The 56926-nt window shown below is 68.7% G+C and carries 56 protein-coding genes and 1 pseudogene (1 of these 57 cut by a window edge); 30 read left to right on the top strand and 27 right to left on the bottom strand.

Translation table 11 applies throughout. The features are described 5' to 3' along the window. The 4 genes from AS029_RS06140 to AS029_RS06125 form a co-directional block, all read left to right on the top strand. A protein-coding gene (locus AS029_RS06140; RefSeq protein WP_058231727.1) for a M13 family metallopeptidase crosses the window boundary here: on the top strand, positions 1-1512 show its 3' portion. 471 nt of this gene lie to the left of the window's left edge; 1512 of the gene's 1983 nt are visible here — the last part of the coding sequence; its start codon lies beyond the left edge, outside the window; the stop codon is at positions 1510-1512. Between the two features lie 48 nt (positions 1513-1560). After that, on the top strand, positions 1561-2523 hold the full coding sequence (locus AS029_RS06135) for a serine hydrolase (protein WP_058232035.1): 963 nt from the start codon (positions 1561-1563) through the stop codon (positions 2521-2523). A gap of 117 nt (positions 2524-2640) precedes the next feature. After that, positions 2641-2916, top strand: coding sequence for a hypothetical protein (locus AS029_RS06130; protein ID WP_058232034.1), 276 nt, complete (start codon positions 2641-2643; stop codon positions 2914-2916). Positions 2917-2931: 15 nt separating this feature from the next. Next, the gene (locus AS029_RS06125; RefSeq protein ID WP_058231726.1) at positions 2932-3825 is read left to right on the top strand and encodes an FHA domain-containing protein; all 894 of its coding nucleotides are present in this window, start codon (positions 2932-2934) and stop codon (positions 3823-3825) included. A gap of 135 nt (positions 3826-3960) precedes the next feature. Here AS029_RS06125 and purU read toward each other — a convergent pair whose 3' ends face one another. Beyond that, positions 3961-4842, bottom strand: coding sequence for a formyltetrahydrofolate deformylase (purU, locus tag AS029_RS06120; RefSeq protein WP_058231725.1), 882 nt, complete (start codon positions 4840-4842; stop codon positions 3961-3963). An 86-nt stretch (positions 4843-4928) separates the two neighbouring features. Between purU and AS029_RS06115 the strand changes: the two genes are divergently transcribed. After that, positions 4929-6251 (top strand): MFS transporter, encoded by a 1323-nt coding sequence (locus AS029_RS06115; protein WP_058231724.1) that lies wholly within the window; start codon positions 4929-4931, stop codon positions 6249-6251. Between the two features lie 67 nt (positions 6252-6318). Here the strand turns inward: AS029_RS06115 and AS029_RS06110 are convergent, their stop codons facing one another. After that, the gene (locus AS029_RS06110; protein ID WP_058231723.1) at positions 6319-6720 is read right to left on the bottom strand and encodes a hypothetical protein; all 402 of its coding nucleotides are present in this window, start codon (positions 6718-6720) and stop codon (positions 6319-6321) included. Between the two features lie 169 nt (positions 6721-6889). On the opposite strand from AS029_RS06110, the gene AS029_RS17975 reads away from it, so the two are divergent. Together AS029_RS17975 and AS029_RS17795 are read left to right on the top strand one after the other, a co-directional pair. Continuing rightward, the gene (locus tag AS029_RS17975) at positions 6890-7012 is read left to right on the top strand and encodes a hypothetical protein (RefSeq protein ID WP_267127750.1); all 123 of its coding nucleotides are present in this window, start codon (positions 6890-6892) and stop codon (positions 7010-7012) included. Positions 7013-7027: 15 nt separating this feature from the next. Next, positions 7028-7198: a hypothetical protein gene (locus AS029_RS17795; protein WP_194293688.1), complete on the top strand. Its 171-nt coding sequence runs from the start codon at positions 7028-7030 to the stop codon at positions 7196-7198. Between the two features lie 148 nt (positions 7199-7346). On the opposite strand, the gene AS029_RS06105 is transcribed toward AS029_RS17795, so the two are convergent. Together AS029_RS06105 and AS029_RS06100 are read right to left on the bottom strand one after the other, a co-directional pair. Next, on the bottom strand, positions 7347-9158 hold the full coding sequence (locus AS029_RS06105) for a hypothetical protein (RefSeq protein ID WP_058231722.1): 1812 nt from the start codon (positions 9156-9158) through the stop codon (positions 7347-7349). Next, positions 9155-10234: a hypothetical protein gene (locus AS029_RS06100; protein WP_139168040.1), complete on the bottom strand. Its 1080-nt coding sequence runs from the start codon at positions 10232-10234 to the stop codon at positions 9155-9157. The genes AS029_RS06105 and AS029_RS06100 overlap by 4 nt, the downstream gene beginning before the upstream one ends. Positions 10235-10372: 138 nt before the next feature. Between AS029_RS06100 and AS029_RS06095 the strand changes: the two genes are divergently transcribed. From AS029_RS06095 to AS029_RS06080, 4 genes are all read left to right on the top strand, one after another. Beyond that, positions 10373-10867, top strand: a complete 495-nt coding sequence (locus tag AS029_RS06095; protein ID WP_139168039.1) for a hypothetical protein — start codon at positions 10373-10375, stop codon at positions 10865-10867. Positions 10868-10994: 127 nt separating this feature from the next. Continuing rightward, the gene (locus AS029_RS06090) at positions 10995-11690 is read left to right on the top strand and encodes a GNAT family N-acetyltransferase (RefSeq protein WP_058231719.1); all 696 of its coding nucleotides are present in this window, start codon (positions 10995-10997) and stop codon (positions 11688-11690) included. Between the two features lie 77 nt (positions 11691-11767). Then, complete coding sequence (locus AS029_RS06085; RefSeq protein WP_058231718.1) at positions 11768-12082, top strand: hypothetical protein; 315 nt, start codon at positions 11768-11770, stop codon at positions 12080-12082. A gap of 149 nt (positions 12083-12231) precedes the next feature. Beyond that, the gene (locus AS029_RS06080) at positions 12232-12498 is read left to right on the top strand and encodes a helix-turn-helix transcriptional regulator (protein ID WP_074615867.1); all 267 of its coding nucleotides are present in this window, start codon (positions 12232-12234) and stop codon (positions 12496-12498) included. Positions 12499-12631: 133 nt separating this feature from the next. Here the strand turns inward: AS029_RS06080 and AS029_RS18025 are convergent. Then, positions 12632-12808: pseudogene (locus AS029_RS18025) on the bottom strand (ATP-binding protein); the annotation flags it as partial. Between the two features lie 179 nt (positions 12809-12987). Between AS029_RS18025 and AS029_RS06075 the strand changes: the two are divergent. The 4 genes from AS029_RS06075 (at position 12988) to AS029_RS06055 (ending at position 15546) form a co-directional block, all read left to right on the top strand. Then, complete coding sequence (locus AS029_RS06075) at positions 12988-13245, top strand: hypothetical protein (RefSeq protein WP_058231716.1); 258 nt, start codon at positions 12988-12990, stop codon at positions 13243-13245. 286 nt (positions 13246-13531) lie between these two features. Then, positions 13532-13945: a hypothetical protein gene (locus AS029_RS06070; RefSeq protein WP_058231715.1), complete on the top strand. Its 414-nt coding sequence runs from the start codon at positions 13532-13534 to the stop codon at positions 13943-13945. A gap of 710 nt (positions 13946-14655) precedes the next feature. Beyond that, positions 14656-15021, top strand: a complete 366-nt coding sequence (locus tag AS029_RS06060) for a hypothetical protein (protein WP_139168038.1) — start codon at positions 14656-14658, stop codon at positions 15019-15021. A 153-nt stretch (positions 15022-15174) separates the two neighbouring features. Beyond that, positions 15175-15546: a hypothetical protein gene (locus AS029_RS06055; protein ID WP_058231712.1), complete on the top strand. Its 372-nt coding sequence runs from the start codon at positions 15175-15177 to the stop codon at positions 15544-15546. Positions 15547-15824: 278 nt separating this feature from the next. Here the strand turns inward: AS029_RS06055 and AS029_RS06050 are convergent, their stop codons facing one another. Next, positions 15825-16649, bottom strand: coding sequence for a GAF domain-containing protein (locus tag AS029_RS06050; protein WP_058231711.1), 825 nt, complete (start codon positions 16647-16649; stop codon positions 15825-15827). A 132-nt stretch (positions 16650-16781) separates the two neighbouring features. Then, positions 16782-18464: a hypothetical protein gene (locus AS029_RS06045; protein ID WP_058231710.1), complete on the bottom strand. Its 1683-nt coding sequence runs from the start codon at positions 18462-18464 to the stop codon at positions 16782-16784. A 211-nt stretch (positions 18465-18675) separates the two neighbouring features. On the opposite strand from AS029_RS06045, the gene AS029_RS06040 reads away from it, so the two are divergent. The 4 genes from AS029_RS06040 (at position 18676) to AS029_RS06025 (ending at position 21586) form a co-directional block, all read left to right on the top strand. Continuing rightward, positions 18676-19248 carry a hypothetical protein gene (locus AS029_RS06040; RefSeq protein WP_139168036.1) on the top strand — a complete coding sequence of 191 codons (573 nt, stop codon included), beginning with the start codon at positions 18676-18678 and terminating at the stop codon, positions 19246-19248. Between the two features lie 10 nt (positions 19249-19258). Further along, positions 19259-19594, top strand: coding sequence for a helix-turn-helix domain-containing protein (locus tag AS029_RS06035; RefSeq protein ID WP_058231708.1), 336 nt, complete (start codon positions 19259-19261; stop codon positions 19592-19594). Between the two features lie 243 nt (positions 19595-19837). Further along, the gene (locus tag AS029_RS06030) at positions 19838-20080 is read left to right on the top strand and encodes a hypothetical protein (RefSeq protein WP_058231707.1); all 243 of its coding nucleotides are present in this window, start codon (positions 19838-19840) and stop codon (positions 20078-20080) included. 9 nt (positions 20081-20089) lie between these two features. After that, a complete protein-coding gene (locus AS029_RS06025; protein ID WP_074615866.1) occupies positions 20090-21586 on the top strand; it encodes a deoxyguanosinetriphosphate triphosphohydrolase family protein in 1497 nt (498 codons plus the stop codon). A gap of 76 nt (positions 21587-21662) precedes the next feature. Here AS029_RS06025 and AS029_RS06020 read toward each other — a convergent pair whose 3' ends face one another. Then, entirely contained in the window at positions 21663-22154 is a 492-nt protein-coding gene (locus AS029_RS06020) for an ASCH domain-containing protein (RefSeq protein WP_058231705.1), read from the bottom strand. Beyond that, positions 22151-24493 (bottom strand): GNAT family N-acetyltransferase, encoded by a 2343-nt coding sequence (locus tag AS029_RS06015; RefSeq protein WP_167345233.1) that lies wholly within the window; start codon positions 24491-24493, stop codon positions 22151-22153. The genes AS029_RS06020 and AS029_RS06015 overlap by 4 nt, the downstream gene beginning before the upstream one ends. 85 nt (positions 24494-24578) lie before the next feature. On the opposite strand from AS029_RS06015, the gene AS029_RS06010 reads away from it, so the two are divergent. After that, positions 24579-25850 carry a hypothetical protein gene (locus AS029_RS06010; RefSeq protein WP_058232033.1) on the top strand — a complete coding sequence of 424 codons (1272 nt, stop codon included), beginning with the start codon at positions 24579-24581 and terminating at the stop codon, positions 25848-25850. Beyond that, positions 25847-26989, top strand: a complete 1143-nt coding sequence (locus AS029_RS06005; protein ID WP_058231703.1) for a hypothetical protein — start codon at positions 25847-25849, stop codon at positions 26987-26989. The genes AS029_RS06010 and AS029_RS06005 overlap by 4 nt, the downstream gene beginning before the upstream one ends. A 243-nt stretch (positions 26990-27232) precedes the next feature. On the opposite strand, the gene AS029_RS17230 is transcribed toward AS029_RS06005, so the two are convergent. After that, positions 27233-27862: a hypothetical protein gene (locus tag AS029_RS17230; protein WP_139168034.1), complete on the bottom strand. Its 630-nt coding sequence runs from the start codon at positions 27860-27862 to the stop codon at positions 27233-27235. Positions 27863-28253: 391 nt separating this feature from the next. On the opposite strand from AS029_RS17230, the gene AS029_RS17225 reads away from it, so the two are divergent. The 4 genes from AS029_RS17225 (at position 28254) to AS029_RS17765 (ending at position 33053) form a co-directional block, all read left to right on the top strand. Next, positions 28254-29171: a hypothetical protein gene (locus AS029_RS17225; protein WP_139168033.1), complete on the top strand. Its 918-nt coding sequence runs from the start codon at positions 28254-28256 to the stop codon at positions 29169-29171. Further along, the gene (locus AS029_RS05990; RefSeq protein ID WP_058231700.1) at positions 29164-30468 is read left to right on the top strand and encodes a hypothetical protein; all 1305 of its coding nucleotides are present in this window, start codon (positions 29164-29166) and stop codon (positions 30466-30468) included. Before AS029_RS17225 ends, AS029_RS05990 begins: the two co-directional genes overlap by 8 nt. Before the next feature lie 260 nt (positions 30469-30728). After that, a complete protein-coding gene (locus AS029_RS16855) occupies positions 30729-32528 on the top strand; it encodes an RNA-guided endonuclease InsQ/TnpB family protein (protein WP_167345232.1) in 1800 nt (599 codons plus the stop codon). Between the two features lie 261 nt (positions 32529-32789). After that, on the top strand, positions 32790-33053 hold the full coding sequence (locus AS029_RS17765) for a hypothetical protein (RefSeq protein ID WP_058231698.1): 264 nt from the start codon (positions 32790-32792) through the stop codon (positions 33051-33053). A 98-nt stretch (positions 33054-33151) separates the two neighbouring features. Here the strand turns inward: AS029_RS17765 and AS029_RS05975 are convergent, their stop codons facing one another. Beyond that, on the bottom strand, positions 33152-33361 hold the full coding sequence (locus AS029_RS05975) for a hypothetical protein (RefSeq protein WP_058231697.1): 210 nt from the start codon (positions 33359-33361) through the stop codon (positions 33152-33154). A gap of 5 nt (positions 33362-33366) precedes the next feature. Continuing rightward, on the bottom strand, positions 33367-34182 hold the full coding sequence (locus AS029_RS05970; RefSeq protein ID WP_058231696.1) for an SDR family oxidoreductase: 816 nt from the start codon (positions 34180-34182) through the stop codon (positions 33367-33369). Between the two features lie 250 nt (positions 34183-34432). On the opposite strand from AS029_RS05970, the gene menC reads away from it, so the two are divergent. Next, on the top strand, positions 34433-35566 hold the full coding sequence (gene menC / locus AS029_RS05965) for an o-succinylbenzoate synthase (RefSeq protein WP_058231695.1): 1134 nt from the start codon (positions 34433-34435) through the stop codon (positions 35564-35566). 78 nt (positions 35567-35644) lie between these two features. After that, positions 35645-37033 carry a glycine--tRNA ligase gene (locus AS029_RS05960; RefSeq protein WP_058231694.1) on the top strand — a complete coding sequence of 463 codons (1389 nt, stop codon included), beginning with the start codon at positions 35645-35647 and terminating at the stop codon, positions 37031-37033. Between the two features lie 76 nt (positions 37034-37109). Here AS029_RS05960 and AS029_RS05955 read toward each other — a convergent pair whose 3' ends face one another. Continuing rightward, the gene (locus AS029_RS05955) at positions 37110-38120 is read right to left on the bottom strand and encodes a LacI family DNA-binding transcriptional regulator (protein WP_058231693.1); all 1011 of its coding nucleotides are present in this window, start codon (positions 38118-38120) and stop codon (positions 37110-37112) included. Between the two features lie 224 nt (positions 38121-38344). Here AS029_RS05955 and AS029_RS05950 point away from each other — a divergent pair, with 224 nt between their 5' ends. Both AS029_RS05950 and AS029_RS05945 read left to right on the top strand, forming a co-directional pair. Beyond that, on the top strand, positions 38345-39598 hold the full coding sequence (locus AS029_RS05950) for a hypothetical protein (protein ID WP_058231692.1): 1254 nt from the start codon (positions 38345-38347) through the stop codon (positions 39596-39598). Next, entirely contained in the window at positions 39595-41226 is a 1632-nt protein-coding gene (locus AS029_RS05945; RefSeq protein ID WP_058231691.1) for an amidohydrolase, read from the top strand. Before AS029_RS05950 ends, AS029_RS05945 begins: the two co-directional genes overlap by 4 nt. A 264-nt stretch (positions 41227-41490) precedes the next feature. Here the strand turns inward: AS029_RS05945 and AS029_RS05940 are convergent, their stop codons facing one another. From AS029_RS05940 to AS029_RS17525, 10 genes are all read right to left on the bottom strand, one after another. Next, a complete protein-coding gene (locus AS029_RS05940; protein ID WP_058231690.1) occupies positions 41491-41853 on the bottom strand; it encodes a hypothetical protein in 363 nt (120 codons plus the stop codon). After that, complete coding sequence (gene eccCa / locus AS029_RS05935; RefSeq protein WP_228375892.1) at positions 41840-46126, bottom strand: type VII secretion protein EccCa; 4287 nt, start codon at positions 46124-46126, stop codon at positions 41840-41842. Before eccCa ends, AS029_RS05940 begins: the two co-directional genes overlap by 14 nt. Next, the gene (locus AS029_RS05930) at positions 46123-46917 is read right to left on the bottom strand and encodes a P-loop NTPase family protein (RefSeq protein WP_058231689.1); all 795 of its coding nucleotides are present in this window, start codon (positions 46915-46917) and stop codon (positions 46123-46125) included. Before AS029_RS05930 ends, eccCa begins: the two co-directional genes overlap by 4 nt. Beyond that, a complete protein-coding gene (locus AS029_RS05925) occupies positions 46914-48263 on the bottom strand; it encodes a ubiquitin family protein (RefSeq protein ID WP_058231688.1) in 1350 nt (449 codons plus the stop codon). Before AS029_RS05925 ends, AS029_RS05930 begins: the two co-directional genes overlap by 4 nt. Further along, positions 48260-48517, bottom strand: a complete 258-nt coding sequence (locus AS029_RS17220) for a hypothetical protein (protein WP_058231687.1) — start codon at positions 48515-48517, stop codon at positions 48260-48262. Before AS029_RS17220 ends, AS029_RS05925 begins: the two co-directional genes overlap by 4 nt. A gap of 55 nt (positions 48518-48572) precedes the next feature. Further along, positions 48573-49646, bottom strand: a complete 1074-nt coding sequence (locus tag AS029_RS05915; RefSeq protein WP_058231686.1) for a DUF6177 family protein — start codon at positions 49644-49646, stop codon at positions 48573-48575. Continuing rightward, positions 49643-50416: an FHA domain-containing protein gene (locus tag AS029_RS05910; RefSeq protein ID WP_058231685.1), complete on the bottom strand. Its 774-nt coding sequence runs from the start codon at positions 50414-50416 to the stop codon at positions 49643-49645. The genes AS029_RS05915 and AS029_RS05910 overlap by 4 nt, the downstream gene beginning before the upstream one ends. A gap of 120 nt (positions 50417-50536) precedes the next feature. Next, a complete protein-coding gene (locus AS029_RS05905) occupies positions 50537-50725 on the bottom strand; it encodes a hypothetical protein (RefSeq protein ID WP_058231684.1) in 189 nt (62 codons plus the stop codon). Positions 50726-51037: 312 nt separating this feature from the next. Continuing rightward, positions 51038-51523 carry a hypothetical protein gene (locus AS029_RS05900; RefSeq protein ID WP_058231683.1) on the bottom strand — a complete coding sequence of 162 codons (486 nt, stop codon included), beginning with the start codon at positions 51521-51523 and terminating at the stop codon, positions 51038-51040. Next, the gene (locus AS029_RS17525; protein WP_058231682.1) at positions 51516-52061 is read right to left on the bottom strand and encodes a TNT domain-containing protein; all 546 of its coding nucleotides are present in this window, start codon (positions 52059-52061) and stop codon (positions 51516-51518) included. The genes AS029_RS05900 and AS029_RS17525 overlap by 8 nt, the downstream gene beginning before the upstream one ends. Here AS029_RS17525 and AS029_RS17520 point away from each other — a divergent pair, their 5' ends adjacent. Beyond that, a complete protein-coding gene (locus AS029_RS17520) occupies positions 52062-52640 on the top strand; it encodes a hypothetical protein (protein WP_058231681.1) in 579 nt (192 codons plus the stop codon). It abuts the gene before it with no gap. Here the strand turns inward: AS029_RS17520 and AS029_RS05885 are convergent. The 4 genes from AS029_RS05885 to AS029_RS05870 all read right to left on the bottom strand — a co-directional run bounded on the left by AS029_RS05885 (position 52637) and on the right by AS029_RS05870 (position 56861). After that, complete coding sequence (locus AS029_RS05885) at positions 52637-52918, bottom strand: YrhB domain-containing protein (protein WP_058231680.1); 282 nt, start codon at positions 52916-52918, stop codon at positions 52637-52639. The genes AS029_RS17520 and AS029_RS05885 overlap by 4 nt on opposite strands. A 2-nt stretch (positions 52919-52920) precedes the next feature. Further along, complete coding sequence (locus AS029_RS05880) at positions 52921-56100, bottom strand: glycohydrolase toxin TNT-related protein (RefSeq protein WP_058231679.1); 3180 nt, start codon at positions 56098-56100, stop codon at positions 52921-52923. Next, entirely contained in the window at positions 56100-56444 is a 345-nt protein-coding gene (locus tag AS029_RS05875) for a DUF6507 family protein (RefSeq protein WP_058231678.1), read from the bottom strand. The genes AS029_RS05880 and AS029_RS05875 overlap by 1 nt, the downstream gene beginning before the upstream one ends. A 105-nt stretch (positions 56445-56549) precedes the next feature. Continuing rightward, entirely contained in the window at positions 56550-56861 is a 312-nt protein-coding gene (locus AS029_RS05870; protein ID WP_058231677.1) for a pore-forming ESAT-6 family protein, read from the bottom strand. Positions 56862-56926: the final 65 nt, after the last annotated feature.

Genomic DNA, 56926 nt, shown 5'->3' with positions numbered 1-56926 from the left:
CCCGATGAGAGCTACTACACGCTCGAGAACTTCGCCGAGACGCGCGAGGCCTACCGCGGCCACATCACGCGCATCCTCGAACTCGCCGGCGTCGCCGAGGCCGCGGCATCCGCCGATCGCATCTTCGCCCTCGAGACCGAGATCGCCTCGCACCACTGGTCGCGCGAAGACAGCCGCGACTCGGTCAAGACCTACAACCTCAAAACGTGGGACGACACCGTCGCGCTCGCCGGCGTCGACCTGGAGCCGTGGCGCGCGGGCGTCGCGTCCGGGCACGAAGACGCCTTCGCCGAGGTCGTCGTCTACCAGCCGAGCTTCGTCGAGTCCCTCGGCGGTCTGCTCGTCGAGGAGCGTCTCGACGACTGGAAGGCATGGCTGCGCTTCAAGATCGTGCACGCGGCGGCGGCCTTCCTGTCCGACGACTTCGTCGCCGAGAACTTCGCGTTCTACGGCACGCAGCTCACCGGCGTCCCCGTCAACCGCGAGCGCTGGAAGCGCGGAGTCAGCCTCGTCGAGGCGGCGCTGGGCGAGGCGATCGGCAAGGTCTACGTCGAGCGGCACTTCACGCCGTCGGCGAAGGATGCCATGGACGGCCTCGTCGCGCACCTCATCGAGGCGTACCGCGGGTCGATCCAGAACCTCGACTGGATGACCGACGAGACGCGCCAGAGGGCCCTCGCCAAACTCGACACCTTCGTGCCCAAGATCGGCTACCCGGTGCGGTGGAAGGACTACTCCGCCGTCGAGATCGACGCGGGCGACCTCGTCGGCAACGTCCGGCGCGCGCACGTGTGGGAGCACGACCGCCAGCTGGCGAAGGTCGGGCAGCCGATCGACCGCGACGAGTGGTACATGACCCCGCAGACGGTCAACGCGTACTACAACCCGCTCATGAACGAGATCGTGTTCCCCGCGGCGATTCTGCAGTACCCCTTCTTCGACGCCGATCGCGACGCCGCCGCCAACTACGGCGGGATCGGCGCGGTCATCGGCCACGAGATCGGGCACGGCTTCGATGACCAGGGCAGCCGCTTCGACGCCGACGGGTCGCTCCGCGACTGGTGGACGGATGCCGACCGCGCGGCGTTCGAGGAACGCACCAAGGCCCTCATCGCCCAGTACGAGGCCCTCGTGCCCCAGGGGCTGAGCGACGAGCACCACGTCAACGGCAAGCTCACGATCGGCGAGAACATCGGCGACCTCGGCGGCCTCGGCATCGCGATCGCCGCGTACCGGCTCTTCCTCGCCGAGCAGGGCGAGACCGAGCCCGACGGCCCCGTGGTCGACGGGTACACCGGCATCCAGCGTCTGCTGCTGAGCTGGGCGCAGATCTGGCAGCAGAAGGGCCGGGATGCCGAGACCATCCGCCTGCTCACGATCGACCCGCACTCGCCCAACGAGTTCCGGTGCAACCAGATCGTGCGCAACATCGACGCGTTCTACACGGCCTTCGGTGTGACCGAGGGCGACGCGCTGTGGCTCGACGCCGACCAACGCGTCACCATCTGGTGAGGTCGCGTTTGTTGTCTTCCTGACACGGAAGGAGCCACGCTCGTGGGCATGCCCCCGGTTCCCGAGCCCGCCGCGCCCGACCCCGTCGGCGGGCCGGTGGCGTCGTCTCGACGCGACGCCCCGGCCCTGCGCGGTGCCGGTCGCAAGGGACCGAAGCGTCTGCCCCGCCGCGCGGCCGCGGGGCGGCGCTCGTTCACGGCGACGCTGCGCGCCCTCGATGAGCTCGCGGCGTCGGGTGCGCAGGTGTCGGTGCGCATCGACGACCTCGACGGCGGGTCGGAAGTGCTCGCCGGCGACGATTTCATCACGCTGCCGGTCGGCGGCCTCGGGGTCGTGCCGCTGCTCGTCGAAGTGGCGGCATCCTTCGAAGCGGGCCGCATCGATCCCCTCGAGATCATCGACCGCTCGACCGTGCACGGCGCGGCGCACGGGGGCGTGTGGCAGCACCTGAAGGCACCGGCCCTGCCCCTGGTCGACATCGCGCTGCTGGCCGCCTCGTCGGGCGACGCGCTCGCCGTCAATGCGCTCCTGCGTCGGGTGGGGCTCGACGCCGTGCGCACGCGCATCGAACAGCTGGGCCTGCGTCGGACCGCGCTGCTCGACCGTTTCCGTGACGACCGCGGCCCCGACGACGCCCCGCACCTCGCGCTGTCGACCGCGCGCGAGATGGCCCAGGTGTTCGCGGGACTCGTGAACTCCACGATCGTCTCGCCCGGGGTGAGCGCGCAGGTCGCGGAGTGGCTCAGCCTCAACCACGACCTCTCGCTCGTGGCATCCGCCACCGGCCTCGATCCGTTCGCGCACGAGAACGATCGGCACGGGCTGCTGTTCGTCAACAAGACCGGACGCGCGGCGGGCGTGCGAGCTGAGGCCGGCGTGCTCGGCGGGCCTCGTTCGGGGGTGGCCTACGCTCTCATCGTCAACTTCGACGACCTGACGATCGCGCACCGCCTGCGCGCGCACGACGCGTTCCGGGTGCTGGGCGTCGAGCTCATGGAGTACGTGTACTGAGGCTCGCGGCGCCGGCGCGGATGGTCCCGCACCCCGGCCACGAGCGCAATCCCTCCTTCGGCGCCTCGTCGCGCTGGGACCCTGGTGGCCTCGAAGCGAAAGAAGGGATCCGCCGACATGTCCGACTCCACTTCCACCACCGATCCGTTCGCCGATTCCAGCGGCCCCGAGGGGCACTCGATCACCGACTGGACCGACCTCGGCCGCGAGATGTGGTCGTACCTGACCGGGCGCGGCGCCGCCGTCAACTACTCCTTCGTCGACATGACCGTCGAGGTTCCGCGCGACATCGGCCCCGACGCCCCGCGCGCCACCTGGAAGCTCAACGGCACGCTCCGCGTCACCACGAGCGACGACACCGCGGCCGGGTCCGACCCGTACCGCGGCAACTGAGGGGCGGCGGGCGTCATGGTGCGCCTCGACATCGACCTCTCGTTCTCGGAGCACGAGCAGGGGGCGGATGCCGACACCCCGCCGTTCGAGGGGACGATCACCGCGGCGGGGACCGAGGTGCGCATCGTGGTCAGCGACCCCTCCCGCCTGCCCGGGAACGGTCGGCGCACGCTCGCCGAGCTCTCCACGGTCGCCGACGCCTTGGCATCCCGGGGCATCTCCGTGAAGCTCGAGGGTCCGGACGGGCCCATCCTGCAGCTCGGCGACGTGAAGAAGAGCGCTCTGCAACGCGTGATCACGGGGTCGCGTCACATCCGGCTGGGGTCGGTGGGCGCCGTCGCGCCGCTGCTGACCCGCCGCAACAAGGGCCAGGTGCTGACGTTCCCGATCCCGCCCGAGACGCCTTTTCCGCTCGTGCCGACCATCAATCGCACGGTGCGTCGGCGCATCACGACGACCCACTACACGCCCGGGTCGGGGCGTCCGCGACTGATCTTCGCGGTGGGCGACGCCACGTGGGACGGCTCGCGTCCCCGCGAGTTCGACCTGCTGCCGACCAAGACGGTCATCGGCTCCGGTGAAGAGGCCGACCTGCGCCTTCCGGGCCTCGCCCCCGTGCACGCCGAGATCCGGCACGAGGGCGACGACGAGTACGTGCTCTACGGGTTCGATGTCGTGGGCGGCGGCGGGGCGCGCGAACAGGGTCCGGGCCGCGGCGGGGGCGGGCGCATCCTGCGCACCGGCGCCCGCATCGAGCTCGGCGCCTGGCGGCTGGCGTACTTCCGCGCGGAGTTCGCCGATCACGGACGCCCGTACGGGGGCCGCGTCGGCGGAGAGCTCGCGCGTCAGCGCAAGCAACCGCCTCGCGGCGGCACCGGTCCGCTCAGTCGCGCGGGCGACCCCGACTGACGCCGCCCGGCGCGTGCCGCCGGCCGCGTCCGCGGACTGCTCCCGGGTGCGTGATGGGCGGAGGGCGAGAGATGGGCGGAGGGAGGATGCCGCTGTGGCTCCTCCCTCCGTCCCCGGTCCTCCGCCCGCCGCGCGTCAGAAGACGATGGTGTGGTTGCCGTCGCGCAGCACGCGGTCTTCGGCGTGCCACAGCACGGCGCGCGCGAGCACCTGCCGCTCGACGTCGGCGCCGCGGCGGGCGAGTTCGGCGGCCGAATCGGCGTGCGTTACGCGCACGGTGTCCTGCTCGATGATCGGACCCTCGTCGAGGTCGCTGGTGACGTAGTGCGAGGTGGCGCCGATGAGCTTTACGCCGCGCTCCTTCGCCTTCTTGTAGGGCTCCGCGCCGATGAACGCCGGCAGGAACGAGTGGTGGATGTTGATCACCGGCACGCCGATCTTCTCGAGGAAGTCGGGCGAGAGGATCTGCATGTACCGCGCGAGCACGATGAAGTCGACGTTGCCGACCAGGAGCTCCAAAATGCGGGCCTCGGATGCCGACTTGTCGGGGCCCGGCGTCGACGGCACGTGGAAGAACGGCACGCCGAACGAGCGCACGTCGTCGGCCGAGGTGGTGTGGTTCGACACGACCATCGGGATGCTGACGGGCAGGTCTCCGCGGCGGTGACGCCAGAGCAGGTCGAGCAGGCAGTGGTCCTGCTTCGACGACAGGATCGCCATGCGCTTCGGCGTCGACAGGTCGGTGAGGGTCCACTCGAGATCGAACCCGTCGCCGAGGGTCTCGGCGAGGTCGGCTTCGATCTCGGGGAGGGCCGCGGGCAGGTCGGGGCGGTGGAACACCACGCGCTGGAAGTACGCGCCGCCGCGCAGCTGGTCGGAGTACTGGTCGAACGCGACGACGTTGCCGCCCTGACGGGCGATGAGGGCCGAGACCGCGGCGATGATGCCGGGGGTGTCCTTGCCGTGCACGATGAGGCAGGCGTGATCGGGCTGCAGGTGGGGGCTCGCGGAGACCATCGGACCATTCTGCCGTGCCCGGGTGTCGTTCCCCGACCACCCGTTCCGCGGCCGCGGTGTCGGTGGTCGCGGTTAGCCTGGATGACGTGACCAGCACCCTGCGCCTCGACCGGCCGGGGTGGCGTACCTGGACGCTGTGGGCCGTCGGCGTGCTCGCCTACGTCGTGTCGATCATCAACCGCACGTCGCTCTCCGCCGTCGGGGTGGATGCCGCGGTGCGTTTCCACGCCGACGCGTCGGCGCTGTCGATGTTCGCCGTCATCCAGCTGTTCGTCTACGGTGCGATGCAGATCCCCGTCGGCCTCCTGCTCGATCGGTTCGGTGCGCGACCGATGATCGCGATCGGCATGGTGCTGATGGCGGTGGGGCAACTCGTGATGGCTTTCGCGGATGCCGTCGGGATCGGCATCCTGGCCCGCGTGCTGATCGGCGCGGGCGACGCCGCCATCTTCCCGAGCGTGCTGCGCGTGATCGCCACCTGGTTCCCCGCGCAACGTGCACCGCTGCTCGTGCAGTTGACGGGCATCATCGGCCAGTTGGGACAGATCGTGGCGGTCGTGCCGCTCGCCGCCCTCCTGCACGCCACCAGCTGGAGCGTCGCTTTCGGCAGCGTCGCGGGCCTCGGGGTGCTCTTCGCCGTCTTGACGTACGCGATCATCCGCAACCGCCCGCCGGAACGCCGCTCCGATCCGGTCGACACCTCCGTCGACACGCAGACGGGCGCGATCCGGGTCGTGCGGTCGGCCCCCGACCTTCGGAAGGGCTTCAGCGAGTCGTGGGCGCACCCCGGCACGCGCCTCGGCTTCTGGTCGCACTTCGCGACACCGTTCGCGGGCACGGCGTTCATGCTCCTGTGGGGCTTCCCCTTCCTCACCGCCGGCGAGGGGCTCGAGCCCGCGACGGCCTCGCTCGTGATGACATCGCTCGTGCTCTTCAGCATTCTGAGCGGCCCGGTCATCGGGGCCCTGTCGAGCCGGCATCCCACTCGCCGATCCCGCTGGCTGGTGCTGCCGACCGTGGTGTTCCAGGCGGTGGTCTGGATCGTCGTCATCGCCTGGCCGGGCCCGGCGCCGGTGTGGCTGCTGGTCGTGCTGATGTTCGCGCTGTCGACCGGGGGCCCGGCGTCGATGATCGCGTTCGACCACGCACGCACCTTCACGCCGAGCCATCGCCTCAGCACGGCGACCGGCATCGTCAACGGCGGCGGCTTCCTCGCGGCGCTCCTCGCCATCCTCTTCATCGGCATCGCGATGGACGTCCAGGGCGCGGGCACGCCCGAGACCTACTCCCTCGATGCGTTCCGCCTCGCGTTCCTGACGCAGATCCCGCTGTGGCTCGTCGGCGGCATCGCCATCGTCATCGAGCGCGGACGCACGATCCGCCACGTGGGCGGCGTTCTGCCTCGCTGAGGCCGCTCGAGACCGGATGCCACCGGGTGGCGCCGTGGCAGGAGACCGGTCGGCATCCGGCAGGCGGTCAGCCGCCGGTGACCCGCCGCCAGAGATCGGTGATCAGCGGCACGATGTCGGAGGCGCGGTCGGCCGACCCGACGGCGACGGCGACGAGCGGGAAGACCGTCACCGCGAGCGCGACGAGCACGGCGATCACCGCGAGGGTCCATGACAGCCACGGGCGGCGGCGGGTCACGGCCAGCAGCAGCGCTCCGACGACCAGCACGATGCCGAGCAGCGTCACGCCGGTGACGGCGGCGACGGGGAACGGCACGAGTCCGGCCGTGCTCGCGGTCGTCGCGGCGAGGAAGCCCACCAGCGGCAGGAAGAGCGCGAGGCCGATGATCGCGGTGAGCGCCGTGCCGACGCCGGTCGCGATGTACACACCGCGGGGGCGACGTGCGAGGGCGGACGAGAAGCGGGTCACGAGAGCACCTCGAGAGACGTCTCGCGGCGGGCGATGAGCGTGGATGCCATGTCGTGTCCTCTCCTCGGTGACGCATTCGTTCGCATACAACAGGAAGACGCGGCGAGCAGCGCATTCGTCACGCGCGATGCGGAGCGAGTCGCGTCGAGGGCGGTGCGAGACTCGAGGCATGAGCGCGATCGACATCCGCCCGCTGCACGACATCGACGGCATCCACGAGGCCGCGCGGGTGCTCGACGAGGTGTGGGGCGAGCAGGGCACGATGCCGGCGAACATCCTGCGCGCGCTCTAGCACGCGGGCAACTACGTGGTCGGGCTGTTCGACGGCGCAGACCTGATCGGTGCGTCGGCCGCGTTCTTCGCCGAACCCGCCGCGCGGTCGATGCATTCGCACATCACCGGCATCCTGCCCGGGTATTTCGCACTTTCCACCGCCCGCCATCACGAAATACCTCACGCGCACCCCACCGCGCCCTGAAACTCCCCGCCCGCACGCCGAAACGCGTCCCCCGACCCAGCCGAGCCCTACAAGCGGCCCTGATCAGCCCTCCCGCCCCTCGCACGAGAACGACGAGTAGCCCCTTTCGGGGCTACTCGTCGTTTGTTCGGTTCGGGGTCAGCGGGGGTTACGCCGCTCGCTTCTGGGGCGGCGCCTTCGCCTTTGCGGGCTTGTCCGCGCCGACTCGCCACACCGGTTCGGAGTACTTCCGTCGTGGCGAGCGAGGAGTCTTTGCTTTGGGCTTATGCTCCGAGACCAGCGCGTTTACGAGCATCCGAAGGTTGTGAGCGACCACCATCAGAGCCGAGGCTACGCCCTGATAGGCGACGCCTCGACCGGGGCGCTTCTGTGGGTCTTCGAGGTCCGTGAACCGAGAGCGCTTGATGCCTGAGTTGCTGGATTCGACCTGGTTCCGCTGTCCGTATGCCTTCTCCCACTCGGGGGTGCCCCACGGGTAGCGTTGAAGGTGCTTCACCACTTCGGCGTCGGGGGGTATGAGTACGGAGCCCCGTAGCTTGTTCTTCTCCTTCGGAGAGTCGATGGGCTTGTTGGTGGCGGGGTCGAAAGCGCGGTAGGTCTTGGGGTCGGGGTAGACGAAGCGCTGGTGCCCGTTCCTCTGCTCAGCGAAAAGGCTCCCGTGCCTTTTCATCTGGTAGACCTTGCGGTCTTCCAAGACTTTCTCGATTTCCGGCCACGTCCACAGCCGACCTGTGTCGGGGTTGAGCTCGCCGTTCTTGTACTGCGAGGTTGCATTGACAAGGAGTCGTGGGAGCCGGTCGACGTACGGCACCCCGTCGATGACGACGATGTCCTTTCCTGCGACGACTCCCTGCCGGCCGAACTGGTTTTCCTTGTAGTCGAAGCACATCTCCCAGTAGTCGATGCGCAGCGGCTGCTGGAAATTCTGCGACTCGCTGTTGTTGAACGCCCGGTCACCGCAGGCAATGCCACGTTGCGTGAAGAGGGCGCTGTGCTGACGCATCGCGCGGAGCGGGCCTTTCGTGATTTCGCTCGGACGGTGGATGGAAATGCCGGTGATGATGCGGGCGAAGGCGGGGTAGTCGACGTACCCGCGGGTATCCATCATCGAGATGAAATCGAGTTCGTGGGCAGGTTCGGGAGCGCCCTTACCGGGGCGTTCGTGGTGTCCGCGGTCGTAGGTGCCGGCGGTGAAGTCGACGTTGGTCAGCTTGCCTCCGCGACGGAGTGTTCTGCTCGCGGCAATGACTTTGGGGTGGTCGAGCGGAGTGCCTTTGCGTGCTTCGGTGAATGCGGCGCTGTGAACGGGGCCGAGTATTTTGATGCGGGTGGAGTCCAGGGCGACGTCGCCGCTGTACGCGTCGCGGTAGCGTTTCGGGAGCAGGGAGACGGAGGCGCTGACGAGCGACTGCATCACCCAGAGCAGGCGCCGTTCGCGTTCTTCGTCTTTCGCGTTGAGCGCGTCCATGGCCGCAGTGAGGGTTAGCTTCTGCTTCTTCGAAGTGCCGTAATACGGGTCGATGGCAGAGAGCAGACGCTGCTTCGCTCGCCAGTGGCGGTGGTACCACCGGGTCTTCTTCACTCTCTCCCAGTTGATGCCCAGGACCTCGAACTGCTCGGGGCTCATGCGGTAGGCGAGGGTGTTGCAGATCTCCTGGTACTGCGCTCCCTTCGTCCACAGGGCGCACAGGAGCTCCACGACGAGGACAGCGCGAAAGGAGATCAGGGCTTTCCGGCCAGCCTTGTTCTTGCGCGTCTCAAGTGCCCACGCTTCCAGCTCGGGGACGACGCCGGAGCGGTCGATGAGGGCGACGACGGCGTTGAACATCCCCATCGGGAGGGGACCGGTGACGGCCAGCGCGTTATCCCAGTCGTCCCACCCGACGCCGACGAGCTTCTTCATCTCGGCGTCGAAGCGTTCGGCGAGGTCAGCCGGGTCTTTCGGCAGGTCCCACTTCACGGCTGGTCCGCCTGACGGAGGAACCGCACGTATTGGTCTTCGTCGACGTCGTCCACCTGGTCGAGGAATTGCGCGAGCTTGTCGAACTTGCGCGTCCCGCCCGCACGGAAGACGGCCTTGATGAGCGCGACCTCCCGAAGCAGCGTGAGCTGCCACGTCTCTCGCAAGCGCGTCGACGCCGGCGGGATGCCGATGGTGGTCTGTGTGAAGGCGGACAAAAGGCTGTGCGGCCGCGTCTTGTTCGGCGGGCCCCACAGTGTGGTGTGCGCCTCGGGAACCCGCTCCAGGAGCACTTCCATCCACTCGTCCCACTCGGCGAGGAGCGGGATGTCTCGGGGCTGGGTGCTCTGCACGTGGACGACGTAGCCCCCACCGGGGAGGGTTTCGATGTGCTCGGCTTTCAGCCCGTCGAAGTCGATGGAGCGGAGCCCTGCACCGGCGCACAGGGTGAGCATGAGCATCGCCCGGTACTGCTTCAATTCCGTGCGCTGCCACCCGGCCCACCGGCGGAACTCCGCCATCTCCGCAGCGGCGTACGGTTCGATGGTGCTGGCGGTGGCGCGGATGCGTTCGCGCGGCTCACCGTTCTCCTCCGGCTGCAGGACCTGGGCCATGCGCATAAGCCACGCCCGATAGTTCCTCCGGGTGTCGGGTCCGAGGGGGAGGCTCTTATCGGCGAGGTAGAGGTCGATGCCGTAGCGCGACCAGATGGACTCCGCGTCCAGGTTCCAGCCCTTGCTGACGCACCACGCCACGTACTGGGTGGCTCGACCGATGAGGACGTCCGCGGTGTACGGCGTGAGGGGCGCCGCAAGTGCGACCGAGTCCCGCACGAACGGGCCGATGCGCTCCCAGGTTTCGGCGTCGACTCGGCGCGGGACGAAGCCGTCGATGTAGTTCGTCACGGCAGGCGGGAGCGTCGACCACGCGCATGCGCGCAGGATGGGCACGAGCTTCCGGGGCGGCTCGCGCTGCTTTCCGAGGTGCGGAATGAGCACGAAGCGGTGGTGCGAGGCATGGGCGGTGTCGCCCCATCGCAGGACCTTCGGGACAGTGTCAGGGTGAGTTTGTGGCACCTCACTCCTATGCAGTCAGACCGACTGATGCATGCGGTGCATAATTCGCACGCTGAAACCACCTTGTCCGCAAGCACTGAGCATCAACTGCCTGGCGCACCGTTCGAGCGGCCCGCGGCGCTTTGATAGCGTCTGCACGTGGTTCGTACTGTCGCTGGCGAAGGCTTCGCGTTCATCCCGCGGTCGTTGGTAGCCGAGCCGGCTGCCTTCGGATCCACCCCCGGCGCGCTTGAGCCTGCAGCGGGTGTGGATCCCGCCTCCGAGCGGTACCGCGCGGCCATGGTGCAGCACGTGTTGTGCGCGAGCGTCCGGGCGGAGCTGCTCCGGACATCCCAGGGAGCGCCCGCGCAGTATGTCGAGAACACGCGGGGTAAGGCGCTGGGTGTCGACCGGACGCGGCGGATTTTTCGCGGGGTGACCATGGCGCAGTTCGCCGATTTTGCGTTCTGGACCAGTCGCTTCCCGTCGGTCGCACGGGAGGTTACCGAGTACATGGCCAAGTGGGCGCCGGGTGTCCGCGATGCGTTTCGTCCCGTCGGTGAGGACGTGCCCGCCACGGTCCCGCTAGTTTCTGCCGTGCCGCCGATACAGCGGTCTGTTATCAGGCGCACGCCACAGAATCCGTACGGGTGACACTCCATCACCACCGGGCACCTCCGCGTGTCGCTCCAGGCCGCTCACGCTAGTCCTGGTATAGGTGGATTTCTAGGGTGGCTTCCAGGAAATCCTGACCGTTCGCGCCGAGTGCGAGACTTCCCGTGTGAGAGAAGCATTCGACGTTCGGACCCTGGACAGCGCGCAGGCCACCCATGAAGCGGCGGGCGTGTTGGACGAGATCTGGCGCGGGGACCGCGGAGCCATGCCGGCGAACGTTCTCCGTGCCCTCGAGCATGCTGGCAACTACGTCGTCGGTGTCTACTACGACGACCGCATCATCGGGGCCGCGGTGGCGTTCTTCGGGCCGCCGGAGTCCCGCTCGCTTCACTCGCACATCGCGGGTGTGCTCCCAGAGTTCCAGGGTCGCGGCGTCGGTCGCCTGCTGAAAGAGCATCAGCGTCGGTGGGCGCTCGAGCGGGGTGCGGAAGTGATCACCTGGACCTTCGATCCCCTCGTCGCCCGCAACGCCCACTTCAACATGAACGTGCTCGGCGCGGAGGTCGCGGAATACCTCGTCGACCATTACGGGGCGATGGCGGATGGGCTCAATCGCGGCGACGCAAGCGACCGCCTCCTCGCGCGATGGGTTATGGCGGAGGGTCGCGGGGAGCGTGCGAACCCTGAACTGATCCGCGCTCGAGTTGCTGTGCCTCTCGACATCGCCCGGGTTCGGGCGGAGGCGCCAGCGGAAGCGGCGCGATGGCGAAGGCAAGTCCGCAGTGACTTCTTGGCCCACCTGGACGCGGGGCTCCGAGTCGTCGGTTTCGACAGCGGGGCGTACCTCTTCGACAGGCCGTGACCTTGACGAGCTCAGCCGACCGCGTTACATCGAGCGCTCCAGACATGGCGCTTCCGTGAGCCGCGCATGCACCGGTCATGCACGACTACTGGACGTCCACGGCCCTGCTCTTCCATCGCAAGCGCGAAGAACTGAGCGACGACGAACGCGCCTCCCTCAGGTTCTACATTGCCCTCATTGACGACATGGACGGCCTCACCCCGAACTCGGCTCCCCGTCGATGGTGTGCAGCCGCGCGCGCGGTCGAGGAGTTCACGCGCGAACACGGTCGCCTCCCCGCGCCGACGGATCCGGGTCCCCTCCACGCCTGGGTCGAGCTGCAGCGCACGGCCGTACTCAACGCCTTCCAAAGGGACCGGCTCCGCGCGATCCGCGGCTGGAGCGATGTCTAAAGACGCGGAGACGGAGCCGACGTAGAACGTAGGCCGGGAATCATGGACGGCGAGCCTACCTTCGCTGCGTGGACGGACCCGCCGTCCCTTCGATGGAATCCCGGTATACATGGTAGACATGGGCCGTTGCCCGCTCCGACCATATACAAGTGGTGTGGAGTCGGCTTGAGGCCCAGCAATTCGGAGCCCGAGTGCGACAGTTGCGGACCCAGAGCGATCTGACCCAGGAGCAGCTCGCGCAACTGGTGGGGCTCACGCAGAACCACGTGCAGCTGCTCGAAGCGGGCCGCAACAGCTCCAAGGCAGATGGACCGGCTTCCAACCCCAGGATGACGACGGTCTACCGGATAGCGGACGCTTTCGGTCTCACTCCGCACGACCTCCTCCCCGCCGGCTCGGCTACCCCTGAGGAGTAGACGCGCGCAGACTCGCCGCCCGCACCTCGCCTCCTTCCAGCGGGTTCTGCTCGGCCTCCACGCGCAGACCGGCCGTTGCAGACGCCCGGGAGTCGTCCAGGGCCGACCTCGGATGCGGTTGCCTCCCCGCTATCTACCGTGGTCGTCCCCGCTGGATTCCACGCCCTGAGGGCAGGAACACTCGAAAGACCGTCCATCCGTCCACCGTGGCCGGTTCGATGGTGCCTCTATGGGCCTCGGCGATGCCGCGGGCGATGCTCAACCCCAGCCCGGTGCCCCCGCTCGCCCGCGCCGGATCCAGCCGCGTGAAACGCTGTCCGTGGCGGGAGTTGCCGCAGGATAGGTGGCGTGCTGCTCATCCTCCGACTCATCCCCCTCGTCTACGGGGTGCCCCCGTGCTCGGGTTGCTCCGCAACGCTCGCGGCACGTGGTCAATGGGATCTCAGTGGTTCATCGTCCCGGGCCGTCGTGCAATGCCAGAGTGGGGTCATGAAGAGACCGGATCCCGTCGTTGCCGAGCCCGACGAGGCGGACATCGACCGCATCAAGGCAATCCTGCGTCGGGTGGGAGGGCCCATGGTGACATGGGGCGCGGTCGACGTCTTGAACGTCTGGGTGGTCGAGCAGCGCGCAGCTCTGGACCGGGAGATGTCGGAGCGGCTCAGTCGGGCGTCGTGGGCGCTCGTTGTCGCGACCATCGGTCTGGTGGTGTGTACTGCGGGCTTGATCTGGGCCACCCTGATCTGAGCGCCGACTCCTCACGTGAGCGAGTTGATGGGGATGCCGCGGAAGGTGACCACCACGGGCTGCCGCTCCTCCTCGTCGGTGAGGGGGAGGACCCGTCCTCGCATGCCCACACGCGCTGCTCCCCGGCGAAGGTGCGCATGCCAGGCTGGCTGACGAGGTGCAAGGTGTGGCCGCGACACATCTTGGTGGGGGTCATGGCGCGGAGGCTACACCGCCCGGGTCGAGGTCTCAGGGGCTGCCCCGGTGGCGCGGATCCCGCCCGCGCGCTCACCGCTACCGTCGAGTCATGGTCATGACGAAGGATCAGCAGGTCAGGAAAGTCGTCGCAGGGTTGGCGCTGGGTGTGCTCGCCAACGGTGTCGGTGGCGTCACCAGCGGCAAGACGGCGCTCGAGTTCGCTTTCCACCACGCATGGGATCAGTGGGGATGGGCATCGAGGTTCCCGGCCATCGGCGGTCACGACCCCGGCAACATGTTCTGGATCGGAATGGGGCGTTCCGCGAGCAGGCAGGGCGGGTACGGGGCGTGGGAGTCCGGCCGGATGGTGGTCCCCTACGTCAAGATCACGTCGTGGACGGTGGACGAAGCACTGGAGGCGCACGCCGAGTCCGACACGGACGGCGTCCCCACCGAGGCATGGGTCGAACTCGGCCGGCTGTTCGTCGAGTACTTCGAGCCCCAGGAGGTCGACCATTCCTGACGGAGAAGCGCTGTCGGGGCGCTCCGACGGCTTCGCCTACGACTACCGCATGCACTGTGCGTGCGGACGGGGCCCCACCCTCCCCTCGGGTGAATACGCGCGCCTGGCGACCAGGGGCGCTCGCATCCCCTGCGAGCATTGCGGTCGCAGCATCCACTTCGGTCCCGCCGTGACCGCATTGCGCGATAACAGCGACCCCGCCCTGGACGACAAGGCAGTGGGAAGTCTGGCCTGGTACCACACGAGTACCTGGGCGGATTGGCCCTCACCCGGGTTCGGCCGAACGCTAGAGGCGCAGCTGTCGGACGCCCGGGCTCTGGTCGGGGTGACGCCGGAGGAGTGGCTGGCGATGTTCGCCGGGAAGGCGCTCCACGTGGGGACCTACGAGGCTGCCATCGAGAACATGCTGCGGCGGATGAGCGACCAAGGCGACGCCGAATCGGCGTTCTATCTGCACCGGGTCGCCCTCGATCTTCCACCCGGAACTGTCATCGACGGCTACCGGGACGAGAATCACGAGACCGCCGCCGACATCTCCGTCGAAGAGATCCGCGCGCACGGGCTGATGGCGGTGCGATACCTCAACGTCCGTGAGGCGCCTGGAACCCTCTCCCTGGCGGTGCAGCCGAGCGCGATCATGTCCGTCCAGTCGCTGAAGCCCCGTTGCCGACCTCGCCGGAACCGTGACCGCTCGCGCCCAGGCCCTCGCCGTGGTACTCGATTCCGCCATCGAGGCAGAGGCGGCGGCCCGCGCGCTGGCGCCGGTGAACCATCACGAGCTCCGCATGTGCCAGCTGGGGCGACCGGGCCCGGACGGTTCAGCTCGCCGGTTCTCGGAGGCGCAAAGGGCGAGGTGGGATGCACGCGACGCGCTAGAGGATCAACTGGCCTCGGACCACCTCGAGGGTGTGTCGGACGTGGTGTCGGAGACCTTCCGCGACGCGCTCAGCAGCCGCCGGTACGACGATGCCCGCCACCGTGCACGTGATTTCGCCGCCTTCGCAGCAGTGCTCACGCGAGCAGGCGAGGTGGCCGCGCTGGTCGGCGCGCTCGAGCCCCGCCCGGCCGCGCACTGACAGTCGCCGCGGCAGACTGCTTGTTCCGCCGGTCGGTATCGGCAGCCTCCCATTGCTGAACCGGATTCGAAAGAGTCACAATCCATATGTAGGTGGTCGCGCAGGTGCTTCCGGACGGTCGTGTCACGCGCTTTTCACGTTCGAGGGAGAGCTATGTCAGAGCCGCTCAGCCCGTGGGCCGAGATTGTGGGCCCGTGCTTCACTGTGGCGTCCTTCGCTCGTGCGACCGGGATGATCGAGAAGGATGTGCGCGCTGCGGCAGCCGACCTGTCGATCCTGGCGCTGACCACGCTCGACGGGGTGCAGATCCTTCCGAGCTTTCAAGTGCGGGACGGGAGGATCGTTCCGCGGCTTCGTCCCATCCTTGAGACGCTTCGCGGCGGAATCGATGACCCGTGGACGTGGGCGCAATGGCTGAACATCGATATGCCGGACAAGGACCGCCACATCGACGAGATATGGGCTGGCGAGTTCACGCTTACTCTGACGGAGGCTCGGCACACGGCCTGGGCGTGGGCGCAGTGACGGGCGCCCTCCATGCGGAGCGCGTCCAAGCGTTTTAGCGCCGCACCTTCCCAGTCCGCCACGTCGCGACGAGCTGTCGCGCGCGAGGGCCCCCAGCGTGTGATTGCCTGGTTCTGGTCAGCGTGCGAACAGAGCCTTGAATGCGCCGCTTCGCCGCTGCGCTTTTCGATCCGCACGGATCTGCTTCGTGCGGCCGACGGACGTCTGCGCGAGGCGCTCCGCTCGGAGCTCTTGGCGCGCGCGGACCGCGTCGTTCGACAACTGAATTGTGTTGACCGTCATGGCGCCTCCGTTCCGCCTCTATTCTGCCGCCCGCGGCGCTCTGCCGCCAGGTAGAAAGCAATCGCATTCGCATAGATCTCCAGCGCGGGACCGTCCCGCTCGTCGAGATCCGACGCGCGAGTCGAATCCACCGTCAACATGCCGAAGGCTTCCGATGTTGCCCGAATGGGCACGGCGATGAACGTCGCGTACGGGCGCGTGGTGTCACCAAATTCCTGGTCGGACATCACGGAGGTGTCAGCGACGTAGTGGAAGGGCTTCGGCGACTCGAAGCGAGCCAGAGCCGTCGAGCCGCGTGTGTCCTCGCCTGCGTCGAACGGCCGTGGGGCGGCATGGTCTCGCCCTCGGGGCGGATACCGGGTGTTCATTGTGAGCGCTGTACGCGCGGAGTTGATGTCGTAGAAGAGGACCCGCACCCGTTTGTTGGCGGAGAAGTAGTTCGCCCACACGTGGTCGAGAGCCTCGTTGATCCAGTTTTCCGCCATAGCCACGCGGTCGGCGCGGTTGCTGAGTTCCAAGTCGGCGGCATCCTGGAGAACGACCGTGCCAAACTGCGCGGCGGTCGCCTCGCGACCGTCCAGCACCTCGTCCCGTCGACGGCTACGCCACTCGATGGTGCCTTTCAGCGCGAGCGGCGAAACAGCGAGCGTAACAATGACGAGCGCGAACACCTGCGTCGGTAGGTGGCCGTTGGCTCCTGTGAAGATGATTCCACCGAAGAGGGTGCCGACCCATATCAGCATCTCCGCGAAGGGCGTGTATGCGACGGCGACCACGAAGTCACCTGCCGCCCCGACCCCGGTACGGACGGCGTTCAGCACCCAGCTCCACCCAGCGGACAAAGCGGCTTGGGGCGAAGGCACCTTTGTATCTTCTCAGTACCGGCCAACCTCGAGACGCGGCCGCTTTGCTCAAGGTCGTGACCGAATGGACGAGAGAGGTAGGCGCTCCCCCTAGCTCGGCACGTCGCCAGGTCGCCCCGCACTGATGGACACCCGATTGCTCTCCCCGGGTCGGAGCGTCAGACGGCCGTCCGCGCGGTCGAGCTGGACGGAGATGAAGATGCGGCGCGACTGAGCGGCGAGCTCCCAGGCCACTCCGTCCAATTCCACCATGATGGGCTGCACCATCGTGAGGCTGCGCGGACGCTCATCCCAGCTCTCGAAGTAGTCCGCCCCCTCGGTCACATCCACGGCACTGAACGTGCCCTCCACCGTCTCGCCTTCGAGAAGCCGGGCGGTGAACAGCAGTGCGTGCACCTCGGCCCGTAGCAGCTCCGCTGCAGCGGGGATCCGGACTCGTGTCGTCGTGAAGCGCTGGATGGAGTTCAAGGCGGCGACCAGCGGCGCCGTATGGGCTGCGTCGGCCGACACCTCGTTCGGCCCGAACTCGAAACCGCCCGCCAATGCGGGGCCGCCTCGCACGCCGACTTCCAAGCTGGCGCCTGGGAGGGCAGCAACCAGCTCCAACCCGGGCAGTACCAGCGCGGGGTCAGCACCGGGCGCCATGTCCGTGGACAGTTTGATGGAGTCACTACGACCGGGAGCGCCGTAGAAGAACTTCACGCTCACGCTCGGTCCCGCCTGCACCTGCAACCACCGCCCCGGCCCGGCAATCCCTGCGGAACCGACCGAGCTGGTCACTGGGACCGCCAACTCTGTGACGCCATCTCGGATCAGCCTGAGCTCCAGCGGCGGTAGGTCGTCATCTTCGGACGGGAACATCGTCCAGGACATGGCTGTCTGCCCGACAGGCAGTCCGCTCCCGGGGGGCCCAGAGCTCGCCACCACGGTGGCCTTGCCGTCCTCGAGCGGAGCGCCGTAGTGGAAGAACATCTCCAGCGCCGAGCGCTCCTCATCCGTCGACGCCGTCATGTTGAAGGTGCCCGTAATCGGTCGGAGGGTGGCAGAGGCGGGGGAGCGCGCGATGATGTGCGTCACCCGGTAGTGGTCATCGTCGATCTGCTCCAGGACGGATTCAACAATCCCAGGGCGACTTGCCGACCGAAGTGACTCTTCCTGAGAGATGTCGGCGAGGTTGCCCGTTCGCATCTCGATCTCGTAGCGGTAGAACGGATCCACCTCATCGAGTGCCTTACTGAGGGAGGATGCCCGTTCTTGTATGGACGCGAGCAGTGGTTCGCCCTCGGTGTCCTCCAGTGGACGGCCGCCAGAGAACGCGAGCGCCATCAGCTCATGCCACTTCTGCCCTCCGTCGCCGAAGAAGTACTCAGCGAGGCGCGGGTTCTCCGCCGCCCACCCATCCATCTGCGCTCGACCGATCCAGGACGTCTCAAATTCGACACCGTCCGTCAGTTCGGCTAGCCAGGAGAGGTTCTCGCGCGTGGGCTCCAGAGGGAGCACCAGCTTCCACGAGCGCACCCTGTTCAGAGGTGCGCTCTGCTTGAAACGGAGCCAAGACTCCTCGATCTGACGCTTCTCGGAGTGCTGGAGGTTCCGGGCGAAACGTTTGACTTGGTAGATCTCCCATCCCTCAGCGGTGGGAATCTGTACGTCAATTCCTCCATCGCCCCGAGACGGACGGATCTGGTTGCCCACCCCGGCTCTCAGAAGCAGGTACGCGGCTGCAAAGTCCTCGATGCGCTCGCCCGGCTCCCGCTCCCAGTTGATGGTCATGAGCGCACCTTACCCACCTCCAGGGCGCGAGGGATTCCGCTGGGGAGCGGGTCTGCCCGCCGCCTCGACCACTCGGACGTGAGACCGCAAGCCAGAGGCCCGGGGGGTCGTGTCGGGATGGGTGCGGGGGTCTTGATTCGGAGGGTCATCGCGTGGACCATCTATATATGGTTACAACGAGGCGGACCCGCCAGAGGCACGCGGTTTCGTGATGACCGCCAACGGTGGGCGCTCCCGGCGGATTGTCGATCTGACGCCGGAGGATGCCGCGCTGGTGGGCTGGGTGGGTGACAGCTACCCGGCAGCACTCGCGCCGCTGATCTCACGGCTCATGCACTCGGGCATCTCGACACTGGACGTGAACCAGGGGTGGTGGCCTCTGGTGATGAAGCTCGACGCCGAGATCGCCTTCATCGCGCCCGCGTATCGGGTGTCCCGGCTCGGCGAAGACCTCGGGGTGCTCGACTTCGCGGTGCACCCCGGCGACATCGAGGAGGACATCGAGGAGATGATCTCCGCCGCCCAGTCGGAGTCCACCCGTACGTGTGAGATTTGTGCGGACAGGGCTTGGCCGTACCGGCAGGAGGACTGGCTGATTACGCTCTGCGTCGACCATGCCAGAAGTCGCGGTGCCCGCCCCGCCAAAACCGATGCGGACATCGCCGAGGCTGTGCCGCGTGTCACCGATAGGGAGATGACGTTCGCGATCTCAGCGGGGGTGCCCGCATCCGCATTCACCGCACAGCGACAACGCGGCGTACCTCCACGCATCGGCCGGGGCTGACGACGCGAAGATGTCCACGTGGCTGACGAGTACCGCGGTGGCCCGCCTGTTGTCGCTCCGTGTCGCCGAGGTCGACGAATTGCGTAAGCGAGGGGAGTTGTGCGCGGGGCGCAGGCGCAACGGTCGGTACGTGTACCCGCGTTGGCAGCTCGACGAGCAGAACAGGCCCCTGCGAGGCCTCGCCGTCGTGCTCGCCGCGCTCGGCGACGACGATCCCGTCAGCATCGGCAATCTGATGACCGCGCCCGATGAAGAGCTCGACGGGCTGTCCGCTGCGCAGTGGCTGGCTGCGGGACGCGACCCCGACCGTGCCGCAGCTTCCCTCCGCGAAGCCGAGATGTTCTGAGGTGGTGGTCGGCTGTGGGGTGGTGACAACCTTCAGTAACGTCAGCCCGTTCGCATCTGTTTTATTTTCTGAACTAGAACGCCACGTTGTCGTCGCTGCAAACCGATGTCGTCCGTCAGCGGTAGTCTTTTTTTAGAAACGACGTAGATCCCACGTCCGTCTGTTGCAGCCGCCCCTCAGGGCAGACGCCGCTGCCGCGTACAAGGAATGTGGGAACGAGTAGTAGTCACCGAAAGAGGAGTCATGCCCGACGCAATCGAGTACATGCCTTACGACAAGCGCATCGCACGACTCGAGGAGATCGCGCAGCGCATCGTGGAGTTGCTCCGGAAGCACACCCGTCCGGTGGAGCTCACCGTCTTCCTCCAGGAGGTCGCGCAGACCCTGCGCCTGGCGATGTCCCAGGTGAAGTACGGGCTGACGTACGCCAAGTCCTCCGGTCGCGTGACGGTCGACTCGGCCGCCATGGTCGCGCTCGTTCCCTAACTCCGCTGCATGGAGCATCTGGCGGAGTTAGGACTGACGCGTGATGCGTCGGGTTCGCTCATCGTCGAGAGTCAACGAGCTCAGCGGCACGGCCGTGAAGCTGCGCCACGGGAGCGTGTCGGAGACGGCCGGACGGAGACGGAACGCGACCGCGGACGGATCGCCTACTCCCCCTATCTAAGACGCCTTGCTGGTGTCACCCAGGTCATCTCGCCAGACCTCACTGCTTCGCGGATGCACAGCCGTGCCTCGCATACGCACAAGGTCGCGCTCGTCGCGCGCGAGCTCGCCGAAGCCATCTCGCGCCGCGCGTTGAGCGATGAGGGTGTCGCGCGCGCCATCGCAGCTCACGGTGGCCTAGACGTTCCCGCGTGCGAGGCGGCCGGCCTTGCGCACGACCTCGGCCACCCGCCGTTCGGTCACGCGGGCGAGCAGGTGTTGGACCGACTGCTCCGCAAGGGCGGCGTCACCGACGGGTTCGAGGGCAACGCGCAGACATTCCGTATCGTGACGCTGCTTGACGACGAGCGAATCGACCGTCGAGGCATGGACCTCACGAACGTGACTCTCAACGCCATCCTGAAATACCCGTTCCGTCGGCCCACCCAGGACGCCGATGACTTCAGCACCAAGAAGTTCGGCGTGTACAGCTCCGACGTGGCGGCTTTCGAACGAGCGCGGACTGCGATGTTCAGCGATGACCCAGCCTCCCGGAGGCAGTCGCTGGAGGCATCCATCATGGACCTCGCAGACGACATCGCCTACGCCATCCACGACCTGGAGGACTTCGCCGCGGCGGGGGCCATCGACATGACACGGGTGCTGTCGGATCTGAATGACGCGCTGAACGCCGTTCGATCCGGGCCGAAAGCCTTCGAAGAGTCGCCGGCAACAGACCCGTTCACCGCAGAGACGACGCGGTTGCGGGACTATGAGGGGCTGTTCAGCGACTCGGATTACGTTCTCGCGCTCACCAATACGCGCACGCTGTTCACCGAGACGTTCAGCGCGAAGTCGGAACTCGACGGCGTCGTCCTCGCTCAGTTGAAGCAGCTCCTGAGCGACCGAATCACCAGCTTCTTCAAGAACCTCGTCATCTCGGACACCCCCGACTACGACGACGGTCCTGCAGTGCGGCTAGATAAGACCGACTGGCACAACATGCAGGCGCTGAAAGTCATTACGCGGCGGTACCTCATCGCGACCCCGCGCATGGGAACGATTCAGCGTGCTCAGACGAGAACCATCGAGCGGTTGTTCCGCGGTCTGACGAGTTGGATGCGCTCCGCGCCCGACATCACATCCCTGCCCACCGGGCTGCAGGAAACGCTGGTCCTGAGCGACGTCAGGCCCCCCAAGAAGCCCGTGAAGAAACTCTCCGAGGCGCAACTGCGGGCGGTGGCAGACTACATCTGCACCATGTCGGACGCTGAGGCGGCTCTTCGCGCCGACTGGTTCTCCGGCCGCGTCATTCCGGGCATGGCCGCAGACGTCGCCACGATCTGACAGGCCCACAGCCGAACCCCCTGTCCCGCGGGGTCGGGTGGGAGGCACCCCCAGGCTCGGCGACTCCCCGTTCGATTCACCGCCAGCGAGCGGAAGCCGCCCGGAACGGAGCTCCGGCGCTGGTAGTCGGCGACTGCAAGATGCGCTCGGACGGCCGCATCGTGTGCAGTTCCGCCACCATCGCGTCAGTGAGGTACCGGAAGCTCTGTGGGGGTTCGAGTCGCAGCTTCTCGCGCATCTCTTGGAGCGGGATCTTGGCCCCCCACCGGTTCGGGCGGCTGACCCAAAGCATCGCGGCCTCGTCGCGACCCGCCAAGTAGTGCGTGAGCGCATCCTCAGCGATCTCGATCTGGTGGTGGTGGTCGCGCCACACGATGTCGGGCGCGGCGCGCGTAATCTGGTCGAGTCGAAGCGTGCCGACGAGGGCCCGCACGGGGGAGCTCGCATAAATGAAGACGGATGTCCCCGGTGCGGCAGAGGGGAAGCGACGTCGGACTTCGGCCTTCTTGGTCCCCGCGAGGAGGGCATCGGCGTAGACCGGCTTGACCGACAGCAGAACCGCCGTCATGCGAGATGTCCGTCCCAAGCGACGATGTCGTCGAACATCGCGGGTGGTACCTGACGGAAGCTGAGGAAGGGGGGCTTCACTGAGTGCCTCTCTAAGACGGTGTCGAGGGCCGCAGCGCCCAGGGGGGTCGGGAGGATCGCTGTGTCCTCGAACCGTAGGACGGTCACGAGACCGTCCTTGCCCGCTGCCGCGTCCACGTCTCGACGCCTGTAGACGCCGAGGTGTGAGCTCGCGTCATGGGCTTGCTCGGGGGATAGGCGCTGTGCGCCGCGGGAACGGGAGTGGGCGACCATGCGCCTCAGGACGTCGGTGTCATCCGCCGTCGCGTACCAGAGTATCCGGGAGCCTTCGGGAGGCAATGCCCTGTTCGCCGCGCTGAAGTACGCATGCTCACGTGAGAGCCCCAGCCCGCGCTTCCGGTCGGACCAGAGCGCGTCGTCCTGCAGGCCGAAGAGGCGTTTCGCGTAACGAGGGCGGATGGGTGCTACGAACGTCGGGATGCCTTCGGACAGGAGCGTCAACGGCCAGAAGCGCCGCTCGAGGTCTGCGGCAGGCAGACCGGCCGTCGACGGGAAGGACGATTCGACGTCTTCCCGCGTCCGCGCGGACGCAATCAGCGTCGCGACCGGCGCGGCACCCCCGACGTCAAACCCATCTCTTCTCAAGGCTTCCACGCTCACCATGTTGAGGGAGGGGTCGGACACCGTCGTCTGGGTCACGCCGCTCTCGAGCGCTCGCTCCCGGAGGTGTCGCGCGAGTTGCAAGGCCGTGGTGCCAGCGGCGTCCCCGCGGCGGACCCTGAAGATGTTTGCGGTCAGCTGCGGCCCGTCGACGCGGTCGCTGAGCAGCGCCCAGGGTCGGTTCGTCCCGTCGACGAGGACACGGGTGCGCGAGGGGTTCTGGGCGAAGCATGCGCGTAAGGACCGGGTGAGGGAGGCGCCCGACTCCCCGCACTCATGGCTGATGAAGGCGTCGACGAGTAGACCCTCGGGAACGTCCGTAGCGGGTAGCCACTCCAAGGCTGGTGTGGCCAGCAGCCGCGGACGGTAGCTAGGCCCGTTCAGTTGGTCGAGCATGCGGATGACCAATTCGTGGGGACGTATCACCTGGAGCATGCTGTCGGAGCCGAGCGCGCTAGTTGCGACTCGCAGGAAGTTCTCATCGTTTGTGACGAAGAAGGATGCGCCCGCTGTGAGTGCGTCGGCGAGGTGGCAGAGGTCATCAGTGAGTGAGGGGTCGGCTTTGAGGGCAGCGGCCCCTACGCTCGCGCGTAGCCTCTCCAGCGTCGCTCCGTTCTCAGCGCCTGACCATCGGAGCCGGAGTAGTTCCTGGGAGAGGTTCATCTGGCGGACGCGTTCAGCTTCGTCCTGGATGCGGTTCAGCTCGATGTCCACGTGGGAGGAGACAGCCGGTGTGATGGCAGTCTGTAGCCACCCGGCCAGCAGGCCTAGGGACGCGCCGCGGTCGGGACGATCCACGTGCGGCGAGGCATACAGGTCCGAGACCACGTTGGTGTCGTAGACGACGAGGGGCAAGCCGCCGGTGAGCGCCGCGTCTTCGAGAAGGTCCGGGGCGCCGAGCGCGCGCCACCATATAGAGAGGGTCGACCCCTGGACGGCTCGGCCGGCGCGTTCAGCGCGCGGTGCCATCCCTAGCGCCTCCCAGAAACGGTCGATGCCGGTGTAGTCGCGGCGGCAGTGGGCGACGATTCCTGAGGCACCCGGGTTGTGTTGCATGACGCTCTCCACCAGCTGCTTACCGACTCCAAGGCGTCGGGCGGTGTCAGCGACGCACACGTGGACGAGCTTGATCTGCCCGCGGCGCGACCGGTCGTAGAGGCAGTAACCTACGAGCTGACCACCGGCGTGCGCGACCGCGAGTGTCCCCCGGCGTACTCTGTCGGCGAACGCCGAATCCGGAAGGAACCCGAGAGCGGCCCGGTGCGATTTGGCGAGAGCGAGCAACGCTTTCCACTCGTTCTTCGAGAGCGCAGCGGACAGGTGCGTCAGCGTCACGGGGTGAGCGGGCATATCCGATATCGTCTCGCTCGTTCGGGAAGCGTCGTCGAGGACCCGCGGGAAGGAGCTTGATTGCCTCGCCGGCTCCGAGCCGTCCTTCGCATGTAACGCGGAATGGTGTCGGCCGAACGATGGACGCGAACGTATGCACGGTCCTTGCTTCACCCCGCGTCCGTACCCGTCCGTGAAACGGTCAAGGATTTCCCGGACGGTGAGCTCCTGCCGGATTCGATTGTCGAACCAGCAGGTGCGCGCTTCTCGGAGGGCTACGTGTCGGGCTGTGGGTGAGAGGGTGAGGGCGTGGTCGGTCGCGAGGTCCATGTCATCTCCATGCGCGATTGAACCGTCTAGTCGTGGCGTCCCTATCCAGGACAGCCAGTAGTCTCCGGCTAAGAAGGAGACAATGATGGACAATTTCACCGAGGGACTGCGCTGCCAAGACGTCACAGCAGGCTTGCGCAATCTGCACCCCATGGACGCTTCACTCGCTGCTTTGAGCGAAACACAGCGGGTCGGCATGGCAGCCGGCGTCGCGGCTTTGATTCGCGGTCAAGACGTCGTCGAAGACGCCAGCAACTTACGAACCATCGTGGCTGAGCAGCTCGATGTGCCGGCGGTCGCCTTCAACTCAGTCATTGACACACTCGAGCAGGCACAGCTGGTCACTGACGTCAAGCGCGCAGGTCAGCGCGTTGTGTCCTTCAGTGAGAAGGTCCCCTTTTACTCCGACCTGTACACGCGACTGGGCGGAGCGTGGCGGGAGGCCGCGCCCTCAGGGCTGGAGCAGCAGGTTCTCCTTCTCGTCGACTCTTTGGCCAAGTCTCCCATTGCCAGAGATGATCTCGTCGACCGAGTTGGCTTGGATTCCGGCGACTTGGATACCGTTCTCGAAGTCACGACGGAGTCGCAACTGGTTCAGAGGATTTCGTTGGGTAGCGACGAAGTATTGTATTCTCCGTTCTTCGGTTTTGAGCAGCCGGCCTACGTTGCTGAAGTGGTTCGTAACCACGGCGCGGGGGAACTTGCCGACGCCTTTGAAATGGTGCGGGGGGAGCAGGGTCTCTCTCTGGCGCGAGGCGGTGAGGTTATCGCAGACGCGGTGAAAAGGGGGCTACTGATGGCGCCTTCTGTTGAGCTGCCGAACGGGTCCAACGAGTCATTCGCCGTTTTGCCTTACAGCCTCGATCTCCGACTTCTCCGCGAGCGGAAGCCAGTGATGGACAAGGCGCTGGCTGTCATTGCGTGTTTGCGGACCGCGCAGCATCACGGTGGGTACTCGAACCTGACCGCGCCCGCTCTCGTCAATGCCATCGACAAGCTGTTGCGCGAAGGGCGGCTGAACCCCCATAGCTCCCACGAGCGGCAGTACCGCACGCTCAACCGTGCCGGCTTGTTGCGATTCGGCCCAGACACCATGCCTGGCGGTAAGTGGGTGGTCCCGATCCTGATTGACACGCCTGACAACAGGGAAGCACTGACCCTAGCGCGGGATCTCATTACCCATGGTGAGAGCATGATCGCTAGGCAGGGAACGCCGAGCACACTGCAGATGCTGGATGGTAGCGACCCGTACTCGTCACCCATACAGACGGTCCACCGGATGCGGCAGAAACGGCATCTGACCGATAAGAAGTGGCAAAGCGCCATCGACAAGATGATGGGACATGGAAGCGCATGACCGAACTGGACCTCGGACAGAAGGTCGCCGCGCGTCGTCTGTTGTGGCGAATGGGATTCTCCACTCGTGTAGATGTCGTACTGCGCGCTGCCGAGCACGCGCATCCCGGGCAGGGAAAAGGCAGCCCTGAGGCGTACACAGACTTGGACGTCCTTGGGGTCGCCGTCACACCATCCGGTCACGTGCAGACCGCCATCGTCGATTGCAAGACGGGTAAGGCCAGCGTCATCAGCCGGATGTTTTGGGTACGTGGGGTGAAGGAGTTTTTCGACGCCGATGCTGCCTACATGGTGCGGGATCGCGCCATCAGCCCAGATGCTAACCAGCTCGCTGCGCGTCTCGGTATTTCCGCGTTCACAGAACGAGACGTAGAAGGTCTAGAGCGACTCCTGCCGACGGTACTACCCGTCGATACTGCCCCATTGTCTGGGCTGTTCCTCGAGCAGACGGTCGCGAGGTCCATGGGAAGGTTCGCCGCTATGGATCGCCGGCTGGGCCCGATACTGGACTACCGGCAGTTCGGCTACTGGGTTCAACCGGAGCATCGAAGCCTTGTAGTCATGCCAGATACTCTGCTCGCACTGAAAGACGTACTTCAGTCTGGAAACCCTAATCATGTCGGCCTCATAATCGACTGCGCCTGGCTCTACACTCTTTCGCTCGCGCGCGCCATCGCTAACCTACGCGCTACGCACATATCCGACCTCTCCTACGGGCTCAGCGAGTACCTTCTGGGCGGCGCTACCCAACTGAAGCAGCAGAAAGACATGGCCGACCTGCTGAGGGACTTGCAAGCCGCTGGAGAGGTGCCGGCTAAGGCGACCATATCTGTCGACCCGAGGTTTTTTGGACCGCTACTTGAACTCGTCACCCGTCTTATGCGGCGGGGAACACTTCTGACGGATGCATTGCGCATCCTCGAATTCCAGTCAGCGTCGGCCATGCTGGGGGAGAGGCAGCCTGCTTCTGAGGCGTTCAGAGGGGTGTTCGACAAGACGGCAGCCAAGCTCGCTGCGGACGTTGCAGACTTCCTCGTCACCGCGGCCGACTTGAACCCGAAATTTGCGGCAGTCATCCGCGAGGTCCTGACTTACTCGTCTGTTCCAGAAGCGTCCCCCCAAGACGGCAAGTCCTCATAGGAGTCCCCGGGGATAAGAAGCGCTGCCTTGAGGCCCGCCGACGACTGACAGGCCAACGCGGGCCGCTTTGATGAGGCGCGGAGGCGAGGCACTCACCTCATCGGTTGATCCCGCCGAGGTGGCAGATAGGTTTGCGCGTGTTGCGAGGTCTTCGGAGTATCGAAGGACGCAGACGAGACACACGTTGCCTACCGAAATGTCGGTACTCGCCGGGCGCTAGACGACGCTGAGACGAGATGCTACTCATGGACCGGGCTTCTCCTCCCAGCGCTCTGGGGAGGTGGAGGTCTTGTCGTAGTGAAGCCGGCGCAGAAGGGCGGGCCCGGCTATTCGGTCTAAGCCGAACGTCTCATCGAAGTCGGAGCGCAGCCAGGTGCTTTCGGAGTACACGTACTGACGAAGCGCGAGCGGCGGCTCGCTCGCCAATCCGGAGTCCACCCACTCCTTCGCCAGACGCCGTTGTGTCCGGGAGAGGGCGTTCCTCAATCGTGTCTGCGCCCAAGACGCCGCTTGGACGACGCCTGTAAGTGTCAGGCCAGCTTCGACGATCTCAAGCATGAGTGGGAGAACGCCCCCGCCGCGGCCGAGTGCGTCGACGTGCAGGGTCTCACCGTCCGCGACGGCGGCGGCCTCGGCGAGCGTCACATGCGGGGTGATCCAGCCCAACCACGTGGCCGTTCCCGAAGGGTTCGGCCAGACGAGGTTGTAGTCGTTCCCGTGCGGCGGCTCGCCGAAAGAGCGTCTGAGGGCTGCGTCGAACGGCTCGTCCGGTCGGCCTTGCACGACGGTTGTGACCGGTGGTCGCAGTGGGTCGGGTTGCGCACTGAAGTGCTGGGTGACCTCGACTCGAACGCGTTGCGGGATGCTTTTCACCCGCGCAGGCTATCGCTCTCAAAGCCAGGTGCGCAGTGGGACGAGGACCGGTGTGCATGTGAGTGGCGAAAGTCGCTTCTCAAGGAGCGCCGCACATCCTTCAGCATGGCGGCGACGCCCTCGGAGACCTTCTCGGGGAACGGCAGGGCAGTTGAGCCTGCTCGCCTGGACACGGGTCAGTTGCGGATGCCGACGAAGATGCCGTCGAGGAAGGCGACAACTCCAGCGACGGTGTTCTGCATTCGGGGTGAACCACCGGGCGTCGGGCCCGCGGTGCGGCTTCGCGCGCAACATTCAGTGGTGGCCGGTGTCTGGCGTGTCCGCACTACGCATCGCCGAGTTTCTACGTCCTGGGTCTGTCGAGGGGCCGCACCCGTCTGACTCTTCCAGAATGACATTCTGGGGACGAGTGGTCGATGGGGGCGGAATGCGAAATCGCTGGGCACATTTGAAGCTGACGCGGGCTTGGTGGCTCTTCTCAGAGCTTCACGGACGGGTCGATCTCTGGAATGCGACCAGCGCTTTCCGAGCGCCTCTGCGGCTAGCCGCGAACCGGACGACGCTCGAGTTCCTCGTGCCCTCACAGATTCACGTGCCGCTCGATGAATGGGCCCTGCTCGCTGGCGACGCCGTACACAACGCTCGTTCCGCCCTGGACGCGCTGGTTTGGGGCTTCGCCACCGCCAACGGGCGAGAACCAGGAACCCCGCATCGAGTGAGCTTCCCGGTGACTGCCAACCGGACCGCATGGAGGTCCGCTGCAAAGGCACTCGACAGTGTGCCCGCCGAGGTCCTCGAGCGGATTGAGGCTGTGCAGCCTTGGAATGACAATCTCCCGTCCGACCACGCGAGCTGGCTTGAGGTGGCCACGCGGCTGGACAACGACGACAAACATCGTGGCGCAATGGTAGCGATGCCGGTGCAGGAGTCGTTCGACCTCGATGGTATGAGCGTCCGTCTCGGTGAGCCCACCGAGCTTGGTGCGTTCATGCACATCTTCGAGAACGGCCTGGATGGGTCCACCACCCCTGGAACGCCCTTCGCGCGTTTCAGCTTCGGCGCTGTGATCTTGGAGGGATCCGTCCTCCCTGAGACAGCCGTCCTGCCGCTGGCGCCGGGTATGACCTTCCGCGGCTCTCCTGTGGCCACAATGTCGCTGCAACAAGAGATGCTCTCCGCTCTGACAGGCATCTGCGAATGGGTCGAAACCGGAGAGGAGCCGACCAGCGCGACCATCTTGCCCGAAAGCTACGACCCCGATCCCAGCAATTTCGATTCGACACCTGCGGAAGGGACCACCAGTGAGTGAAGCGCTCGGGGGAAGGCACTCCGTTCTCGACGTCGTCGAGAACGCCCTGGGGGAGCGCGGCGACCGGGTGTCCTGGGAGAAGCTCGCCAAGGGACAGATCGACGACCTCCGGGACCGATTACTAGAGTTCAGCATTGCTGACGCAGACTCAGGCGCACCAGAGGGCACCTATCTCGTGGGTGGCACGGTCTCCCGTTACTGGGAGGATCCCCTGATGAGGCGAGAGCTGAGCGATGCGCTCCTGTACTACCCACAGCTCCTCGTCTTGGACCCGTACGCCGACTTCTTCGCAGATCTCTCGGTATTGCCAGCGATGCGCGACATTCGCTATACAAAGAACGGTCGAGAGATTATGCGGCTGAGCACGGGCGCTTCCATTTGGGCGACCGGTGATTCTGCTCAGCGGCTGGCAGACGCCCCCGACGAATTGCGCTCTCGGCTCGCAACCATCACTCGAAACCTCTACGAACTGGAGCGCCCCATCAGAGCGGGTGTCATCGTGCTACGGAATCAGTGGGAGGTGATGCGCAAGAACAGGAGATCCTTGGAGGCCGCTGTGCGGCACGACGTGCGCTCGACGGCAATGCAAGCCACTATGTCCGCCCTTCAGGACCAGGACGCCCGGCTGCCCTTGTGGGACCACCTCCGCGGATTCCACATCACTGGGAGCGGCACCATCCACCACGCAGACGCGGTATGGCAGTACCAACACTTCTTCTTCCATCTTGCGAAGACGCTCGCGGTCGCAGACTCGGCCGGCGCGACCTATGCGCCCACCTGGAACGAAGACTTGGCGCTCCTGAAAGCGAAGGTTGCGGACTCTCCGACCGGCGGATACCCGCCTCAGGTTCTAAAAGAAGTCTCTCGCTTCCTCGTCCCCAGTCCCGAAACCTCGATACGTGAAGCGGCAAGAATTCGGGAGTCGTCTGCAGACTTCGAGGATTGGCGGGTGAAGTTGCGCACGCTCGCCCGCGACGCGCGCGCAGACAATGCCGCCGAATTACGCGAACGCGTAGAGGATGCGTTCCGTCCCGACATTCGCCGGATTGAGCGCGAACTTAGCGGACGACACACGCGAGCGGGGAAGGAAGCGTTCACCGACTTCGTCATCCTGGGGTCGGTCGGGGGGCTCGGCGCCGCTGTCACAGCGAATGGAGACCCCACACCCATCGCTGTGGCTGGGGCCGCCGCCGCCGCTACGGGCGTCATCGACTGGATCCGCAAGGCGTACCGGAAGCCTCACCTCGCTGGAGCCGACGCCGTGCTCGGCGCGCTCGTACCCGACAGGCCGCGATAGCAGAGCTGTCCGGGCTGTTTGGCGTCGTCGCCCCACTGGACGTCGCCACTGGTGCATCCCCCGCAGTCAGCTCACCGCGCCCATGGTCCGTGGAACCCGCGGGCCTCCGTGCGGGGCAGTCTGGTTGCGCAAAGGAGCTTGGGTAGGCCGCTGCTCCGTGCCACCTGGCGAAGGTGGGGTGGCCGTGCACCGCGCGGAGAAGGGCTCCGCGACGTCTAAGTGATTTCATGAAATCGGGCGCAGCCGCGTACATGGTTCGTATGTCGAGCCAGACCGCGCATGAGCCGGGGGTGACCCCCACGCTTCCCGCCGGCTATGACCATGGCACGACACGCGCGTACCGCCACTGCAAGCCTGCGTGCGCGGACTGCCGGGCTGCGAACGCGGCGGCCGCTGCTGAACGTCGCAGCGCACGGTTGGCCGCGGGCATGCCCGACGACGCCCATGAGAAGGCAAGCGGGTACACCTTCTGGAACTGTCGCTGCCGACGGTGCAAGAAGGCCTGGCGCTCCTCGTCAGCGGACCTGAAGCGCACACCGAGGGTCAAGCCGAGTCTCGCCGACATGCCCGCGGAAGAACACGGGACGCCGCGCGGGCACCGGTACTGGGGATGCAAGTGCACCAACTGTGCAGCAGTCGGCACCGCCCTCCGAGCTGAGTTGGTCGTGCGACGCCGAGCTTCGGCGGACGGACCGTCCTCGATCCGGCGCTACCGGTACCGCATCCACCCGGAGCCTGCCGCCCAAGCGGCACTGCGTCGTGTCTTCGGATCGTGCCGCTTCGTCTACAACTCATACATCGCGCTCGCGCGCACCCGGTTCGAGGCCGGGGAGAAGCACCCCTCGGGGTTCGAGGCGACAAAAGCGCTGGTGACCGGGGCTCGGAAGGCTGAAGCGACGGCCTGGCTGGGCGAGGTCGCCCACACCGTCCTATCAGCGTCCGTGCACGACGCTGCGGACGCCTACACCCGCTTCTTCGACTCAGCGGCCGGTCGCATCGCGGGCCGACGCATCGGACGCCCCCAGTTCAAGTCGCGCCGCACTGCTCGGCAGGCCGCGCGCTATCCGGAGAACTCGTTCACGATCCGCGGAGGCTGGCAGAACTCCCGAGGAGGCGGTGGGCGACTGCACCTGGCGAACATCGACCAGGACATCCGAGTCAACTGGCATCGCGAGCTTCCCGGATACCCGTCTGCCGTCACCATCACGGCGGATGCCGATGGGACGTTCTGGGCGTCATTCATCGTCCGCGTGCCCCAGGCTCCGGCGAAGACGCCGACCCGTCAGCCCCGCACGGCTGGGGTGGATGTCGGCCTCAACGACTACGCGGCCATCGCCTACTCGGATGGAATCCGCGAGAAGATCGCGAACCCCAGATACTTCCGCGCAGCTGAGGACACGCTCCGACGTGCGGATAAAGCACTGGCTCGCAAGCAGCCAGGAAGTAACAACTACGCGGAAGCGAAGCGGGCCCGCGCCCGCGCTCACCGTCGCGTAGCCAATCTCCGTCAGAACCATGCTCGGCAACTTGCCTCGAAACTCAGCCGTGAAAACCAAGCGGTCGTTATCGAGACCTTGAATGTCGCGGGTATGGCGAAGACGAAACTCGGTAAGAGCGTCAACGATGCTGGCTGGGCACAGTTCGTTTCATACCTCGACGAGGCGTGCACGCGCAAAGGCGTGTCGCTCACACGAGTACCGCGCTTCTATCCGTCATCGCAGATCTGCTCGAGCTGTGGGACGAACGGCGGGCGGAAGGCCCTCGCTGTCCGAACGTGGGAGTGCGACTCCTGTGGGACGAAACTCGACCGCGACTACAACGCGGCCGTGAACATCCTTGCCGCGGGGCCCGCGGTCAATGCCTGTGGACGGGACGTGAGACTCCAGCTCGCTGGAGCAGGCCCGGGCGAAGCAGGAAGCCACCGATCCGAGGTGCGCGCAAGCGCATCTCGCAGGCGGAAGCGTGCAAGCCGACCGAAGGTCGGAAGGGACGTGCAGGCAAGTTCAGACCCGCGGAATCACAGCGATCTGCGGGACGTCGTGGAAAACGGTGCGGCCTAACGTGGAAAACGTTGGAAGCCCGCTTCTGCGACCCCTTGTCTCGTATGGGATCGGGGAAAAACTGAACATCCCTGCCCGCCCGGCCATCAGGGGCGGGGTCTCGGACGACAGCTGAAGGAGCATCAGCGGGCCTGGGCTGTGGAGCGCGGTGTCGATCACATCACCTGAACGTTCGATCCACTCGTCGCCCGCAACGCGTTCTTCAACCTGACGACGCTGGGCGCCCGGGCGACGGAGTACCTCGTCGACCACTACGGGGCGATGGCGGATGCCGTGAACCGCGGCGACGAGTCCGATCGCCTCCTCGTCACGTGGGCGCTCGCCGAGCCGCCGACGTCGATTCCGCCGGATGCCGAGATCGTCGCGGTCGTTGCCGTGCCCGACGACGTCGAAGTCCTCCGCCGCAGCGACCCGGCGGCCGCAGCCGCATGGCGCCGACGCCTGCGCGACGCCCTGCGCGAGCACCTGGCATCCGGTCACCGCATCGGTGGCTTCGATCGCCGGGGTTATCTCATCGTGCGCTGAGGTCTCCGGTCATCGCCCGCTGAATGAGATGGAGCCGCGGTTTCGGCCGGCCGGGCGCAACGCCCACGCCACCGCCGCACCGAACGACGCGCGCGCCGTCACTTCTCGCTGAGAGGCACGTCCTCTTCAGCGGCCGGGTCGCCCTGGCCCGGGCCCGGACGCACCGCGGCGTCGTCGCGCACGTCGATGCGGGTGACGCCGTCGTGGTGACTCACGTCGAAACGCGGAGCGGCATCCTCTTCGGTCGCTTTCGGGGCCGACGTCAACTGGTCGTGACGGTTCTCTTCGAAGCTCTTGTCGTCGCTCATCCTGCTCACTCCTTCTCGCCGGCCGACCGCCAGGCGTCCGACTCCATGTGCGAACCCGCCTGCGGGCCCATCTGCAGCATTCCGCCGTCAACGACCCAGCTGGCGCCGGTGACATAGGAGCCCGACGGCGAGGCGAGGAAGCGGATGACGTCGGCGATCTCCTCCGGCTTGCCGGGACGACCGAGGGGGATGCCGGGACGATGGATGCGATCGGCGTCCTCGGCCGACATGTCGTTGATGGGGGTGGCGATCTCGCCCGGGGCGACGGCGTTCGCCGTGATGCCGTACTGGCCCAGCTCGAGGGCCATGGTCTTGATCAGCCCGCCGACGCCGTGCTTGGCCGCGACGTAGGGGGCGGAGCCGACCCGGGGCTGGTGCTCGTGCACGCTCGAGACGACGATGAGGCGGCCGCCGTTGCCGGCCGCCACCATCCGCTTCGCCGCGGTGTGCAGCGCGAGGAACGCGCCGTCGAGGTTGAGCGAGATGTCGGTGCGCCAGGTGTCGAAGTCGAGGTCGAGGAACGAGCCGCCGATGCCGCCGCCGGCGTTGTTGACGAACACGTCGAGACCGCCGAGCTCATCGGCCATGGCGTTCACGGCATCCGGGACCTTGTCGAACTCGGTGGCGTCGAACTGCGCGACGATGGCGCGGGCTCCGCGGGAGCGCACGTCGTCGGCGACCTTCTCGGCGCCGTCCTTGTCGGAGTGGTAGGTGATCGCGACGTCGATCCCGGCGTCGGCGAGGGCGAGGGCGGTGGCCGCACCGATGCCCGAGTCGGAGCCGGTGACAATCGCGTGGCGGGGGGTGAAGTCGTCGCTCATGCGCCCGACGGTACGCGCGCGCGGCGCCGGTTCCCGCGGCCTTGCCACGGCCGGGTGCGGGCGTTACGGTCACGGGCCCCGCAGGGCGGGCCGAACTCCGGAGAAATCGTCGCGCGGCGGCGTCTTTGGCCGCTTTCACGTCTACGCGACGTCATCCTTCCGGAGTTCGGCCCGCCACCCCGGCCCGCCCCCCGGCCCGCACCCCGGCCCGCCCCCCCTGCACGCACCCCGGCCCCGCTAGCCTCCCCTCATGCCCCTCCTCCGCCCCGCCGCGCCCGTGACCCTCGATGCCGTCGAGCTTCGCGTGCTGCACATCCCGCTCGTGTCGCCCTTCACGACGTCGTTCGGCACCGAGACGGTGCGCGAGGTCATCGTCGTCGCCGCCGAGACGACCGACGGCGTCGGGTGGGGCGAGGTGGTGACGCAGTCGGAGCCGTCGTACTCGAGCGAGTACACCCAGGGCGCCTGGGACGTGCTCACCCGCTTCCTCGCCCCGGCCCTGCTCGAGCGCCGCACCGTCGCGCCCGAGGCGGTCGGCGGCATCCTGGATCGCGTCGTCGGACACCGCATGGCCAAGGCGGGCCTGGAGCTCGCGATCATCGACGCCGCCCTGCGCGCCGAGGATCGCAGCTTCGCGCAGTACCTCGGCGCCGAGAAGACGCGCGTGCCCTCGGGTGTCTCGGTCGGCATCCACCGCGATCCGGCGGCGCTCGTCGACACCGTCGGCGGGTACCTCGACGAGGGCTACGTGCGCATCAAGATCAAGATCAAACCCGGGCGCGACGTCGACGACACGGCGGCCGTGCGCGAGGCGTACGGAGCCATCCCTCTGCAGGTGGACGCCAACTCCGCCTACACGCTCGCCGACGCGGACACGCTGCAGCAACTCGACGCCTTCGACCTGCTGCTCATCGAGCAGCCCCTGCAGGAAGACGACCTCGTCGACCACGCGACCCTCGCGAAGCGCCTGACGACGCCGGTCTGCCTCGACGAGTCGATCGTGAGCGACAAGGCCGCCGCCGACGCGCTCGCGCTCGGGTCGGCCGCGATCCTCAACATCAAGGCCGGTCGTGTCGGCGGGTACCTCGAGGCTCTCGCGATCCACGACCGGGCGCTGGCCGCGGGTGTCCCGGTGTGGTGCGGCGGCATGCTCGAGACGGGGATCGGCCGCGCCGCCAACGCCGCGCTCGCCGCCCTGCCGGGGTTCACGCTGCCGGGCGACATCTCGGCATCCGCCCGCTTCTACGATCGCGACATCGTGACCGAGCCGGCCGTGCTCGACGACGGGCACGTGCGCGTGCCGACCGGCCCCGGCCTCGGCATCGAGATCGACGCGGCGGCGTTGGAGGGCTTCACCGTGCGGCGGGAGAGGATCACGCGGTGAGCCGCGGCGGCTCTCGATAAACTGGATGCCGCGCACTCGCGCTCGATCCCCACAGCTTTCCCGACCATTGGAGCCACCGTGGCCGAACAGTCCCGCCTCGACAAGGTCATCGCCCTCGCCCGCCACCGCGGGTTCGTGTTCCAGGCCGGTGAGATCTACGGCGGGTCGCGCTCGGCGTGGGACTACGGCCCCCTCGGTACGGAGCTGAAAGAGAACATCCGCCGTCAGTGGTGGCAGACGTTCGTCCGCGGTCGCGGCGACATGGTGGGCCTCGATTCCAGCGTCATCCTGCCCAAGCGCGTGTGGGAGGCGTCGGGCCACGTCGCCACCTTCACCGACCCGCTGGTCGAGTGCCTCAGCTGCCACAAGCGCTTCCGCGCCGACAACCTCATCGAGGACTTCGAGGCGCGCAAGAACCGCAAGGCCGAGAACGGCCTCGCCGACGTGCCCTGCCCCAACTGCGGCACGAAGGGCCAGTACACCGAGCCCAAGTCGTTCTCGGGCCTGGTCAAGACCTACCTCGGCGTCGTCGACGACGAGTCGGGCCTGCACTTCCTGCGGCCCGAGACCGCCCAGGGCATCTTCGTGAACTTCTCGAACGTGCTCACGGCATCCCGTCGCAAGCCCCCGTTCGGCGTCGGCCAGGTCGGCAAGGCGTTCCGCAACGAGATCACGCCCGGAAACTTCATCTTCCGCACGCGCGAGTTCGAGCAGATGGAGATCGAGTACTTCACCCCGCCCGCCGAGGCGAACGAGTGGTTCGAGCACTGGGTCGAGGCGTGCTGGAACTGGTTCATCGACCTCGGTATCGACGCCGACAACATGAAGCGCTTCGACGTGCCCGAAGACGACCGCGCGCACTACTCGGCCGGCACGATCGACGTCGAGTACCGCTTCGGCTTCCCGGGCAAGGAGTGGGGCGAGCTCATGGGTGTCGCCAACCGCACCGACTACGACCTCAAGAGCCACTCCGAGGCGTCGGGCCAGTCGCTCACCTTCTTCGACCAGGCCTCGGGCGAGAAGTACACGCCCTATGTCATCGAGCCCTCGTTCGGTCTGACGCGCGCGATGATGGCGTTCCTCGTCGACGCGTACCGCGAAGAAGAGGTGCCCAACGCCAAGGGCGGGACCGACACCCGCACGGTGCTGAAGCTCGACCCGCGCCTCGCGCCCGTCAAGGTCGCCGTGCTGCCGCTCTCGCGCAACGAGCGCCTGTCGCCGTTGGCCCGCGAGGTCGCCGACACGCTGCGCGCGGCCGGCTGGAACATCGACTTCGACGACGCCGGCGCCATCGGCCGCCGCTACCGCCGTCAGGACGAGATCGGCACCCCGTTCTGCGTCACCGTCGACTTCGACTCGCTCGACGACAACGCGGTCACCGTGCGCGACCGCGACACGATGGGCCAGGAGCGCATCGGCCTCGACGCACTGCAGAGCTACCTCGCCGAGCGGCTTCGCGGAGCCTGACCGGTTGAACGAGTGACCGGATGCCATGGCCTCGGGGTCGTGGCATCCGGTTTCGTGTTCTCGGCGCGGGCGCGGTTCAGACCGCGGGTCGTCGTCCGGCCGTGCTCCCGCGCACGATGAGGCGCGCCTCGGCGACGCGGACGGGGTCTGCGAGCTCCCCGGCGTCCCACACCTCTACGAGCAGGTCGAGGCACGCCGATCCGAGCGCGCGCGCCTCGAGGTCGATCGAGGTGACCGTCGGCGACAGCAGCGCGTGCGCGGGCTCGTCGACGCACGCCGCGACGAGCAGGTCGTCGCCGACCCGGCGTCCGGCGCGGGCCGCGGCCGCCAATGTCGCAGGGGCCGAGCCGCTCGGGGCGACCACCAGGGCGTCGACGCCGGGGATGTCGAGCACGTCGGAGACGGCGGCGGAGACCTCGTCGGTGGTGGGGACGAACGAGATGTGGCGCGAGATGTGTCTGCGCCCGCGGTCCGACGTCCAGCGGGCGTAGGTCTCGGCGAGCTCGCGACTCCACGCCGTGCCGTCCGGCGGCAGGATCGCGGCGATGTTCTGCGCGCCGCGCTCGTGCAGATGGTCGAGCAGCCGCGCGAGGGCGCCGGTGTGGTCGATGGCGACGCTCGCGCTCGCGCGGCCCGCGGCGCCGAACACGTGCTCGCCGCTGACCACCGGTCGTCCCGAGTCGAGCAGGGCGCGGACGCCGACGTCTTCGACGGAGGCGTCGATGACGATGTAGCCGTCGACGAAGGCGGAGGGCGCACCGCCTGCCGCGTCGTCGCGGTGGGGGAGCAGGATGACCGAGAGGCCGTGGCGATCGGCGGCGTCGACGACGCCGAACGCGAAGTCCGTGTAGTACGGCAGGTGGGTGGTGCCGACCGGCAGGAGCAGTCCCACCGCGGCGGAGCGCGCGGTGCGCAGGCTACGCGCCGGCACGTTGACCCGGTACCCGAGCTCGCGGGCGACGGCGAGAACGCGGTCGCGGGTGTCGTCCGACACCCCGGTCTTGCCCCGCAGGGCGAACGACGCGGCGGCGATCGACACGCCCGCGCCGGCAGCCACGTCGTGCAGCGTCGGCTTGCGTGGGGTCACGGAGTGCGACGTTACCCGACGGCGACGGGTGCGCCGCGTCGTGCTGTCTCGCGAAGGGGTCTTGCGCGAGGCGGTACTTAAACGTTTAATGTGTGTGAAACAGAACGGGCACACCGACCGAAACACCCGGTCCTTAGCCTCGGGTCCACCGGATGCGATCGACGACGACGCCTCCCGGCCCACTCCCCGTCCGCCGGCTTCACCGGCACCCCCGAGAGGTTCACGTGTCCGCTCCCACCCGCACCGCACCGGCGCCCACCGCCACCGGGCGTCTACCCATCCGCTTCCCCACCGCCTCCTCGACCTTCCTCGTCGGGATCGCCGGCTACCTCGGCGTCAACCTGTCGCCGTACATGATCGCCGCCGTGCAGGAGGGGATCGGCGCCGACGTCCTGGCCGGGAGCTGGCTGGTGACCGGAACCCTCCTGCTCACCGCGCTGACCGGACTCGCCGTGGCGCCGCTGTGCGCGGGCGCGCGCCGCCGCACCGTCGCCCGCGTCGGCCTCGGGCTCTCGGTGGTCGGTTTCGGCGTCGCGGCGCTCGTGCCCGCGCTGCTCGTGGCCGGTCTGCTCGTCGGGGGCATCGGCGCCGGTGGAGCGGTCGCGTCCGCCGGTGCCGCGCTCGCCGCATTCCGCAATCCCGACCGCGTCGCGGGCCTGAACGGCCTCGCCAACCGCGCGCTGATCACCGTCATCCTGGCCGTGGTGCCGCTCATCGGGCTCGCCCCGATCGACGTGTTCGGCACGATGGCCCTGCTCAGCCTGGTGTCGCTCGTCGTGGTGGCATGGATGCCGTCGGCGCCGGCGGCGACCGTCCACGCGGGCGCGGCGGTCGGTGAGGCCGTGCCGATCGAGGTTCCCTCGACGGGCACCGTGCGCGCGGCGGCGCCGCCCTCGCGCGCCGTCACGATCGCCGGCTTCGCGCTCCTGGTCGTCTTCGCGCTCTGGGCGGCGAGCGAGGACTCGCTGTGGGCCATGGCCGGCGTCATGGGCGCCGATCTGTCGGGTCTCACGCCGGAGGGACTCAGCATCGCCCTCAGCGGCGCCACAGCGGGCGGCCTGGTCGGCACGATCGCCCTCGTCGCGATCGGCGACCGCCTGGGGCGCGGTGTGCCGCTGTTCGTACTCATGGTGCTCGGCGGCGTCCTGAAGATCGTCGAGGGCTACGTCACCGACCCCACCGTGTTCGTGGTGGTCTTCATCGCCTGGAACACCCTTTACGCGGTGGCCTTCATGTACTTCATCTCGACCGCGGCCGCCCTGGACGCCGACGGCCGCTGGTCGGGACCGCTGCTGGCGACCTACCTCGTCGGCTCCGCCCTGACCCCCGTGATCGGGGCGTCGCTGGTCGAGCTGTTCGGATACCAGGGCTTCGTCCTCACCCTCGGGGTGTCGAGCTTCGTGCTCGCCGTCCCTGCCGGCATCATCGGCGTGCTCTCGCGCCGACTCGAGCGTGCAACCAAGGAGGTCGCCGCATGACCCGCACCCTCTACCGCGGTGGCCGCATCTTCACCGCCGACGCCGACCCGGCCCGGCAGTGGACGGATGCCATCGCCGTCGACGATGAGACGATCGCCGCCGTCGGCGCCGACGCGCTGTCGGCCGACGTCGACGAGGTCGTCGAACTGGACGGGGCGCTCGTGCTGCCCGGTTTCACCGACGCGCACACCCACCTGCTGATGATGGGCGCCGCCCTCGGGCAGGTGGCGCTGACCGAGGCCCGGTCGCTCGAGGCCATCCAAGACCTGCTGCGCGAGGCGCGCGCGGCCGATCCCGACGCCCTCGTCCTCCGCGGCCGCGGATGGCTGTTCGACTCGATCCCGGGCGGAGCCCCGACCGCCGCGATGATCGACGCCGTCGTCTCCGACATCCCGGTCTACCTGGATGCCAACGACTACCACTCGTGCTGGGTGAACAGCGCGGCGCTGGCCGAGCTGGGTCTCACGCGCGACACCCCCGACCCTCTGGGAGGCGAGATCGGACGCGACGCGACCGGTGAGCCGAACGGCATGCTCTATGAAACCGCGGCCGTGCAGTACTCGTGGAACCAGCGCGACGCGACGACGACCGACGAGGATCGCGACGCGGCCGTCGACCGCGTGTTCGACGCGTACGTGCGTGCCGGTGTCGTCGGGGCGGTCGACATGGCGTTCTCCGAGCACGGTCTGGCAGCGCTCGAGCGGGCCGTCGAACGGCACGGCGGCTCGTTGCCGATCCGCGTCGCCGCGCACTGGCTCGTCGAGAACACCGGAGACCGTGCGCAGAACCTCGCCCAGCTCGATCGGGTGGTGGAGCTCGCCGGGCGTGCTTCCTCGCCGTGGCTGCGGGTCGTGGGCATCAAGCTGATCCTCGACGGGACGATCGATGCGTGCACCGCCGCGATGGGCGCCCCGTATGCCGACGGCTCGCACGCGGGGCCGATCTGGCCGCTGGACGATCTCGCCCCGGTGGTTGAGGCGGCCGACGCCGCGGGACTTCAGATCGCGATGCACGCCATCGGCGACGCTGCGAGCGACGCCGCGCTGACCGCGATCGAGCGTGCCATCGCGGTCAACGGAGACATCGCCCGGCGCCACCGCCTCGAGCACCTCGAGTACGCCGCCCCCGGTACGGCCGAGCGCATGGCGAGGCTCGGCGTCACGGCCTCCATGCAGCCCGTGCACGCCGATCCCGCGATCTTCGCGAACTGGGCGGCGATGCTGGGCGACGACCGCGTCGACCGCGCCTTCCCGTGGCCGGAGTACGAGGATGCCGGCACCCTCCTCGCGTTCTCGACCGATGCCCCGACCGCGCCCTACGACGCCTTGGCCAACATGTACGTCGCCGTCACGCGCGCCTCGGCCCTCGACGCGTCTGTGCCGGCCGTTCATCCCCAGTACGCGCTGCCGCTCGCGAACGCGATCGCGCACGCCACACGCGACGCGGCGGCGTCGGTGGGTGACGGCCGGACGCGCGGGCGTCTCGCCCCCGGCTTCGCCGCCGACTTCGCGGTCTTCGACGCCGACCCGTTCACGGAGGGGGCTGCGTCGCTGCTGCGCACCCGCGCCGTGCGGACGGTGGTGGCGGGTCGCGTCGTCTTCTCGGCGGAGGGGGTCGCTGCCCGGTAGGAGCGCTGCCCCCTCCGGCGGCGCCCGGAATCGCAGGCGCATGGTGTCGCTTACGGTGACGGCACGAAGCGCGTCGGCTCAGCCGAGGTGCGCCGCCGAGCGCGACCGCACCGCGTCGCGTGCGGTGACGACGCCTCTAGGCGCCCGCTCCGCTGAGGTGCATCGCCGCGCACGGCCGGCCCGCACCGCGGCGCGTGCGGTGACGGCATCCGAAAGGCGGCCGCACCGCGTGGCTTGCAGCATCCACACCCTGGGGATGCCGGCTCAGCCGAGGTGCACCGCCGCGCCGCCGCGGGCTGCGGCGGCCGCCTCGATCAGGCGGACACCGATCACGCCCTCGGGCTCCCAGGTCGTGAAACAGTCGGTCGACCAGCGGGCGTCCGACGGGGCCTCGACGGCGCCGTAGACCCGGGCGAGTTCCGTCGGCGCGGGGACGAGCCGCGGGCGCAGCACCGTCAGCACCACCCGGTCGAGCATCACGACCTGGGCGGCGGCGCCGTCGTCGAGAGGGCGGACCTCGATCGGCGTGGCCGCGAGCTCCTCGGGCGTGAGCACCGTCGAGACGGCCTCCGCCAACGCCGCGATGTCGATGGGCTCGCGGGTGAACGCGACGCTACTGCGGGGCACGGTTCCTCCTCCGTCTCGTCAGGGGCGGCTCGTCGCCGTCGGTGGGGGCGGTGGTGTCGTGCGGGGCGACGGGCTGCGTGGTGTCGTCGAGCTCGGGCCTCGCGGTGCGGGGCGGGGCGTATGCGGCCTCGGCCGCGCCGCCGGGCTGAGGGGCGTCAGCCCCGGCGGCCGGACCGGGCTGCGGCACGGCCGTGCTGCCCGGTGCCTGCACGTCGGTCGCGGCCGGCGACGTCGCCGCATCCGCGGAGGTAACGGATCCCGCGGCCGGAACGGCGGCACCGATGTCGCCCACGGTCTTCACCGCGGTCGTGGCATCCGGCGCCGACGCTGACCGGTCCGCAGGCGCTGGCCGGTCCGTCGGCGCGTCCGCGTCTCCCTCACCGGCGACGAAGTTCGCCACCTGCACGAGAGTCGGACGATCACCGCGGCGGGCGAGGCGGCCGCGTCCGGCGATCATGGGCTCGGCGTAGAGCTTGGGCAGCAGCGCTCCCTCGGAGCGGTCGCCCGACATGATGAGGGTGGTTCCGCCGGTGTCGCGGATGCCCTGCAGGGCCAGATCGAACATCGCCCGTGACGCACCTGCGACGGGGCGGCTCACCACGACGTTGAGCCGCAGGTCGCGCGCCGACGCCAGGTACGGCAGCAGCGGCCGCAACGGTTCGGTGCCGCCGGCGGCGAGGATGTCGAAGTCGTCGGCGACGACCAGGATCCGCGGCCCCGCGTCGCGGTCGCTCTGCCGCTTCTCGAGTTCGACGGCGATCGATTCGGCCAGGAGCCGCGCCTGCCGCCCCGAGGTGGCGTGTCCGCCGAGGTAGGCGTCGGGGATCTCGGATGCCAGGTCGCCGCGCGCATCCATGAGGGCGACGACGAGCCCCTCGGCGGAGTACCGGTCGATCGCGCCCTGCACGATGCCGCGCAGCAGCGTCGTCTTGCCGCAGCGGCTGTCACCGAGCACGAGCAGGTGCGGGTCACGCGTGACGATGTCGAGCACGACAGGCTGCATGGTGTCTTGGCGGAGGCCGAGGGGGATGGCATCCGGTTCGTCGATCGCATCGGGCAGGTCGGCCGGGTCGAGCACCTCGGGAAGCAGGCGGATGGGCGCCGCGCCCTGGCCGCCCCAGCGGGCCGCGCTCTCGCGGGCGAGCTGTTCGAGAGCCTCGCCGGTGTCGCCATCGTCGACCTCTTCGAGCAGCGGCAGCGCGATCTGGGCGAACAGCTTCTCGTCGGTGAGCACCCGGCCCGGTTCGTCGGCGCGCAGAGTGGTCGACAGCTTGCGCGCGATCTGCGAGTCGGCGGGGTCGTTGAGCTTGAGCTCGAGGCGCGTGCCGATGAGACCCTGCAGGTTCATGCGCAGCTCGTTCCAGCGCGAGAGGGCGACGACGACGTGGATGCCGAAGCTGCCGCCGCGCTCGAGCAGTTGGCCGAGGGGGGCCTCGAGGTCTTCGAAGTCCTGGCGGAGCGCACCGAGCCCGTCGACGAGCAGCACGACGTCGGCGCTGGGCAGGTCGGTCAGTCTCCCCGCCGCGTGCTGGCGGCGCATGTCGGCGAGGGAGTCGAGCCCGTGGTCGCGGAAGACGCGCTCGCGCACCGCGAGCATGCCCGTGAGCTCTTCGAGCAGACGCGTGAGGCGCTCGCGGTTGCCGCGGGTGGCGACACCGCCGACGTGCGGGAACGGCTCGATGCGGGCGAGACCGCCGCCGGTGAGGTCCATGCCGTAGATGCTGACCTGGCGCGGCGAGTGGGTGAAGGCCAGCGACGCGGCGAGGGTGCGCAGGAACATCGAGCGGCCCGACTGCGGGGCACCCGTGATCGAGACGTGGCCGCCCGAGCGCGTGAGGTCGAGCATCCAGGGCCCCTGCGCCTGGGTCGACGGGTCGTCGAGCAGACCCATGGGCGCGCGCAGGGTGCCCGCTCCGTCGGCCTGCGGCAGCACCCCGCCGAGGGTGAGCACGGGCGGCAGCGGCGGCAGCCACACCGGGCGGGTGCGGGTGATCCCGCGCGCGAGTTGCGAGGTCGCGGCCTGCACGAGCGTGCGCCCGGTGGTCGGGGTCTCGGGCTCGGTGCTGTCGAGGTGCTCCTCGTCGGGCGTCTCCTCGGGCAGGTCGTACGCCGGAAGCGGCAGCACGGGCGGCGCGTCGTCGTGGCGCGGCCCCGACTCGACGGGGTCGGGCACCGGGCCCGAGACGTAGCCGGCGCGGAAGCGCGTGTAGACCGACGTGTCGACCTTGAGGTAGCCGAAGCCGGGGATCGCCGGCAGGTGGAACGCGTCGGGGGTGTCGAGCACGACCGCCGACTCCGACTCCGAGAAGGTGCGCAGGCCGATCCGGTACGACAGGTAGGTGTCGAGACCCCGCAGGCGTCCGGCTTCGATGCGCTGGCTCGACAGCAGCAGGTGCACGCCGATCGAGCGTCCGATGCGCCCGATCGTCAGCAGCAGCTCGACGAAGTCGGGTTCGGCGGTGAGGAGTTCGCCGAACTCGTCGATGACGAGGAACAGGTGCGGCAGGGCGGGAAGCTCCGGGCGGTCGCGCCGCATCTGCCGGTAGTGACCGATGGATGCCGCGTTGCCGGCATCCTTCAACAGGCGCTGTCGGCGCACGACCTCGCCCTGGATGCTCGCGCGGGCGCGCTCGGTGAGCTGGGGGTCGTCGGCGAGGTTGTCGATGATGCCGGCGACGTGGGGGAGCCGGGCGAACGGCGCGAAGGCGGCACCGCCCTTGTAGTCGACGAGGATCATGCTGAGGTCGTCAGGGGCGTGCGTGAGCGCGAGGCCGAGGATGAGCGTGCGCAGCAGCTCGCTCTTGCCCGAGCCGGTGGCACCGATGCAGATGCCGTGCGGGCCCATGCCCAGCTGCGCCGACTCCTTGAGATCGAGCAGCACCGGTGCGCCGCGGTCGTCGACCCCGATCGGCACGCGCAGGAACTCCGCCGCGCTGCGGGTGCGCCACGCGGCCGTGGTGTCGATGGCGTCGACGTCGGCGACGCCGAGGAGTTGCGTGACGTCGGGGGCGAGCGCGGTGCCGGTGTCTTCGGCCGACGTGCGGCGCAGGCGCAGGCCCGCGAGCGGTCGCGCGACGATCTCGAGCGCGGCGGGGGTGAACGCATCGATCCGGATGCCGCTGACCGCGGCCTCGCCCGACCCCGGTGTCTCGACGGTGGCGACGCCGCCGTCGACGGTGACGCGCACGGCGACGGTCGTCGGCTCCTTGAGCCGGTCATCGACGAGGTGCACGACCGTCACGCCGAGCGCCGCGAGATCGAGAGCGGCATCCAGTCGGGGAACGGCGGAGGCGGGGTCGTCGGCCTCGTCGACGAAGATCACCAGACGGCCGGGTTTGGTCCGCCGGCGGGCGCGACGGGAGGCGGCCGCGGTGGCGACACGGTCGCGCAGTTCGTCGCGCAGCAGCGACAGCAGCTCGGGGAGGCTCGGCGCGATGCGACGCGCGGCGACGGCACCGGTGGGTGGCGTCTCGCCCGCGACGTGCGGCAGCAGGTCGAAACCGTGCCAGTCGCCCTGCTGAGCGGGGGCGACGGCGGCCGCGACGTGCACGTCGTCAGGGGAGTGGAAGGCGGCGATCTGCCCGGCGAGAGCGCGCGCCACGCGGAGCGTGTCGCTGCGGGCGCCGACGATCGACACCTGCCCGCCCCGCTCGAGGTCGACCGTCGCCGGCATGCCCTGCGACACACCGGCCAGGCGCACCATGCGCTCGGCGGACTCGCGCATCACCGGGTCGAAGGGCTGCACCGGGTTCTGCTCGGGGGGAAGGGCGACGTCGACGGCGCGCAGGTCGCCGGTGCCGATGCGCACGCGCAGGAAGTCGGCGTCGCCGGGGCGACGCTCCCATCGCCGGGCGGGGTCGGCCGCGATCTCGACGAGCGTGCCGGGCGCGGGATGCAGCACGAGGGCGGCGCTGCGCTGCGCGTCGGCGGTGCGCCGTACGTCTTCGCGCGTCTCTTCGAGGTAGTCGAGGTAGCGCTCGCGCTGCACGCGGCGTTGGCGCGCGGCGTTGCCGCGCTGCGTGAGCGCCATGCCGACACCCCCGACGAGGGCGACCACGAGGATCACCGCGCCGACCACGACCATGATCGGGTTGTTGCGCAGCAGCACGATCATCGTGATCGACGACAGGCTGCCGACGATCGGCAGCAGCGACTGCAGGGGGAAGCCGGTGCTGCCCTCGCCGATGGGCGGCGGCGGGGCGAGGAGCACATCGGGTGCCGGTTCGACGGGCTCGCTGATGCGCGCCGGGCGGTGCACGATGCGGACGGTCATGCGGCCCTCCCGGTGGCTCCCACGACGGCGGCGGCCAGGCGCACGACCGCGAGGTGCGTCGTCGAGCGGCGTGCGCGGCCGCCGCCCGCGAGACCCGCGTCGAACGGGATGGGAATCACGTCGTGGTCGGCGCCGACGGCGAAGGCCCGCGCCACCCCGTCGCCCTCGCGGGCGTGATCGACCAGCGCGAGCACGACCGACGGCGCTTCGGGCAGGCCGCGAACGGCGTCGACGACCGAGCGGGCGTGCTCCGCCTGGGCGCGGCGGGCGTCGCTGACGAGGCAGACGACGTCGCACAGCGCCGCGCACGCGGCGAGGTCGACGACGGGATGCCGCGCTCCGAAGTCGGTGACGGCGACGTCGAAGAAGCGCGCGATGGGAGCCGCCTCGCCCAGCCACGCGCCGACGGCGTCGTCGGTGTCGCGCGGGCGGAGCGCAACGATCCCGTCGCGCTCGTCGAGCCCGCTCAGCGCCTCGGCGGTGGTGCGCGCGGCGGCGCGCGTCTCGTCGGGGGCGACCGGCCGCGCGCCGAGGCGCTCGGCGAGACCGGCAGTCCCGGACGACACGTCGACCGCGAGCACCGGCTCGCTGCGTCTCGCCGCGATCGCCCGGGTGAGCTGATACGCGACGGTGCTCGCGCCGGCGCCGGACGTCAACGACACCACCCCGACGCGGCGCGTCGTCGACAGACCGCCGCGGATGGCGGCATCCCATCCCGTCAGGCGCACGCGGCCGTTCGCGCCGCTGCCGAATACCGCGGTCGACACCGCACGCAGGTCGAGCACGCTCACGAGCGGCCGCCGAACATGCCGAGCAGGTCGGCGTAGACGCCCAGGGCCCCCACGAGCAGCGGCACGAGCGATACCACCGCCAGAGTCTCCACGACGTTGCCGAGCCCGCGCAGCCGCGCCCGCACGTGCGGACGGGGACGCACCAGCACCATCGTCGCGATCAGCGCGGCCAGCACGACGGCCGCACCCGCGCCGATCCAGCCGAGTCCGCCCGACAGCACCACCGACAGCCCGGCCGCGGCGATCGCACCCGCCGCGGTCCATAGCAGCCAGCCCTGCCAGCGCAGCGGGAACGCACGGGTGCGCAGGGCCGCGACGAGGAAGAACGCCAGTGCCAGCAGCTCGGTCCAGATGGTTCCCGAGAACGCCAGCACGACCCCGGCGACCCCCAGAACGGATGCCACGGCGGCCACACTCCAGGTGAGCGCCGCGTACGCCTCGTCGATGGCGGCGAACGCGCGGGGGCGGGCGGGCGGGGCGCCGTCGGCGGCGCGCTGGTCGAGGTCTGTCAGTCCCGCAGCCGACAGGGCGATCCAGGGCAGCGGGCCGGTGGCGAACGCGGCGATGACGCCGACGATGGCCGCGGCGGACACGGCATCCATTCCCCCGAGCACGAGTCCGAGCAGCAGCGACGCCAGCACGGCACCGAGGGCTCCGCCGGAGGCGGCGCCGCGACGGCGGTGCGCGACCCCGGCGCCGAGGAGGGCGACCGTGAAGCCCGTGGCGAGCGCCGCGGCGACGCCGCCGACGACGGGGGCTGCCCCGACGAAGCCATGGGCGGTGAGGGCTGCCGTCGTCGCCGTTCCCACCGGGAGGGTCAGACCCGCCGCCGCGGCCGACACGCAGGTCGACAGGCGACGCAGTCCGCCGAGGCCGAGACCCGTGGCGATGGCCGCGAGCACGACCGAGGCGGCCAGCAGGGCGAACGCCGCCGCCGTCGGCGACGACCACGGCGAGAGCCAGCCCGCCACGGCGAAGGCGGTGGCGATACCCGCTCCGCCCGCGACGGTGCGCGCCCGCTCGTCCCAGCGATCGGGGCGGGCGTCGTGCGCGTCGGCGGCGGCGTCGGTCACGTCGATCACGACGGGGGGCGGGGGCGCGGCATCCAGGCGCACGAGACGCACGAGCGTTCCGTCGGCGAGGTCGAGTTGCTGCGGCGTCAACGCGATGTCGACCTGCTCACCGTCGGGGGCGATGACGGCGAGCGGACGCTCGACGGTTCCGGCGGTCTCGCCGAGCAGGTCGAGCAGGCGCGGCAGGGCGGCGCCGACGGGCTCGCCGCTCGGCACCACGACCTCGGCGCGACGCTCGGAACCTGCGACGGTCAAGCGGGTGTAGATGCTCACGGGGTGACGGCTCCGGTCGGGGTCTGGATCGAGGTGCTCGTCTGCGCGCGCTCGGTCAGCAGCTGCGAGACGAACGACACGCCCACACAGGCGGCGCAGGCGATCGCGGCCACGACGATCGAGCCCATCAGGCGCTTCAGGTGGTCGTTGACGGTGCGGCGTTCGCCGATGTGGCCGTAGATCAGCGCGGCGCCGAGGCGCATGCGCTGGATCTTGGCCTGCTCGATGAGCACCGCGTCGCGCTGGTCGGGCATCAGCGGGTTCCTTCCTGCGCGGGCACGCGAGGGGCGACGCTGATCGTCGCCGGCATCAGCGGGCTCCCCGCGGCGAGACGAGTTGCGAGCGCACGTGCGGGGCGACGTCGAGCAGGTCGGCCAGGCGCGCCGGATCCAGCGTCGCGAGCACGTCGTTCAGGCGGGTCCACCCGCCGCCGTCGACCGAACCGAGCGGGAGCAGGACGCCCGGGAGCCTCGGGCTTCCGACGATCGTGCCGCCCACGTCGTCGATCCATCGCTTCGCATCGATGCCCAGGGCTCGCACCCCCGCAGGGCCGATCAGCAGCGCGAGCGGCTCGGGGTGAGGTGCCGCCGTCGCGCGTCGCGCGAGGTCGGGCGCGCCGATCGCGGCGAACGCCACCCCGATGAGCGGGAGCCCCACGGTCGCCGCCCGGGCGAGGAGTTCCCGCGCCTCGGCGGTCGCCGCCGTGCCCGCGTCGCGGCCGACGCCCGGAACCGCTGCCCACACCCGCGTGGTCTCTTCGAGCCCCTCGCTCGTGCGGGCCGCCTGCACGGTCGAGACGACCGCGCGCTCGCCCCCGCCGACGGCGACCCAGTGACTGTCGAGCGGGATCCGACGCCGGGAACGCTCGGTGAGATCGTCGCGGTCCCAGGGCGCGAGCAGCGGCTCGACGGCGCCCCAGGCGGCGGGTTCGGCGTCGGTGAACAGAGCGATCGCCGCCTCGGCGACCCCGCCCAGGCGCACCGGGCGGGTCACCCGGTGGCGCGTCGACACCGTCGCGACGACCTGAAGAGTGGATGCCACCAGCGCCCGCACGAAGAAGGGGTGCACGCTCTCGGGCGTCGGGGCGCCGGCGGTGAGCACCTCGGCCGGAGCGGAGAGGCGCACGCCGGTGCGGGCGTCGTAGAAGCCGTCGTCGCGCGTGCGCACGACCCAGTGCCCCTGCACCGCCGACAGCACCTGGGCGAGCGGCTGCGTCATGCGCGAGTGCTCGCCCGAGACGACGATCGGGCGCAGGCCCTGGGTCGCCGTCTTGTGCAGCCAGTCGCTCATCGCGGTGGTGAGGGCGATGATCGGTGTCTGCGTCTCAGTGCCGGCCCAGCCGGGGCCCGCGGCGTCGAGGAGGGGGTGGTCGACGGTGGTCATGCGGCATCCCGAACGGTCAGGGTGCGGTCACCGATCTCGAGGACGACACCGGTGGGCACGGGGGTGCGTTGGTGGGGGAGGAGGGGGGTTGCGGCACCGTCGCCGCGGACGAAAACACCGTTCGTCGAGCCCAGGTCGATCACCCAGACCTGCCGGCCGTCCCACTCGAGGCGCACGTGCGACTTCGACAGCGTGCGCGACATGTCGGCCCAGCGGTACACCTCGGCGGGCGCGTCGGCCGGCGCCGAGGGCGCACGCCCCAGGATCAGCGCGGTGTCGAGCGTGAGGCGCTCGCCGGAGTCGAGCAGCAGCGTCGGAACCATGCCGCGACGACGACCGGGTGTGCTGCCGGTGGGCGCGGCATCCGGGAACTGGAAAGAGGCGATCGCCGGAGCGAAGGGGTCGCGGCCGCGGCGCAGGTCGAACATGGCGAGTTTGCCGGATGCCAGCGCCCAGGGAGCCGAGCTGCCCGCGGCGACCCCGGTCTCACGGTGGACGATCCTCGCGTCGACCGTCGATGCGCCGAGGGTTCGCCCGGTGCGGCCGAGCAACCAGGCGGCAACGGCGAGGAGCCCGACCGCGATGACGATGAGAAACCATCCCGGTGCCGGCGGTCCCGTCGCGACGAGGACGATTCCGGCAGCGAGGAGAGCCAGGGGCATGACAACGTCGAGGGCCACGGCGCCGGCGATCTTGCCCGAGCGGGCGCGCTCGGAGGAGACGAAGGGGTCCACGTCAGCAAGGCGTGGGGTCTCCTGCACGTTCGTCATCGGCGCCTCCTCAGCCTTCCACCCTATGCGGGTCATAGCGCCGATGCCGAGACGGTGCACCCATTGCGTGGATAACTCGTCGCGCGGAAGAATGAGCCGCTCATCAGCACGTCTCGATGCTCACCGACGATGTAGCGGCCCGTAGGTGCGCGTCGCCGCCATCTGGAAGACGTCATGGGCGGCATCCTCCGAGATCTCCTCGAGGTCGGACTCCAGCAGGAAGCGGATCGCGTGATCGAGCACCCCACGGGTGTCGGCGACCCACTCGTCGACATCGACGAGCAACTCGTCCGTCCGAGCCTCTTTCAACCCCGATCCACCGCAGATGGAAGAACCATCGCGAGGCCAGAGCGTCGATGGCATCCGGTGACAGATCCGGGCGCACGCCGCTGAGTCGCCCCTTGTATGCCGCCGCGCCGCCGTCCGGCTGGTCGGTCAGGTCGGCGACAGGGAGATCATCGGATGCCGCGATGACGCTCTCGACATCCGCGAGAAGTCTCGCCGCGTCCGTCGCCGCCTCCTTCGCCACCTCGAGGACCGCCCGCGGGTCGGCCGTCGGTATGTGAGCCTTCGGCCATCCGAGGTAGGCGGTAATGGCCGCCGACAGGAGCGGATCGGTCGTCACGGTCTGGTCGTTCCTCCGAGCGCGTCGCGGATGTGCGCGAGAGGGATGTCGGCGACGGTGCTGAAGCGTGCGGCCTCCAGGTCGCTCGCGAAGAACCACTGAGCGCCGTCTCGGTCGCGGGACAGGCGATATCCGTCGCCGCTCATCTCGGTGAGGGAGAAGCCCCCGTCGGGCTGGGCACCGCCGTCGTCTGATAGCACGACCTTGCGGACTGCGCGACCGAGGCCGTGAGCCCGCCGGATGTCATTCCCGAAGAGAGCAAGGACGTACCGGGCGACATCGGCGTCGTCGGTCGCCTCGAACACGAACCCACGGTCGACGCCCCGCCAGCTCTTGTCCACGCGCCAGCCCGAATCGTCGGAACCCACTCTCAGGGTCACCTCATCGACCTGGAGCGTCACGCCTGTGTCCGTCAGCTGCGCCTCGAAGACCTGGGGCGGGAGGCCGGCGAATCGAGTGAGCAGGCCGCTTTCGTCACTCATGTCTCGAGATCTGCGTGAGACGCCCCTCCCGCACGAGGTCGCGAACGCCGACGCCGGGTTCGACGATGGCGAAACGAAGTCCCCCGCCGGGTCGTCCGAACCAGGGCGCCGTCCGCTGTACCTCGAACCGAGTCGTCGTCGCCGTGACGAACTCGTGGAGAGGCTGCGTGACGGCCGATGCTGGCAGGGATCGTGCTTCGAAGGACGTGCGGGCGGGGTAGAGGAGATACCCGTCGAGCGCGCCGACGCGATCTAGAAGGAGGCCTTCCGGTGCATCGATCACCAAGGGCTGGTCCGCGCGACCCAGCAGGTCGAGGATGTGCGGTGCGGCCCAGTCGAGCCGACGCTCGTACTCGGAATTGTCGAGGGCAGTCGGCGAAGGGAGCGGCGTCAGGAGATAGCCGTACAGCGCGGCCTCGACCTCCTCGGCCGTTTCTCGGCGAAGCAGAGGGCGCGGGCGGCCGTAATCGACGGTCTGCAGCACCCATTCGTCCTCGCGGGTTCCGTCGATCTGCAGCGCACCCTCCCACGCGGCCACGTGGTCGCCGGGGAGAAGGACGGATTCTCGCGGGACGCTCGCATCATCGAGCTTTCGACGCGTGTGCTGCCAATCAACGGTCATCGGTTCGGCCTCTCGGTGGTCGATGGGGCGGTGGGACGTGTCGCGGGGGAAGATGGATTCGTGGATGACGACGCGATCCTGGAGATGTGGGCACATCGAGCGGGCTTTCCGAGCCGCCTCGCGGCGAGTGACGTTGCTCGGGGATGGTGGAACCCGGAGACCGCTTTCGCGGTTCGTCGCGCTGCTGCCTCCACCTGGCAGGTCGACATCGAGAACCGCGGCGCGCGAACGATCGAGGCGGTCTTCGCCATGGAGGCCGACGCGGATCGATTCCTCCTCATGCGGTTCGGCGTGCTGTGGCGTCTGGAGCGGGGATTCGACGACTGCTTCCCGCTCTCCCCCGCCGAGGGCGTTGATGTGGAGGCGAGTGGCTCGGGGTACACCGTCCGCGCAGGAACGGGAATCGTGGAGATCCTGTCCAAACGACAGGCCATCCGTTTCAGCCACGTCGCGGGCGAGTCGCTCGCCGCCGTCAGTGCGCGCCTCATGACCTAGGTCGCGCGCCTCAAACGGTCCATCTGCTCGTCGACGGGTTCAGCGCTCGACAACGTGAACACGGCGCCGCCATCCTTGGGAACGACGTACGGCCCGTTGCCCGTGAGCGCTTGAAAGACGTCTCCGTGGTCGGCGAACGCCTCCGACTGATAGCCCTGAACCCACCACGAGCCGTAGTCGAGTGTCTCGCCGACCAGGACGCAACGGGGCATACCGTGCTCCTCGGCCCCGCGGAGCGCTTCGCGAACGATCTCGCGCGCACCAGCCTCGTCGATCATCTTCAACCTCGCTTCGTGATGATGAGTGCGATCTTGACGTCTTGCTCGAGCCGAGCGAACAGGCCGGTCTGCGTGTCGATGAAAACGACTCCGTTCTTGTCATGGATGACGTTGAAGACATGGCCACCGCCGTTGTCCCGTGCGATGAAGACGACGCCGCGGCTGCCCTCGGGAAGTGCCGACATCGTCGTCGCGACGTCCCCGTAGCTGGACTGCCAGGCGAAGTTCTCAGGGATGCCGAGCGCCGCGGGAATATCGGACACCGGACGAGGGCCGGGCGACGGCATGGCCGATGTCGCTGCACCGTCCATCAGCCGGTCGAAGGCCACGACGCACCGTGTGCAGTTCTCGGTCCATCCCAGCTTCGCGACCTCGGGCGACAGCGCACCCGAGAGCGTGCCGTCGAAGCGCGTCGCGTTGATGCCGAGCGCACCCGGGTACTCGTGTCGGATGACGGATCGTTGCACGTCGATCGGCAGGCTCTCGGCATGCAGGGCCGACACCGCCGGTGCGTCAGGGAGCGGGGATTGCAGATCGCTGATGCGCCACGCGCCGGCGTCGAGCCCCACCGCCGAGTTCGGTGACGTCGGGAACAGCACCTCGTGCAGGAGTTCGTCGACGGTGAAGACCTTCGCGTCGCTGACGAACTGGAGCTGTACACCGCCGCCGGGCTGACCGAAGGCGGGTGCGACATCGGACACCTCGATCCGGACCCCGTCCGGCAGCTCATCAGCGAGGCGGAACACGTGGTAGGGCTGCAGGAGGTTGCTGCCCGGCAGCGCGCGGTGTTCGAAGGGAACGCCCTCGGGTGAGAGGAAGTCTCCGCCGTGGCCGCCCATCCGGTCGAGAGTGTCGCCGTGAACGGCGCGGAAGGAAGCCATGTCGGTGAAGGTGTGACGGCTACCATCCACCGCGCCGTTGTTTCCGGGATAGATCGGCCGGTTGTCGGGCCCGATGTAGCGCTCTTCCCATTCCGACCGTGAGAACGCGTGTCCGTCTTGACCTCGCCCGTAGGGCGCGTCCGGGTCGGTCACGAGGTCTGCATACCGATCCGGAACGGTGGCGGGGGGCGCGTACTCGTCGGCGAGGGTTCCGTGGTCGGCGCGTGGCTCGCCGTACTGCGGATCTACGGGATTGCCGCGGTGAGCGGGACCCTCGACGGACCCATCCTCACGCAGGGGAAGCGTCGGCTCGTCTCCGTGGCCGGCCGGCGAATCGCTGTCGGGGCGCTCGGTGCCGGCACCGTTTGCGTCGCCGTCTCGGGGGGTGTCCGCTCCGTGCGCTCCGCGGGCACCATCGGCGACGTCACCGCCTGCGCCGTTGCCGATGTCGGAGCCGCTGTTTCCATCACCGGAACCGCCGTTTCCACCGCGCGTGCTGCCGTCACCGCCTGCATGACCGGTGCCGCCGGTGTTCTCCGTCGAGGGCTCGCGCACGACGGTCGACTCACCCGCGCCGCTGGTCTCGGTACGGGCGGGGGCATCCTCGACGATCGAGTTCACCGCACCGGGGCCGGCCTCGCCGCGAACACCGCTGGCGGTGACGAGCTCGGGCTCGCGCACGGGCGCCGGGACGGTGGCATCCGCCCCACCCTCGGCGCGGACGGGAACGTCGGAACGGACGGGAACGTCGCCGCTGCGGACGCCGTCGAACGAACCGGCGGGCATCTCGATGCGGCCCGAGGGGATCTCGGCGGTCGGCGGGAACTCGTAGACCGGCACACCGTCGTCGATGCGTGCCGTGACGGTTCCCATGTCGACTCCGGCGTTGTCGAGCGCGTTCAGCGCCGAGGACGCGTCGTCAGCGACGAACGGCATGTCGGGGGTGTTCAGGTGGAAGCCGTCGGTCGCGTCGGAACCGAGGCGGCCGATGAGGCCGTCGAGGCTGTGCAGTCCCGCCCCGCCCAGACGCATGGCGCCGTTCATCGCGAGAGCGGCAGGGTCGACGAAGTCGACGACCTTGGCCATCTTCGACACGACGGAGGCCGCGGTCGATGCGGTCTTGACCCCTGCGACGGCCGCGCCGCCCACGGGGATGAGCGCGGTGCCGATGTTGAAGACGGATTCACCGAGAGCGGTGCCGGGGTCGTCCTGCCACTTGTCCCACGCGATGAGGGCCTTGCCGGTGTTGAGGGCCGCCTCGTCGGCCTTCGCCTTGAAGTCGCGCACCTCCTGCGGCAGGAAGCCATCCCCGCCCATCGACTGCATCAGCGAGTCGGACTGGAAGATGGGTGCCAGCACGGGGGAGTTGGCGAGACCCGCCACTGCGAGCAGGCCGAGGTTGCCCCACGCGGCGCCGTAGGCGTCGCCCGAGAAGAACTCACCCGTCTCGGGGTTGTAGCCGAGCACGAGCGTTCCGAGACCCGTGACCGTGCCCCAGATGCCGCCGACGACGATGCCCTCCCAGAGGAAGTCCTTGAAGACGAACTTCGCGGTCGCCTCACCGCAGCCCTCGGTGCGTTCGACCTCGGCGCCCCACGGCATCTCGGTGCCCTCGGGGATCTCGGCGATGCCGTAGCCCAGGGAGTCGTTCTCGGACTCGGCCGCGTGCAGCGGGGCTGCGCCGTACAGGGCGCGGATGCGGTTGGCGCAGGCCCGCTCGGCCTCCCACAGCTTGACCTGCTGCGCGTTCACCGCGGCCAGCAGCTCGTTGTTGCGGTCGACATGCTCCTGCGACTCGTGCCACTCCTTCGTGACGGTGCGGTACTTGTCGGGCTCGGCGGGCGCCGACGTCGTCGAGCCACCCCACGAGCCCTGGTACGTCGGCATGGCGGTCGCACCGCCGTAGGGCGACTGCGCGGCCGTCCACGCGGGGTTGATCTCGCGCACCTGCACGCCGCCCTGAATCGAGTCGACGAAGGCTTTCGCCTCGATACGCAGCGAGTCGAGCTCGGCCTTGATCGGGCGCACGTCGGCGGCGAACGCGACGAGCGCGGCCGACACCTCGGACAGGTTGTCGCCGACCTGCGTGGCCTGCGAGCTCACGGGTGCCATGAGCCCGAGCAAAGTGGGGGACTCCGGCGCCTCGTAGACACCGGCCATGCCCTGCCATTTGAGGTTCACGTTCGAGCCGTGCTCGGACACCTGGCCCGAGATGGTGCCGATCGTGAGGGCGTTCTCCTCGATGGCATCCGGCTGGATGTCGGCGCCCGGGATCTTCTCGTAATCGATAGGGCTCGGCATCACATCACTCCGTGGGGGAGGTCGGGCGGGTAGACGGCGGCGACGGCGGCTGACTGCGCGTTCGCGGCCATGTCCATGTCGCCGGTGACGTACGCCTCGGTCGCGGTGACGACCCCGTTCGCGGCGGCGCCGATGCGGGTGCTCATGCCCTGAATGCGCGGGCCCTCCTCCTGCTGGAAGTACGCCTGCACCGCCTCGGAGATCGCACCCGACTGCGTAGCCGTCACCGCTCCCTCGAGCGCGGGCGTCAACGAGTTCAGAGCCGTGCCGAGCGCCTCGGCGTCGACGTTGACCTCTTGCAACACGGCTACGACACCCGACGGCTGAATGCGCCACCCTGTCATCGCGCGATCCCCTTCGCTTGATTTCTGCACCCGCGTCGCTCACCCCGGACACGGCACACCGCGGGATGCCGGACGCACGAGGCGCTCGGCATCCCACGGGATAGGTCAGCCGATCGACTCCACCGCCGCGCGAGCCTTGCTCAGCGCGGTCTGGGCCGACTCGTCGTTGCGCTCGAGCGACGAACGCAGCGTCTGGATGATGCCGCGTACCTCGGCGGCGGCGTTCTTCCACCGCAGCTCCTTGCCGCGGTAGTCCTCCGACACCCCGTCGGCGGAGTAATCGGCCATCGCGGCCTGCACATCGCGGTCGCGCTGGTCGATCAGCGTCTCCAGCAGCGATGCGACGCGGTTGAAGTTGTCTTGGGCGTTCTGCGACGCCGCGATCGAGTAGTCGCGACGATCTCCCTGGTTCACCATGAGTCAGTCCTCTCCGATCCTCAACGGGCGCCGAAGCGCGCGGCGTCGAACGATGATCCGGCTTC

Origin of the sequence: Microbacterium enclense (assembly GCF_001456955.1) — a bacterium.
In the GTDB taxonomy this organism is placed as follows: domain Bacteria; phylum Actinomycetota; class Actinomycetes; order Actinomycetales; family Microbacteriaceae; genus Microbacterium; species Microbacterium enclense.
Note: the sequence above shows the minus strand (reverse complement) of the source record. Positions and strands in the feature narration are given on the sequence as shown.

What these genes read in the sequence shown, in the direction of transcription:
- AS029_RS06135 (WP_058232035.1), top strand. Translation starts at nt 1,561, where the DNA reads ATGCCCCCGGTTCCCGAGCCCGCCGCGCCCGACCCCGTCGGCGGGCCG.
- AS029_RS05915 (WP_058231686.1), bottom strand. Translation starts at nt 49,646, where the DNA reads ATGACCACCGTCGACCACCCCCTCCTCGACGCCGCGGGCCCCGGCTGG.
- AS029_RS17975 (WP_267127750.1), top strand. Translation starts at nt 6,890, where the DNA reads ATGAGCGCGATCGACATCCGCCCGCTGCACGACATCGACGGCATCCAC.
- eccCa (WP_228375892.1), bottom strand. Translation starts at nt 46,126, where the DNA reads ATGACCGTCCGCATCGTGCACCGCCCGGCGCGCATCAGCGAGCCCGTC.
- AS029_RS06130 (WP_058232034.1), top strand. Translation starts at nt 2,641, where the DNA reads ATGTCCGACTCCACTTCCACCACCGATCCGTTCGCCGATTCCAGCGGC.
- AS029_RS05900 (WP_058231683.1), bottom strand. Translation starts at nt 51,523, where the DNA reads ATGAGTGACGAAAGCGGCCTGCTCACTCGATTCGCCGGCCTCCCGCCC.
- AS029_RS06015 (WP_167345233.1), bottom strand. Translation starts at nt 24,493, where the DNA reads ATGGACCTCGCGACCGACCACGCCCTCACCCTCTCACCCACAGCCCGA.
- AS029_RS05885 (WP_058231680.1), bottom strand. Translation starts at nt 52,918, where the DNA reads ATGATCGACGAGGCTGGTGCGCGCGAGATCGTTCGCGAAGCGCTCCGC.
- AS029_RS05875 (WP_058231678.1), bottom strand. Translation starts at nt 56,444, where the DNA reads ATGACAGGGTGGCGCATTCAGCCGTCGGGTGTCGTAGCCGTGTTGCAA.
- AS029_RS05870 (WP_058231677.1), bottom strand. Translation starts at nt 56,861, where the DNA reads ATGGTGAACCAGGGAGATCGTCGCGACTACTCGATCGCGGCGTCGCAG.
- AS029_RS06020 (WP_058231705.1), bottom strand. Translation starts at nt 22,154, where the DNA reads ATGACGGCGGTTCTGCTGTCGGTCAAGCCGGTCTACGCCGATGCCCTC.
- AS029_RS05880 (WP_058231679.1), bottom strand. Translation starts at nt 56,100, where the DNA reads ATGCCGAGCCCTATCGATTACGAGAAGATCCCGGGCGCCGACATCCAG.
- AS029_RS06005 (WP_058231703.1), top strand. Translation starts at nt 25,847, where the DNA reads ATGACCGAACTGGACCTCGGACAGAAGGTCGCCGCGCGTCGTCTGTTG.
- AS029_RS17220 (WP_058231687.1), bottom strand. Translation starts at nt 48,517, where the DNA reads ATGCCCGACCAGCGCGACGCGGTGCTCATCGAGCAGGCCAAGATCCAG.
- AS029_RS06040 (WP_139168036.1), top strand. Translation starts at nt 18,676, where the DNA reads ATGACCGCCAACGGTGGGCGCTCCCGGCGGATTGTCGATCTGACGCCG.
- AS029_RS05970 (WP_058231696.1), bottom strand. Translation starts at nt 34,182, where the DNA reads ATGAGCGACGACTTCACCCCCCGCCACGCGATTGTCACCGGCTCCGAC.
- AS029_RS17765 (WP_058231698.1), top strand. Translation starts at nt 32,790, where the DNA reads ATGGCGGATGCCGTGAACCGCGGCGACGAGTCCGATCGCCTCCTCGTC.
- AS029_RS06055 (WP_058231712.1), top strand. Translation starts at nt 15,175, where the DNA reads ATGTCAGAGCCGCTCAGCCCGTGGGCCGAGATTGTGGGCCCGTGCTTC.
- AS029_RS05910 (WP_058231685.1), bottom strand. Translation starts at nt 50,416, where the DNA reads ATGACGAACGTGCAGGAGACCCCACGCCTTGCTGACGTGGACCCCTTC.
- AS029_RS06070 (WP_058231715.1), top strand. Translation starts at nt 13,532, where the DNA reads ATGGTCATGACGAAGGATCAGCAGGTCAGGAAAGTCGTCGCAGGGTTG.
- AS029_RS06085 (WP_058231718.1), top strand. Translation starts at nt 11,768, where the DNA reads ATGCACGACTACTGGACGTCCACGGCCCTGCTCTTCCATCGCAAGCGC.
- purU (WP_058231725.1), bottom strand. Translation starts at nt 4,842, where the DNA reads ATGGTCTCCGCGAGCCCCCACCTGCAGCCCGATCACGCCTGCCTCATC.
- AS029_RS06035 (WP_058231708.1), top strand. Translation starts at nt 19,259, where the DNA reads ATGTCCACGTGGCTGACGAGTACCGCGGTGGCCCGCCTGTTGTCGCTC.
- AS029_RS05975 (WP_058231697.1), bottom strand. Translation starts at nt 33,361, where the DNA reads ATGAGCGACGACAAGAGCTTCGAAGAGAACCGTCACGACCAGTTGACG.
- AS029_RS06025 (WP_074615866.1), top strand. Translation starts at nt 20,090, where the DNA reads ATGGAGCATCTGGCGGAGTTAGGACTGACGCGTGATGCGTCGGGTTCG.
- AS029_RS17225 (WP_139168033.1), top strand. Translation starts at nt 28,254, where the DNA reads ATGACATTCTGGGGACGAGTGGTCGATGGGGGCGGAATGCGAAATCGC.
- AS029_RS06075 (WP_058231716.1), top strand. Translation starts at nt 12,988, where the DNA reads ATGAAGAGACCGGATCCCGTCGTTGCCGAGCCCGACGAGGCGGACATC.
- AS029_RS05945 (WP_058231691.1), top strand. Translation starts at nt 39,595, where the DNA reads ATGACCCGCACCCTCTACCGCGGTGGCCGCATCTTCACCGCCGACGCC.
- AS029_RS06125 (WP_058231726.1), top strand. Translation starts at nt 2,932, where the DNA reads ATGGTGCGCCTCGACATCGACCTCTCGTTCTCGGAGCACGAGCAGGGG.
- AS029_RS06030 (WP_058231707.1), top strand. Translation starts at nt 19,838, where the DNA reads ATGCCCGACGCAATCGAGTACATGCCTTACGACAAGCGCATCGCACGA.
- menC (WP_058231695.1), top strand. Translation starts at nt 34,433, where the DNA reads ATGCCCCTCCTCCGCCCCGCCGCGCCCGTGACCCTCGATGCCGTCGAG.
- AS029_RS16855 (WP_167345232.1), top strand. Translation starts at nt 30,729, where the DNA reads ATGTCGAGCCAGACCGCGCATGAGCCGGGGGTGACCCCCACGCTTCCC.
- AS029_RS06010 (WP_058232033.1), top strand. Translation starts at nt 24,579, where the DNA reads ATGGACAATTTCACCGAGGGACTGCGCTGCCAAGACGTCACAGCAGGC.
- AS029_RS06045 (WP_058231710.1), bottom strand. Translation starts at nt 18,464, where the DNA reads ATGACCATCAACTGGGAGCGGGAGCCGGGCGAGCGCATCGAGGACTTT.